We start from the raw sequence: 56167 nt of genomic DNA, 5'->3' as shown, positions 1-56167 counted from the left end.
TGCAGGACGCTGGTACCACCCGTGTCGTTGACCACATAGCGGTTTGCCTGGTTGCACGGCTGGAACAGCAGCTTGCCGTCCGCCGCGGTCAGCTGGCCTTGCATGCGTGTCTGGCCGACGTGGGAGTCGCTCTGCCGTTCACCCTCGAACAACTGGCAAGCGGCGAACAGCGGAAGCAGGGCAACGAGGACTAGGGAACGGGCAACACGCATCTTGGGGTCTCCTGACAAGTGTCGCCACGTTACTCAGGCTGACCGTTCATCACAACCCGTTATTGCCTCCACTATGTACAGGCACTGTCACAACCTGTGTGCTTCGGTCTTCAGATGTGAAAGGTCTGACCGGTCTGCAACCCTTCCACGCTCTTGGCGTAGGCCAATGCAACATCCGCTGCAGGAACCGGCTTGAAGCCACGGAAGTACGGCGCGTATTTGCCCATGGCTTCCACCAGCACGTTCGGACTGATCGAATTCACCCGCAGACCGCGCGGCAGTTCGATGGCGGCGGCGCGGACGAAGCTGTCCAACGCTCCGTTGACCAAGGCTGCCGACGCGCCGCTGTAAATCGGATCGTGACTGAGCACGCCAGTGGTGAAGGTGAACGATGCGCCGTCATTGGCGAACTCGCGGCCGATCAACAGCAGGTTGACCTGGCCCATGAGTTTATCTTTCAGGCCCAGGGTAAAGCTCTCCTCGGTCATCTCATTGAGCGGTGCGAAGGTCACGTTGCCGGCGGCACACACCAGTGCATCGAATTTGCCGGTCTGCTCGAACAGTTTGCGAATCGAGGTGCTGTCGCTGATGTCCACCTGAAAATCGCCGCTGTTACGGCCAATCCGGATGATTTCGTGGCGTTGCGACAGTTCCTTGTCGACTGCCGAACCGATGGTGCCGTTTGCGCCGATCAAAAGAATTTTCATGGGGGCTGATCCTCGTATGGGTTGAACGAGGTATCAGTTTAGGGTGGTTTTTTCCGTAGATAAGCGCACTAATAGGCAACCTTTGGTTTTCAAATGGAAACAATCCATGAGCGAGATGGATGACCTGGCCGCGTTCGCCGTATTGATCGAAGCGGGAAGTTTCACCCTGGCGGCGCAGCAGCTCGGTTGTAGCAAAGGCCAGCTGTCCAAGCGCATCAGCCAGCTAGAAGCGCAGTTTTCCGTGGTGCTGTTGCAACGTACCACCCGCCGCTTGAGCCTGACCGCCGCCGGTGCTGCGTTGTTGCCCCAGGCACAGGCGCTGGTGGTGCAAGTCGAGCGGGCGCGTCAGGCCCTGGCGCGTCTGAAGGACGACATGGCCGGTCCGGTGCGGATGACGGTGCCGGTGTCGCTCGGGGAAACCTTCTTCGATGGGTTGTTGCTGGAGTTCTCCGCCAAATACCCTCAGGTGCAGATTGAGCTGGAACTCAACAACAGCTACCGCGAACTGTCCCGCGACGGCTTCGATCTGGCGATTCGTTCTGACGTGGCGATTGACCAGCGACTGGTGGCGCGTCCGTTGCTGGCGTGGCAAGAACTGACCTGTGCCAGTCCGGCTTATCTGGAACAATACGGTGAGCCGCAAACGCCCCAGGCGCTGGCCGAACATCGCTGCCTGCTCAACAGCCATTACAGCGGCCGCGAAGAATGGCTGTATCACCAGCAGCATGAATTGTTGCGGGTGCGGGTGTCGGGGCCGTTCGCCAGCAACCACTACAACCTGTTGAAGAAAGCCGCACTGGTTGGTGCCGGTATTGCGCGCCTGCCGTCCTACTGTTTGCCAACGGAGCTGGCGGACGGGCGTTTGCGATGGCTGCTGCGCGATTATCAGACCCGCAGCATGCCGATGTATCTGGTGCATCCGTATCAGGGCGGTTTGCCCAAGCGCACGCAGGTACTGGCGGATTATTTGATTGGGTGGTTCAAGCGCAGTGGGGAGGTGCTGGATCGGTTGTAATGACCCCCTGTAGGAGCGAGCTTGCTCGCGAAGAACGTATAGACACCACGTTCATCCAGCCAGCCACCGTCATCGTTAACGTCCATCGCGAGCTCGCTCCTACAAGGGGTCTCATGGCGGGCATAAAAAAACGGCCCGAAGGCCGTTTTCTGTTTACCGCAATGGCTCAACCGCCGAGGTACGCTTCGCGCACTTTCGGGTCGGTCAGCAGTGCTTCGCCGGTGCCTTGCATCACCACCCGGCCGTTCTCCAGCACGTAGGCGCGGTCAGCGATTTTCAGCGCCTGGTTGGCGTTCTGCTCGACCAGGAACACTGTCACACCGTCCTTGCGCAGCTGTTCGATGATGTCGAAGATCTGCTGGATGATGATCGGTGCCAGGCCCAGGGAAGGCTCGTCGAGCAGCAACAGCTTGGGCTTGCTCATCAGCGCACGGCCGATGGCGAGCATTTGCTGTTCGCCACCGGACATGGTGCCGCCACGCTGGGCGAAGCGTTCTTTCAGGCGTGGGAAAAGTCCGAGGACCTTGTCCATCTGTTCCTGATAATCGCCCTTGTCGGTGAAGAAACCACCCATGGAGAGGTTTTCTTCCACGGTCAGGCGGGAAAACACCCGACGACCTTCCGGTACCACGGCGATGCTCTTGCGCATGATCTGCGAGGAGTCCTGACCGACCAGTTCCTCACCCATGTAGCGGATGCTGCCGCTGTGGGCCTGCGGCGAACCGCAGAGCGTCATCAGCAGGGTCGACTTGCCGGCACCGTTGGCGCCGATCAGGGTCACGATCTCGCCCTGACGGACTTCGACGTTGACGCTGTGCAGGGCCTGGATCTTGCCGTAGAAGGTGGAAACGTTTTCGAACTGCAGCATTTACGCTTCCCCCAGGTAGGCTTTGATCACTTCAGGATTGTCGCGGATCTGTTCCGGCGTGCCGTTGGCCAGGGGGGTGCCCTGGTTGATCACGACGATGTGGTCGGAAATGCTCATGACCAGTTTCATGTCGTGTTCGATCAGCAGCACGGTGACGTTGTGCTCCTCACGCAGCACACTGATCAGCGCCTTGAGGTCTTCGGTTTCCTTTGGGTTCAGGCCGGCGGCCGGTTCGTCGAGCATGAGGATCCGCGGACGGGTCATCATGCAGCGGGCGATTTCCAGGCGACGTTGCTGACCGTAGGCCAGGGTGCCGGCCGGACGGTTGGCGAACTCCTTGAGGTGAACCTTTTCCAGCCAGTACTCGGCGTACTCCATGGCCTCGCGTTCGCTTCTGCGAAATGACGGAGTCTTGAACAGGCCGGACAGGAAGTTGGTGTTCAAGTGACGGTGCTGGGCGATCAAGAGGTTCTCGACCGCGGTCATGTCCTTGAACAGCCGCACGTTCTGGAAAGTACGCACCACGCCCTTGAGGGCGATCTTGTGGCCGGGCAGGCCCTCGATGGCCTCACCGTCCAGCAGGATGCTGCCGCCGCTCGGCTTGTAGAAGCCGGTCAGGCAGTTGAACACGGTGGTCTTGCCGGCGCCGTTGGGGCCGATCAGTGCCACGACCTGCTTTTCCTTCACGCTCAGGGCTACGCCGTTGACCGCCAGCAAACCGCCAAAGCGCATGCTCAGATTTTCTACTTTAAGGATCTCGCGGCTCATTTACGCAGCTCCATGTGAGGACGTTGCATGGGCAGCAGACCTTGAGGACGCCAGATCATCATCAGCACCATCAAGGCACCGAACATCAACATGCGGTATTCGCTGAAGTCACGCATCAGCTCGGGCAACAGAATCATTACGACGGCCGCGAGGACCACGCCCAATTGCGAGCCCATGCCGCCCAGCACCACGATGGCGAGGATGGTGGCCGATTCGATGAAGGTAAATGACTCCGGCGTCACCAGACCCTGACGTGCAGCGAAGAAGCTACCGGCAAATCCGGCGAAGCAGGCGCCCAGGGTGAAGGCCGACAGCTTGATCACGGTCGGGTTCAGGCCCAAGGCACGGCAGGCGATTTCGTCTTCACGCAAGGCTTCCCAGGCACGGCCGATCGGCATACGCAGCAGACGGTTGATCACGAACAGCGCGAACAGCGCCAGCAACAGCGCCACCAGGTAGAGGAATACCACCTTGCTGACCGGGTTGTAAGTCAGGCCGAAGTACTCGTGGAAGGTCTGCATGCCTTCGGCGGCCGTTCTATCGAAGCTCAGACCGAACAGCGACGGTTTGGGGATGTTGCTGATGCCGTTCGGTCCGCCCGTGAGGTCTGTCAGGTTACGCAGGAACAGACGGATGATCTCACCGAAGCCCAGGGTCACGATCGCCAGATAGTCACCGCGCAGACGCAGCACCGGGAAGCCCAGCAGGAAGCCGAACGTCGCAGACATCAGTCCGGCGATGGGCAGGCAGATCCAGAAGCTCAGGCCGTAGTAGTGCGACAGCAGCGCATAGCTGTAGGCGCCCACCGCGTAGAAACCGACGTAGCCCAGGTCGAGCAACCCCGCCAGGCCGACCACGATGTTCAGGCCCAGACCGAGCAGTACATAGATCAGAATCAGCGTGGCGATATCCACCGCACCGCGCGAGCCGAAGAACGGCCACACCAGAGCGACCACGATCAACCCCATGATGATCCAGCGTTGGGTGCTGGGCAGGGTCATGAAGTGGCTGACCTTCGGCGAAACCAGCGAGCCTTTCGGCGCTGACTTCATCATGGTGCTCCACTGCTTGTCGAACAGCACCCGCAGGAACATCAGCACCGAGCTGGCGGTGATGATGAACAGCGTGGAGGTACTGGCACCCAGTACTTCGAGGTTGATGCCGGCGATGGACAGTTTCAGACCGAGTACCGGATAGGCCACGGCCCAGACCAGCAGGGCGCTGAACAGCGCTTGTTTAAGATTCCTAGTCATACTTTCTCAATCTCCGGACGCCCCAACAGGCCGGTTGGCCGGAATAACAACACCAGAACCAGAAGGCCGAAAGCCACCACGTCCTTGTACTGGTCACCGAATATATCGGCGCCGAATGCTTCGGCCACCCCCAGCACCAGACCACCGAGCATGGCGCCCGGAATGCTGCCGATGCCACCCAGTACCGCCGCGGTAAAGGCCTTGAGGCCCACCAGGAATCCGGCGTTCGGGTTGATCACGCCATACTGCATGCTGAGCAATACAGCCGCCACGGCCGCCAGGGCGGCACCAATGACGAAGGTCAGGGCGATGATGTTGTTGGTGTTGATGCCCAGCAGGTTGGCCATCTTGATGTCTTCGGCACAGGCCCGGCAGGCACGTCCCAAGCGTGAACGCGAGATGAACTGGGTGAGGCAGAGCATCACCACCAGGGTCACCACGAACACCAGGATCTGCATGTAGGAAATCAGCACTTCCTGTGCTCCGCCCGGACCGAAACTGAAGCTGCCCGGAATCAGGTTGGGGATCGATTTGTCCTTGGAGTCCTGCGAGAGCAGTACGGAGTTTTGCAGGAAGATCGACATGCCGATGGCCGAGATCAGCGGGATCAGGCGGTTACTGCCCCGCAGGGGGCGGTAGGCGATCCGTTCGATGCTGTAGCCGTAGGCACTGGTTACAACGATGGTCGCCAGGAATGCGGCGGTCATCAACAGTGGCAGAGAATGGATACCCAGCATGGCCAGTCCGGCAAGGACGATGAAGGCCACGTAGGAGCCGATCATGTAGACCTCGCCATGGGCGAAGTTGATCATTCCAATAATGCCGTAAACCATTGTGTAGCCAATGGCAATCAGGGCATAGGTGCTGCCAATGGTCAGACCATTAACCAGCTGTTGGAAGAAGTGATAGATCTCAGGCATTACAACGCTCCTAAAAACCTGATACGCATTTCACTGGTGGAGTCATGTTCCGGCCCGGGCTGTGTGGTCTGTAGCCACCTTCGCACGAGCGTTTGCCAGCGAACCGCTGGTGACGGTTTTAAGATTTTCAGGTAAGTCAGCTCCCGGATCGCGGGACTCTGACCTATTAACCTCGTAAAACAAAGCCCACGGCTTGCGCAGTGGGCTCTATTACTTATGGAGCCAGTTTACTGAGGCGAAACTTCAGTCTTTGGTTTACCGAAATGCCACTGATAAACCACGAACTTGAAGTCCTTCAGGTCGCCCTTTTCGTCGAACGACAGGTCGCCGGTCGGAGTCTTGAAGGTGCCTTTGTGAATGGCTTCAGCCACCTTGGCGGTGTCTTCGCTCTTCGCTGCCTTGATGCCTTCGGCGATCACTTCGACAGCCGAGTAGGCCGGGAACACGAACGGGCCGGTCGGGTCCTGTTTCTTGGCGGCGAACGCCTCAACCAGCGCCTTGTTGGACGGGTCCTGGTCGAAAGACTTCGGCAGGGTCACCAACAGGCCTTCGGAAGCGTCCTGGGCGATTTGCGAGATGGAGTCGTTGCCCACACCTTCAGGCCCCATGAACTTGGCGTTCAGGCCCTTTTCCTTGGATTGACGCAGGATCAGGCCCAGTTCCGGGTGGTAGCCGCCGTAGTAGACGAAGTCGACGTTGGCTTGCTTGAGCTTCTGGATGATCGAGGAGAAGTCCTTGTCACCAGCGTTGAGGCCTTCGAACACGGCAACCTTGACGCCTTTGCCTTCGAGGGTTTTCTTCACGGAAGTGGCGATGCCTTCACCGTATTGCTGTTTGTCGTGCAGCACAGCAACGATTTTCGGTTTTACGTGGTTGGCGATGTAGTTACCGGCAGCAGGGCCCTGGGCGCTGTCCAGGCCGATGGTGCGGAACACCATTTTGTAACCACGTGCAGTGATGTCCGGGCTGGTGGCAGCCGGGGTGATCATGATCACGCCTTCGTCTTCGTAGATGTCCGAAGCCGGTTGAGTGGAGCTGGAGCAGAGGTGACCGACAACGAATTTCACACCATCGTTGACCACTTTGTTGGCGACGGCCACGGCTTGTTTAGGGTCGCACGCGTCGTCGTATTCCTTGGCTTCGAGCATCTTTCCGTCGACGCCGCCCTTGGCGTTGATCTGCTCGATGGCCATCTTGGCACCGATGAACTGCATGTCGCCGTATTGAGTGACCGGGCCGGTTTTAGGGCCTGCGATGCCGATCTTGATGGTGTCAGCTGCGAACGAATGGCTGGCAACCCCGGCCAGAACCATAGCGGCAAACAGTTTGGAAATCTGCTTAGTAGCCTTAGTCATAGTGCTCCACTCTTACTGTTGTAGTTTTTATAGTCCTGGCGCCGATGGCAGCAGAACCGGGTCAGATATCCACGACATCCCCCCGGAAATGCCCCCCGGCAACTGTACCGGTACAGTGTAGAGCGCCGATTGTCAGCCTGGGAAGGCGGCGCCGGGGGGCAAAACCTGCGGGTGTCGCTTTATTGAAAGAAAAAGACAGAATTGCGGCGGGGGTGTTGAAGGGCTTATAGCCGGATTCAGTGCATTCCCTGGCTTTACTGCGCTTTTCATTTCGGTCACTCAATTGCATCCGGGTTTTTCTGCCAGACCAGCGACGTTATCATTCGCGTCGATTTCTTTTCCGGACAGTCCCATGAATCAAGAACCTAGCACCCTCTATGCCAAGCTGCTTGGTGAAACCGCATCTATTACCTGGAAAGAGCTGGAGCCGTTCTTCGCCAAGGGTGCCCTATTGTGGGTCGATCCCGGCCTGGATTTGATCGCCGCCGCCGAGGCCGTGGCCCAGGATGAAGGGGAGAAAGTGGCCGCCTGGCTGGCTGCTGACAAACTCGCCAAGCTCTCTGAAACGCGGGCGCTGGATCTTTTTGAACGTGATCCACAGTTGTGGGCTGTGGTTGTTTCGCCGTGGATTCTGGTCCAGGAAAGGGCGCAGGCTTAAAAGGTTGCACCTTATTGGTGCGCTCCTTTCAGGGGTAAAAGTGTGTAGCCGGGTAGCGTGATGGCATGTTGCCGTGGAGAAAGGCCACAGCTTCACGGTGACGTAAACGTAACGGGAACAGTTGAGAGGGCAACTGAACGGCTGCTCAATTGTTTCTGGATGTGGATAAAAGAAAAAGATCGCAGCCTGCGGCAGCTCCTACAGGGCCAGGTGTACGCCCGTAGGAGCTGCCGCAGGCTGCGATCTTTTCAGGTTTAAGCCGTCTTGCCCGTATGGTTGTTCAACGAAATGACCTTGGTCTTGCCAATGCGGTGACGGTAGATCTCGCGCAGGTACTTGATCGCTTTCTTCACACAGTCGCGCGACAGGCGGATGTCGTTGATCGAGACGAATTTTTCCTTGTCGTTGATCAGCTCACGGTACTTCTTTTCATACATCGGTTTGATCGCGTACCAGTTGGTATCGAGGATCTTCGCCGGGTTCTCGAATTCGTTGAGCAAGTCGTCGATGCGGCCTTCGTCGAATTCCTCCTGGACGATGAAGTCCAGGATCGAGTTGTCCAGGGTTTCATCGAAACGGTAGGCAGACTTCGCAAAGCAGCGCTTGATGAAGGCCACGATCAGTGTCAGGAAGTCGTCCGACAGGCACGGGCTCTTGGCGATCAGGGTGGTCAGCGACAGGTTGGCCGAGGCACCGATCACCAGCGCGTAGCGCTTGAGCGTGGTGTTGGGGAACAGGCTGTTGAGGTGAGTCTTCAACCGGTTCAAATCCATATAGGACAGCTTGTAGTCCTTCGGCAAGGAAACGATCGACACCACCGACGAGCAATTCTTGAAGAAGTGCAGGTCGTGCAGGGCCGCCGCGTCGTAACCCGAGTTCTTGTACTGCTCCAGCGACGCGCGATAGCGTTTGGACTCGATCGGTAACAGGCTGATGCCTTCGATGGCCTGGGTGACCTTGTTGAAGTGCGGCAGGTCGATCGAACGGAAGAACAGGTCATCGATGTTCAGACGCTGCGGCTCTTTCTCGAACACCTTGAATTTGTCGCTGCTCGGCGGCGGGGTTTCCGGCACTACGGACTCTGCGTAGGCAATCGCCACCGGGCCGGCCAGGCTCATGAACAGGTCGTTGGCGTCCAGGCGGATGGTTTCGCCGATGTCGATGCCGGCGCGACGGAAATAGTTCTGGTCGTAGTCGGTGGTCACCGCCTGCGCCGTCAGAATGTTGAAGATCTGCTGTGAGATGTATTGGTTGGCATGCTTTTCCATGGCATTGACATCAATGTTCTGGATATTGCCGTCATCGTTCTCTTCGGCGTAACGCATGATGTCGTTGGAGATCAGCATCATCGCGTTCCATGGGCGGATGCGGCCCATGACGCTGGCTTCGCTGCTGTCTTCGTTGGCGAAGTTGTAGGAGAAGTCCCACTCTTCCGACAGGTACTTGCACAGCAGGCGGCCGGCATTGATGTGCAGCGCCTCGGACATTTCACTGCGGTGGTCGGAAATGTTCGGCAGTACACAGATGCCACTGGTGAAGATCGGTTCGAAGACGAAGGCGTGGCCGCTCTTGCTGTCGTGCTCGTCCATCGGTTTGGTGTCGAACGTCTTGTTCATGTACGAGTGCTGCTGGGCCAGGCCGAATTCCGAGGCCATGCCCGAGCCGGTACCGCCGCCGGCACTGAAGATCGAGAAATACAGGCGCGACTGGTTGGCCTTGATGCCGCAGCTGTCGATCAGGTACGAGTGAATCATTTTCCAGTCAGGGCTGGAGAAACGCTGGGTGTCCTTGTTCAGGATGATCTTGGCCAGGTACTGACCGAGGATCGGCGCGTTACCGGCGCCACCGGCGTGGACTTCCGACAAGTCCATGATTTTCATCTTGCTGTAGTCGCGCAGGAAGCCGCTTTTTTCGCCCTTGCGCGAGAAACGGATGCGTCCGGCGATGTCCTTGTCCAGGTCGCCGAGCATCACCAGCGGCTCGACCAGAAACACCGGCTTGGTGTTTTTGTTCTGGCCCAGGCGCAGGTTGTTGCGGATCCACTGGGCCGGGCTGTAGCCCTTTTCGGCAAAACGCTTGTCCGGCGACAGGCGATCTTCGTTGTTGAATTCGTTGAGGTAGAACTTGCGGGCGTTGTACACCAGCTCCGCCACGTCCAGCGCAATGTTCGAGCCGCAGCGGCCCAGGCCGATCAGGCACACCGACGGGAATTCCTGATCGTTGTGCTGTTCGCTGTCGCCTTCCAGGTGCGGAGCGCGCGGGAACACCATGTCGCGCAGGCCGTCGAGGTTGTCGAGGATGCGGTCGGTGTTGGTTTCGGTGAAGTACAGGTATTGCTGGGTCGCCAGCGGGCGGGAGTGAGTCAATGGCTTCGGTGATGACGGGCTCTTGGCCGCGGGGCTCAACGTCAGATCGGTTACCGCAGTGGCCGGGTTGTTTTTAGAAGTCATTGTTCGCCATCTACCTGGGCTGATTGGTTGGCCGACTCACTGTCGTCACTCGGAGTGAATCCTTTCCTAAGTCATGATGAATCGGCCAATATTTGGCGATCTTTAATCAAAAGGAGGCTAAATGATGTCAATGCTACCTTCGCTGGGATTTGCCGGGATCGGCCTGATGGGGCTGCCGATGTGCCGGCGCCTGTTGGCCGCGGGTTATCCGCTGGCGGTATGGAATCGCAATCCGGAGAAGTGCAAGCCGCTGGTGGAGGCAGGCGCACGCCAGGTCGCCAGCCCCGCCGAACTGTGCCAGCACGCGGACGTGGTGATGTTGTGCCTGGCGGATACGTCGGTCGTACGCGAGGTCGTGTTTGGTCCGGCAGGCATTGCGGAGGGAGCAGGAAAAGGCCAGTTACTGGTGGACCTTTCCAGCCTGGAGCCCAACGCCACGCGGGAAATGGCCGCAGAACTCGCCGGTAAAACCGGCATGGGCTGGCTCGACACGCCGGTGTCCGGCGGTGTGGTCGGCGCTGAAGCCGGGAGCCTGGCGATCATGGTGGGTGGCGAGTTACAGGATCTGGATCGGGTTCGTCCCGTTCTGCTGAACCTGGGGCAGCGTGTGACGCACATGGGCGGCATCGGGGCAGGGCAGGTGACCAAGGCGTGCAACCAGATGATCGTCGCCTGCAATGCCTTGGTGATTGCCGAAGTGGTCGCGTTGGCGGAACGTTCCGGGGTTGATGTCAGCCAGATCGCCGAAGCGCTGGCCGGCGGCTTTGCCGATTCGAAACCCTTGCAGATCCTGGCCCCACAGATGGCGGAAAACCGTTTCGAGCCGGTCAAGTGGCACGTGCGCACGTTGCTCAAGGATCTGGATACCGCGGTGAAGTTTTCCCGTGAGCAAGGCTCGGCGACACCGATCAGCGGTCTGGCCGCGCAGTTGATGCGCCTGCATGGCAGTCAGGGCTTCCTTGAAAAGGACCCGTCTACATTAGTGCAGATGTACCGTGAGCCAGGCTCAACGTCGTGACGGTACAGGTGTGCTTGCGCTGGTTGATTTCGTTCAGCACCGGATGCAGCTCGGCCAGTGGCACCGGCCGACTGAGCAAATAGCCCTGAGCGAAGTCACAGCCATGGTTTTCCAGGAACTGATATTGCTCGAAGGTTTCGACCCCTTCGGTGACCACTTGCAGGTGCAGGGTATGGGCCATGACGATGATCGCCTGGACAATTTCCATGTCTTGGGTGGCCTTGGGGATGTCCTGGATGAACGAGCGGTCGATTTTCAGTGTGTTGAGCGGCAAGCGCTTGAGGTAGGCCAAGGATGAATAGCCGGTGCCGAAGTCATCGATCGACAGCGACACGCCGAGGGCACGAATCTGTCGCAGCAACATCAGTGTGTTGGCGATATTGCCCATCAAGGCGTTTTCCGTGACTTCCAGTTCCAGCCGGTGGGGCTCCACACCGGCGGCTCGCAATGCGTACTCGATTTCATCGGCCAGTTCTACGCGCGCCAGGCTCAGGGGCGAGCAATTCACGGCGATCTTGAGGTCTACACAACCCTGGCGCGACAGCTCGCCCAGATCCTCGCAGGCCTTGCGCAGCACCCAGTTGTCCAGTTCGGCGATCAGGCCGTTGGCCTCGGCGATGGCGATAAAACGATCCGGCACGAGGAAACCATGGACCGGGTGTTGCCAGCGAATCAAGGCTTCGAGCTTGCTGACCTGACCGGTCTTGAGGTCATAGATCGGCTGGTAATAGAGCATCAAGCCAGTGTCTTCACGCAAGGCATGGCGCAGTTCTTCTTCCAGTTGCAGTTCCAGTGTGGCGCGGGTTTTCAGGTTGGCGCTGAAAAAGCTCAGGCCGTTGCGGCCGCCGCCCTTGGACTGATACAGCGCCAGGTCGGCGTTTTTCAGCAGTTCCTCACAAGTCTTGCCGTCCTCCGGAAACAGGCTGATGCCGATGCTGGTGGTCATGACCATGCGCCTGCCGGCCAGTTCGATGGGCTCCTTCATTTTCAACATGATGCGTTGGGCCATCTGCCGCGCCTCTTCACGATCATGCAGGTCGATGAGCAGGCAGAACTCGTCGCCGCCGAAGCGCGCGACCACATCCTCATGACTGCGAATCGAACTCTTGATGTGCCCGGCAAGCACTTTGAGCAGTTCGTCACCGGCATCGTGGCCAAGGCTGTCGTTGATCCGCTTGAAATGGTCGATGTCCAGGAACATGACCGCCAGCATCCCGCCTTTACTGGATTTCTCGATGAGTTTTTCGGCGAAGACCTGGTTGAATCCGCGGCGGTTGATCAGGTTGGTCAACGCGTCGTAGTGCGCCACCTGTTGCAGCGACATGCGCGCCTGGTCCAGCTGGCTGAGCAGGGAGTTGACCCGTTGCAGGTCGTGGTCCTTGCGTTGCAGTTTCTTGTCCGCCAGCGCCGCGCTGATGCTGCTGCCGATGATCAGCAGGGTCATGACCGCCACGGTCAGTGCCAGTTGCAGTTGGCTGTTTTCGCCGGTTTGCGCTGGCAGGCTGCCTTCGGGCAGCACCAGGTTGAAGGCAGCCATGGCCGTGAGGTGCATACTGAGGATGCCAGCCCCGAGCAACAGGCTGGCGCAGTATTTGATGAGCTGATGCAGCATGCCGGCGCCGTCGCGCAGATACCATGCCAGTAACAAGGCTGCCAGCGCGGCACCGATCGCAATCACGATGGACAGGGCGAACAGGCCCGGATGGTAATAGACCGAGGCATTGGAGTGCATGGCCGTCATGCCCACGTAATGCATGGTCGCGATACCCAGGCCGATCCCGATCGATGACATGAGGCACTGTCGCAAACTCAGCTCGGGAAGGCTGAGGGTATGCATGGCCAGCCACGCGGCAAGCAGTGCGATGGTTAGCGAGAACACCGTGACAGGCAGTTGGTAGTGAAGATCGATAGGCGCCTGGAATGCCAGCATCCCGACGAAGTGCATGGCCCAGATACTGCCGGCCAGGCATCCGCTGCCAACCCAGCGCCAGAGTGTCTGGGAAGCGGATTTTTCAGCGTGAGCAACCCGTTCGGCGATGTCCAGTGTCGCGAAGCTGCCGACACAGGCGACCAGATAAGCCAGCAGCACCAGAAAAGGGTCATGTGTGCAATTAAGTACGACCTGCCCACTCTCTGGTAGCTCGGTAATGAAATGCAAACCAAGCCACTCCATAGCATGCCCCCATCGTTATCCCTCAAGCCGGCGCAAGGAGCGTCGGCGAATGTCCTGGAGTATAGAGGGCATGGGTAGGGCGCAAGCGGTAGTGGCACATTGCTTTCAATGTTTTTGGCATTAGCCTAATAGCGACTAGTGCTAATGCTCAGGCGATTTGCTTCTGAGGCGTCTCGAATGCGGGTTGCAGGGCCGGCAAGCCGAAAGCGGCACGGGCCGCGTCGCAATCGGGATTGGCCACGCCATCGACCCACGAAGCGTCGAATTCCCGGCAGGTGCTGGAGCGTTTTTCGTAAATCGAGCACTGCACCGTACTGCCCACGTCTCCCACCAGGCTGGTGCAGCGTACGGGTTTGCAGCCGGTGCCGAGCATCGCGACCCGACTGGGGCTGATCTGCTCGACAAGCTCATCGGGTACCGTCCCCCCGGACGAGGCGCATTCACCCCAGAAAAATGACACGCGAAAATGAGAACAGCAGGCACCGCAATTCAGACACGGACTGGCTTCGGGCATGGGCGATTATCGTAAGGAGGGTGGAGACACAGGGGGGAATCAAGGCCGTTATTCTAGGCTTCGCCAACGGCTTGGGAAGGGGGGGAGAAAGGTATTTTTCAACGACCGGACGGACTGCGAAATACTCGCCCTGCGAAAGCTCCTACAGGTTGCGTCCCATGGGGGGGTATCAGCCTGGCGAATAATGAAAGACAGGTTTGGCCGGCCTGTCTAGATTGCAAAGTCCGGGGGCAGTGACGCCCCAAAAACAATAAAAGAGACGGACCCATGCAGAACTCGACCCAAGCGGCCAATGCCTGGCGCATCCTGTTCCTGTTGTTCCTGGCCAACCTGTTCAATTTTTTCGACCGCACCATCCCGGCCATCATCATCGAGCCCATTCGCATGGAATGGCACCTCAGTGATTTCCAGTTAGGGATCATCGGGACGGCATTCACCATCGTCTACGCCATTGCCGGCTTGCCGCTGGGGCGCATGGCCGATACCGGTTCGCGCAGCAAGCTGATGGGCTGGGGGCTGGCGGTGTGGAGCGGGTTGACCGCCGTCAACGGTATGGTGGGCAGTTTCTGGAGTTTCCTGATCGTGCGCATGGGCATCGGCATCGGCGAGGCCAGCTACGCGCCAGCCGCCAATTCGCTGATCGGCGACTTGTTCCCGGCGCACCGCCGGGCCCGCGCCATGGGCATCTTCATGCTGGGGCTGCCGTTGGGGCTGTTGCTGGCGTTCTTCACCATCGGCGCGATGGTCAAGGCCTTCGACAGTTGGCGTGCGCCGTTCTTTATTGCGGCGGTGCCCGGGCTGATCCTCGCGATCTTCATGTTTTTCATCAAGGAACCGAAACGCGGCGCCGCCGAGAGCGTTCAGGTGTCGCAGGAAAAGATCGATCAGCCGATCCGTCGGGTATTGGCTGTGCCAACCTTTCTGTGGCTGGTGATGGCCGGCCTGTGTTTCAACTTCGCCACCTATGCCTGCAACTCGTTTCTGGTGCCGATGCTGCAACGGTACTTTCTCATGCCGTTGCAGGATGCCGCGGTCGCCACCGGAGTTATTGTCGGTGTGACCGGGTTGGTCGGCCTGACCCTCGGTGGCTGGATCGCGGACAAGATTCACCAGCGGATTGCCAACGGGCGGCTGTTGTTTGCGGCCTTCAGCCTGATGATTTCGACGGTCTGCACCGCGTGGGCGCTGCATTCCGGGCGCATCGAGATCGGTGTGTTTGTTGCGGTGTTTAGCCTGGGTTGGTTGTTCGCCTACAACTTCTACACCTGCGTGTACACGGCGATACAGGATGTGGTCGAGCCGAGGTTGCGGGCGACGGCGATGGCGCTGTTCTTTGCCGGGCTGTATCTGTTGGGCGGCGGTTTGGGGCCGGTGGTGGTCGGGGCCTTGTCGGATCACTTTGCCCACACGGCGATGCTCGAGGCAGGTGCGGAACAGATGACTGAGGCGTTTAAAGCGGTTGGCCTGCATGACGCGATGTACCTGATTCCGGTGGCGCTGTTGTTCACCGTGGTGTTTCTGTTCCTGGCTTCGCGGTGTTTCGTGCGCGATGCCAAGCGGATGAAGGAAGGGTTGGTTGGCGTGGTCGAGCCAGAGGTTGCAGCGGCGACTGCATGATTGCTATCGCCAGCAGGCTGGCTCCCACATTGGATCTCCAGTGTGAACACAACCCCTGTGGGAGCTAGCCTGCTAGCGATGAGGCCATCGGCATCACCACAAAAGTCAGATAAAAAGAAGGCCCGCATCACTGCGGGCCTTCTTTTTAAGCAGGGTGGAGCAGGGGACTTAACCCGCCACCAACACCCGAATCGCTTCCAGTCGCAACGCAGCCTTGTCGAGCATGGCCAGGCCTTGCTCGCGTTGCTTGCGCAGGGCCACCAGTTCGCTGTCGCGCACGGTCGGGTTGACCGCTTGCAACGCGGTCAAGCGCGCCAGTTCTTCCTCGGTATCGGCGGCCAGGCGACGCTGTGCCTCGGCGACACGTTCTGTGTGGCGCGGCAGGATCTTCGCTTCACCGGCGTTGATCCGTGGCGTCAACTGGTCACGCTGAGCCTGGATGAACTTGTTGGCGCTGGCACGCGGCACGCTTTCGAGCTGATCGTTCAAGGTTTCGAACGACACGCGGGCCGACAGGTCGTTGCCGTTGGTATCGAGCAGGCAGCGCAGGGCGGCCGGCGGCAGGTAGCGGCCCAGTTGCAGTGAGCGCGGGGCAACCACTTCGCTGACATACAACAGTTCCAGCAACACGGTGCCCGGCTTGAGTGCCTTGTTCTTGATCAGCGCCACGGCGGTGTTGCCCATGGAGCCGGACAGCACCAGATCCATGCCGCCCTGAACCATCGGGTGCTCCCAGGTGATGAATTGCATGTCTTCGCGAGACAGCGCCTGGTTACGGTCGTAAGTGATGGTCACGCCTTCGTCGTCGCCCAGCGGGAAGCTGGCGTCGAGCATTTTTTCGCTCGGCTTGAGGATCAGTGCATTTTCCGAATGGTCTTCGCTGTCGATGCCGAAGGCGTCGAACAGGGTTTCCATGTAGATCGGCAGTGCGAACTGATCGTCTTGCTCAAGGATATCCTCCACCAGCGCATCGCCTTCGCCCGCGCCACCGGAGTTCAGCTCCAGCAAACGGTCACGACCGGTGTGCAACTCGGCTTCCAGGCGCTCACGCTCGGTGCGGGCTTCGTCGATCAGCGCTTGCCACTCGCCATCGTCGGCTTCTTCGAGCAGCGGCAGCAGGCGCGGGCCGAACTGGTGCTGCAGGGCGTTGCCGGTCGGGCAGGTATTGAGGAACGCGTTCAGCGCTTCGTGGTACCACTGGAACAGGCGCTCTTGCGGGCTGGTTTCCAGGTATGGCACGTGCAGTTCGATGATGTGCTTCTGACCGATCCGGTCCAGTCGACCGATACGTTGTTCCAGCAGGTCCGGGTGGGACGGCAGGTCGAACAGCACCAAGTGATGGGAGAACTGGAAGTTGCGACCTTCACTGCCGATTTCCGAGCAGATCAGCACTTGCGCACCAAACTCTTCGTCGGCGAAGTAGGCGGCGGCGCGGTCACGCTCGAGGATGTTCATGCCTTCGTGGAACACCGTGGCCGGGATGCCGGAACGCACGCGCAGGGCGTCTTCCAGGTCCATGGCGGTTTCGGCGTGGGCGCAGATCACCAGTACTTTGGTGCGCTTGAGCATCTTCAGCTGATCAATCAACCACTCGACGCGCGGGTCGAACTTCCACCAGCGATCTTCTTCGCTGGCATCCGGTTGGGCCTGGAAGCTGACTTCCGGGTACAACTCGGCGTGATCGCCCAACGGCAGTTCGAGGTATTCGTCCGGGCACGGCAGCGGGTACGGGTGCAGCTTGCGCTCCGGGAAACCCTGCACGGCGGCGCGGGTGTTACGGAACAGCACGCGGCCGGTGCCGTGGCGGTCGAGCAATTCACGCACCAGGCGGGCGCTGGCTTCGGTGTCGCCATCGTTGACGGCGGCCAACAGGGCTTCGCCTTCGTTGCCGAGGAACCCGTGGATGGTCTTGTGGGCCTGCGGCGACAGGCGTCCCTTGTCCAGCAACTCCTGAACGGCTTCAGCCACCGGGCGATAGTTTTCGCTCTCGGCGCGGAAGGCTTGCAGGTCGTGGAAACGGTTCGGGTCGAGCAGGCGCAGACGAGCGAAGTGGCTGTCCTGGCCGAGTTGTTCCGGGGTGGCGGTCAACAGCAGCACGCCGGGAATGGTTTCGGCGAGTTGCTCGACCAGCGAATACTCAGGGCTGACCTGATCTTCGTGCCACACCAGGTGGTGAGCTTCGTCGACCACCAGCAAGTCCCAGCCGGCCGCGAACAGCGCGTCCTGGGCTTTCTCGTCATCCACCAGCCACTCGAGCGCGACCAGCGCGAGTTGGGTGTCTTCGAATGGGTTGCTGGCATCGCTTTCGATGAAGCGCTCTTCGTCGAACAGCGCGACCTGCAAGTTGAAACGGCGGCGCATCTCGACCAGCCACTGGTGCTGCAGGTTTTCCGGAACCAGGATCAGCACACGGCTGGCGCGGCCCGAGAGCAATTGGCGATGGATCACCAGGCCGGCTTCGATGGTTTTGCCCAGGCCTACTTCGTCGGCCAGCAGAACCCGTGGTGCGATACGGTCGGCGACTTCGCGGGCAATGTGCAACTGGTGCGCGATCGGTTGCGCACGCACGCCGCCCAGGCCCCAAAGGGAGGACTGCAGCTGGCGGCTGGTGTGTTCCAGAGTGTGATAACGCAGGGAGAACCAGGCCAGCGGGTCGATCTGGCCGGCGAACAGACGGTCGCTGGCCAAACGGAACTGGATGAAGTTCGACAGTTGGGTTTCCGGCAGGGTGACCACTTCGCTCTGCCCGTTGAGGCCGTGGTAAACCAGCAGGCCATCAACGTCGTCGACTTCGCGGACGGTAAGCTTCCAGCCTTCGAAGTGAGTGATGGAGTCACCCGGTGAAAACCGCACGCGGGTCAGAGGCGCATTCCGTAGCGCGTACTGGCGGGTGTCGCCAGTGGCCGGGTAGAGCACGGTCAACAAGCGGCCGTCCTGTGCCAGAACGGTGCCTAAACCCAGCTCGGCTTCGCTGTCACTGATCCAGCGTTGCCCCGGTTGATACTGCTGCGCCATGCTGCCTGACTCCCACCTGAAAAAGCGGGCTATCTTAACGGAATGAGGGCTTCAGGGCCAAAGGACTCTCAGAAAAACTCACAGTCATACGTTAGCCCACCCGTGCATGACGCGCCGCCCGGTGCACTAATGAGTGCCAATTGGGTCACAGTTTGCGACCGATGGCTCAAGTCGCCATCCCCGCAGCCGACAGCCTGCTGACAGGAGACCGAAAACCATGCTGCCACCGATGCTTCCCCTGAGTGCCGTGCCGATCACTTCGCAAACCGACCCGATCCGCCAGCGTCCGGACATTCCACCGGTGGTGCCGGTGCAGGAAAGCTCCAGTGAAAGCACGATCGATCTGCAAAAGCGCAACCCTGAAGAGGACGGGTTAGTGCTGCGCGAGGAACAGCGCCGCAAGCAGGAGCAGGAACGGCGTCGACGCGAGGCTGATCATGACCCCGAGGCGCACCTGGCGATTCCCGGCGATGAACTCAATGCCGACAACACCGTGCCGGTAGCGCCGCTGATGGAAGATCAGCCGCGGCAGGGGCTGTGGGTCGATATCGAGATTTGAGCGCCGGCTGGTCAGCGCGGCCGTCAGGCCGCATTATTGGCGAAGGGTTGCCGAACGCTACGGTGGCTGAAATTCATTTCAAGCGATGCACTGACTGCCATGAGCCAAGACGACAAACTGATTGACCTCAATGCTGAACGCGCCAAGCGTATTCATGACCTCAATGACAAGCGGCTCAATGAAGTTCGCCAGGCGTTCGAGCAGGCCATGCCACTGGGCAAGGCCAGGAAAAAGCCGAAAAACAAACCGAAAAAGCGCTGAAATCCCCCGCATTCATTGATGCGGGTCAAACGTTCCCTTCCTCTTGCCCCGTCTCGGGCGACATTGATCCCGGTCAATATTCTCTCCTGCCCGTTCGGTTAACTTAGCCCTATCGCAACAGGCCAAGTGCAGGAGACGCGTCATGTTTTTCGACAACGTGGTGATCGCCGGAGTGCTGACTGTCAGCCTCATGTTTGTGTTTTTTGCAGGATTCGGACTTTTTATCTGGAAGGATTCGCACAAGCGGAAATAACCGCAGTTCTTTCTGGATGTAATGAGCACGCAAGGCATTTTGGGCAACTTCGGTTGCCCTTTTTTTTGCCTGCAGATTTGTACGATATTCCCTGTAGGAGCGGCCGCAGGCTGCGATCTTTTGATCTTGCTTCTTAAAAATAAAATCAAAAGATCGCAGCCTGCGGCAGCTCCTACAGGGGGAGTGTGGTGTTTTGGCAGCAATAAAAAAGGCGCGTTCCTTGCGGAGCGCGCCTTTTTCGTTTGGCTGCTTATCAGCTGCCAAGGGCCTTCGAAGCCAGCCAGAACAACCCGGCCGACAGGGCCACGGTGGCTGGCAGGGTCAATACCCAGGCCAGCAGGATGGTTCTGACGGTGCCGCCTTGCAGGCCGCTTTTGTTGGCGACCATGGTGCCTGCCACGCCCGAGGACAGCACGTGGGTGGTGGAAACCGGCAGGCTGAAGATGTTCGCCATGCCGATCAGGCTGGCAGTGGTGATCTGCGCCGACATGCCTTGGGAGTAGGTCATGCCTTGCTTGCCGATCTTCTCGCCAATGGTCAGTACCACGCGTTTCCAGCCGACCATGGTGCCCAGGCCCAAGGCCAGTGCAACCGCCAGAATCACCCAGAACGGCGCGTATTCAGTGGTAGTGGTCAGGTCTTTGCGCAGCTTGTCCAGGTCGGCCTTTTCACGAGCCCCGAGAGTTGGCAACTTGCTGACTTTCTTCGCGGTGTCGTCCAGGCAGAGCAGGTAGCGACGGACTTCGATACGGCTTTCCGCCGACAGCGAATGGTAGTCGGCTACACCCTTGAGGGTGCCGAGCAGGGCGGTAATGGTCGGTTCGGTCTGTTGCGGGTTGCAACGGAATTTCTCCGGCAGATCGCCATCCAGGCTCTTGCCCAGGGCCAGGAACTCGCCCAGGGTTTCGGAATTGCGCTGGTAGAACTGGCTCAGGTGCAGGGTCGCGTCGCGAGTCCGCTCGATCTGGTAGGTCGTGCTGTTCAGGTCGAGGACGAACTGGGCCGGCACGATACCGATCAGGACCAGCATGATCAGGCCGATACCTTTCTGGCCATCGTTGGAACCGTGCACGAAACTCACGGCCATGGCCGAAATCACCAGTACCAGGCGATTCCAGAACGGCGGGTGTTTCTTGTCGTCGATCTTGCGGCGCTGTTCCGGCGTCTTGTGCATCTTCGACAGCGGACGCCACCATTTAAGACCGATAAGGATCAGTGCGGCGATCAGGAAGCCGGCCATTGGCGAGAACACCAGGGAAGCGCCGATATCGATCGCTTTCTGCCAGTTCACACCGTCAGCCAACGGAATGTCGTTGATCAGGGCGTTGGCCAGGCCGACACCGAGGATCGAACCGATCAGCGTGTGGGAACTGGAAGCGGGAATACCGAAGTACCAGGTGCCCAGGTTCCAGGCGATGGCGGCGGCGAGCAACGAGAACACCATGGCCAGTCCGTGACCGGTGTTCACATTGATCAGCAGTTCTACCGGTAGCAGGTGGACGATGGCATACGCCACGCCGACCCCGCCCAGCAGCACGCCGAGGAAGTTGAACACACCGGAGAAAAACACCGCCAGATGAGGCGGCATGGCTTTGGTGTAGATAACGGTCGCCACCGCGTTAGCGGTGTCATGAAAGCCGTTGATGAACTCGAAGGCGAGGACAAAGGCCAGGGCGAGCAAGAGGCTCACAAGCACCCAAGCATCCAGTCCGCTGAATAAATCGATCATGAAGGTTTTCTGACCCGGTCATAAGGGGGCGCGATTATGCCAGAAAAGACTGCTAATCAATGCACTAGCTGCTCATCGGTAACATTCTTCAACGAATTTTTTTGCCGCAGCACCTAAAAACCGAGGGTTTTGCTGTGTTTTTTAAGTCATTGATTTTATTTGGAAAATCGCTGTCGCAAAACCTTGACGGCCCGGTAAGAGGGGCTTGAAAGGTTGTACGAAAAATCTGAGAAATAGGTCAGATACCGGAAATATGCCTGATTCGACGACGGTGATGGCCGCTGCCCGCTCATGGCGGGCGCGAAAGGCAACATCAATACATCCCGCTTTTAACGGGTGCAGAGGCGGGCCATTGTAGGGATCAGGTCAAAGCAGTCACGGCTCTTCGGCTTTGAGTTCCTTTTCCATTTTTTGAAGTTCTTGCTGGAAAACCTGATCCTGAACGGTGGCGCGTTTACGCCAGGGTTTGCGTTCCGGTTCGGGTTGAGCGGCGTAAGTGGTGACTTCTCCGCCGTAAACTTCCTTGTAGCGTTGTTCCTGGCGCTCTAGTTCCGCGCGCAGTTCGTCTTTCGTCACAGTGCTACCTGATTGAGTTGGGATAAATTCTGGTGAACACGCGCTGCATCAAATCGATTGATCACGTTCGTCGAATGGGCAATGCCCGTCAGGCATCGTTTTGGCAACAGGGTGATCAATACTTCCATGTCACAGGCGGCCACGGCACCAGATATAAACAGCTGACGTAGCTTCAGTTTCCTGTATCAGCAAGCGCATTGGCAAGGCGGTTCAATGCGAGTCTGGCGCTTGCAACGGGCAACGGCGATGGAACATCGCATTGCCGGGCAGCGGGTTCGGCAAGTAAAAACCGAAGCGCTACTGAATTGTATTATAGCGGCCGATTTGAAGAACACTATCTCCAACGAGTTAAAAGCGGATCCCGGTGTGTGACCGTTTTGTTGCTAGAAACTTTACGATTAACTGGAACGCCGACGGGTACCACATTGCAGCGATGCCTGCCTGACGCCATTAAGTTCGAAAAAGTTACGGTATTTAGATTGCCCCATTAAGTCCTGTGTCGAGTCGATGTAAACAGCGGTTCGCGAGTCAGCGAAAAACCGGACACCAGCGAATCGGGTGATTGACCCGGTGGATTGCGATTATCGGTCGAGCGTTCGATAATCGCCCGAAGATGGCAGGCCGGGCTTGAGTGCCAGGCGGTAGCCCTTTGTAATAGTCGCTGATCCGAGTGGGTAAAAGGACCTTGTATGAACGATCAAATGCGCAATTCCTTCACTTCAGTGGCTCCCCCCATCGTTGCTTCACCGGCCAAGCGGATCCAGGCACTGACCGGCGACCCGGACTTCATGACGTCCCTGGCCCGTGGCCTGGCCGTGGTGCAAGCGTTCCAGGAGCGCAAACGACACCTGACCATCGCCCAGATCAGTCACCGAACGGAAATTCCCCGTGCCGCGGTGCGCCGTTGCCTGCACACCCTGATCAAACTCGGCTACGCCACCACCGACGGCCGCACCTATTCGTTGCTACCCAAAGTGCTGACCCTCGGCCATGCCTATGTGTCATCGACGCCGCTGGCGGTGTCCGCCCAGCCTTACCTGGACCGCATGAGCGAGCTACTGCACGAGGCCTGCAACATGGCCACGCTGGAAGGTGATGACATTTTGTACATCGCCCGCTCTGCAACCACCCAGCGCCTGATCTCGGTGGACTTGTCGGTGGGCGGGCGCTTGCCGGCCTATTGCACGTCGATGGGGCGGATTCTGCTGGCCGCGCTGGATGACACGTCGCTGGGCGAATACCTCGATCACGCCGAATTGCAAGCCAAGACCAGCCGTACGATTCACACCCCCGAGGCATTGCTCGAATGCCTGCAAGAGGTGCGACAGCAAGGCTGGTGCATCGTTGACCAGGAACTTGAGCAAGGGCTGCGCTCAATTGCCGTTCCTGTGTATGACGCCTCCGGCCAGGTGGTTGCAGCCCTCAACGTCAGCACTCACGCCGGGCGAGTCAGCCGCAATGAGCTGGAACAGCGATTTCTGCCTGGCCTGCTGAGCGCCAGCCGCGACCTCAGCGCCCAGCTGTTTGCCTAAGCTGTTCGATAAACGCACAGAGTTGCGTTTATCGAATTGACGCTGTTTCCTCCGGATCATTACTGTCGCGGCTTCGTCAGCGTCTGCTGACACCGTTCGACTGCGATCCGTGGAATAAAAATAATGAACCAGCCTCAGTCTGCTGTAGGTAACTGCCTCGACGTGCAGTCCTTCATCAATGCCCAACCCATTTCGCGCTACCAGTGGCGCGTGGTGATCCTGTGTTTCCTGATTGTCTTCCTCGATGGCCTCGACACCGCGGCCATGGGTTTCATCGCCCCGGCCCTGTCCCAGGACTGGGGTATCGACCGCGCCAGCCTAGGCCCGGTGATGAGTGCGGCGCTGATCGGCATGGTCTTCGGCGCACTGGGCTCGGGCCCGTTGGCTGACCGCTTCGGACGAAAAGTCGTACTGGTCGGTGCGGTGCTGTTGTTCGGTGCCTTCAGCCTGGCCTCGGCCTACAGCAGCAATGTCGATCAGTTGCTGGTGTTGCGCTTCCTGACTGGCCTGGGTCTGGGCGCCGGCATGCCGAATGCCACGACCCTGCTGTCGGAGTACACCCCGGAGCGCAAAAAATCCCTGCTGGTAACCAGTATGTTCTGCGGTTTCAACCTGGGCATGGCCGGTGGCGGATTTATCTCGGCCAAGCTGATTCCGGCCTTTGGCTGGCACAGCCTGCTGTTGATCGGCGGGATTTTGCCGCTGATCCTCTCCGTCGTTTTGCTGCTCTGGCTGCCGGAGTCGGCGCGTTACCTGGTGGTACGCAATCGCGGTACGGACAAAGTGCGCAAGGCACTGGCGCCGATTGATCCGACGGTGGTGGCCCAGGCGTCCAGTTTCAGCGTGCCGGAACAGAAAACCGTGAAGGCGCGCAATGTGTTCGCGGTGATCTTCTCCGGCACCTACAGCGTCGGCACCTTGCTGCTGTGGCTGACCTACTTCATGGGCCTGGTGATCGTTTACCTGCTGACCAGCTGGCTGCCGACGCTGATGCGTGACAGTGGCGCGAGCATGGAGCAAGCCGCCTTCATCGGCGCGCTGTTCCAGTTCGGCGGCGTGCTGAGTGCGGTGGGCGTGGGCTGGGCGATGGACCGGTTCAATCCGCACAAGGTCATCGGCATTTTTTACCTGCTGGCCGGGGTGTTTGCCTACGCGGTAGGGCAGAGCCTGGGCAACATCGCGCTGCTGGCGACCCTGGTGCTGGTGGCCGGGATGTGTGTCAACGGCGCGCAATCGGCAATGCCGTCGCTGGCCGCACGGTTTTATCCGACTCAGGGGCGGGCCACCGGGGTGTCGTGGATGCTCGGGATCGGCCGCTTCGGCGCCATCCTAGGGGCGTGGATGGGTGCAACGCTGTTGGGGCTGGGCTGGAACTTCGAGCAAGTGCTGACGGCGCTGGTGATTCCGGCGGCGCTGGCAACGACGGCGGTGGTGATCAAGGGCATGGTCAGTCATGCGGATGCGACCTGATCCTGGTTTGAAATAGTGGTGTAACAGTAAAAGATCGCAGCCTGCGGCAGCTCCTACAGGGGAATGTGTAAATCTGTAGGAGCTGCCGCAGGCTGCGATCTTTTGGGGCAGCCTATAAAGATAGCCAGACAACAATATGTTCGATAATCGAACGCTTAGTCGATTATCGGATTGTTTGGCGTTTTGCACGGGCTTAATCTTCAGTCACTCCGGCGCTGCGCATCGGCGCCTTCTTCCACTGTCGGTTAACAATAAACGGGAGCCTGCCCCAATGGCTGAAATCCTTTCGCTGCACGACGCGGTGAAGCAATTCGTAAACGACGGCGATACGGTCGCGCTCGAAGGCTTTACCCACCTGATCCCGACGGCGGCGGGTCACGAAATCATTCGCCAGGGCAAGAAAGACCTGACCCTGGTGCGGATGACCCCTGACTTGATCTACGACCAGTTGATCGGTGCCGGTTGTGCCCGCAAGCTGATTTTCTCCTGGGGCGGCAACCCGGGTGTCGGCTCCCTGCATCGCCTGCGTGACGCGGTGGAGAAACAGTGGCCCCACGCGCTGGAAATCGAAGAACACAGCCATGCCGACCTGGCCAATGCCTACGTCGCCGGCGCTTCCGGCCTGCCGTTCGCGGTGCTGCGTGCCTACGCCGGTTCCGACTTGCCGAAGGTCAACCCGCTGATCAAATCCGTCACTTGCCCGTTCACTGGCGAAGTGTTGGCCGCCGTGCCTTCGGTGCGCCCGGACATTACCGTGATTCACGCGCAGAAAGCCGACCGCAAGGGCAACGTGCTGCTCTGGGGCATCCTCGGCGTGCAGAAAGAAGCGGCGCTGGCGGCCAAGCGCTGCATCGTCACCGTTGAGGAAATCGTCGACGACCTCAATGCACCGATGAACTCCTGTGTATTGCCAACCTGGGCCTTGAGCGCGGTTTGCCACGTACCTGGCGGTGCGCATCCTTCCTACGCCCACGGCTACAACGAGCGCGACAACCGTTTCTACCAGGCCTGGGACCCGATTGCCCGCGACCGTGAAACCTTCACCGCGTGGATCAACGAATACATCCATGGCAGCGCTGACTTCAGCGAGTTCCAGGCCAAACTGGCCGCCGCTTCGGAGGCGAAGTAATGACTTACACCACCAATGAAATGATGACCGTCGCCGCCGCTCGCCGCTTGAAGAACGGTTCGGTGTGCTTCGTCGGCATCGGCCTGCCGTCGAAAGCGGCCAACCTGGCGCGCCTGACGTCCTCGCCTGATGTCGTTCTGATCTACGAATCGGGTCCGATCGGTGCCAAGCCGAGCGTACTGCCGTTGTCGATCGGCGACGGTGAACTGGCGGAAACCGCCGACACCGTGGTCCCGACCGGCGAGATTTTCCGTTACTGGCTGCAGGGCGGGCGTATCGACGTCGGCTTCCTTGGTGCGGCGCAGGTCGACCGTTTCGGCAACATCAACACCACCGTGGTCGGCGATTACCACGCACCGAAAGTGCGCCTGCCAGGTGCCGGTGGCGCGCCGGAAATTGCCGGTTCGGCCAAGAGCGTGTTGATCATCCTCAAGCAGTCTTCGCGCTCCTTTGTCGACAAACTCGATTTCATTACTTCGGTCGGTCACGGTGAGGGTGGCGATTCGCGCAAGCGTCTTGGCCTGCCAGGCGCCGGTCCGGTGGGGATCATCACCGACCTGTGCATCATGGAACCGGAGGAGGGTACCCACGAATTCGTGGTCACCGCACTGCACCCCGGCGTGACCCGCGAGCAAGTGGTCGCAGCCACCGGTTGGGCGATACGTTTTGCCGACAACGTTGAGCAAACCGCTGAGCCAACAGAGGTCGAGCTGACCGCATTGCGTGATCTCGAAGCCCGCACTGCTGCCGCCCACGGCCAAGCACCCGGAGAAGCGTGATGCGTGACGTTTATATCTGCGACGCGATTCGTACCCCCATCGGCCGTTTCGGCGGCGGCCTGTCGACGGTGCGTGCCGACGACCTGGCTGCCGTGCCGATCAAAGCCTTGATGGAGCGCAACCCGTCGGTGGACTGGAACGCCGTGGACGAGGTGTTCCTCGGCTGCGCCAACCAGGCCGGTGAAGACAACCGCAACGTCGCGCGTATGGCGCTGTTGCTGGCCGGGCTGCCGGAAACCATTCCGGGCGTGACCCTCAATCGCCTCTGTGCTTCGGGCATGGATGCCATCGGTACAGCGTTCCGCGCTATCGCCAGCGGCGAGATGGAGCTGGCGATTGCCGGTGGCGTCGAGTCGATGTCCCGTGCGCCGTTCGTGATGGGCAAAGCTGATGCCGCGTTCTCGCGCAACATGAAACTGGAAGACACCACCATTGGCTGGCGCTTCATCAATCCGTTGATGAAAGCCCAGTACGGTGTGGATGCGATGCCGCAGACCGCTGACAACGTGGCCGACGATTACAAGGTGTCCCGCGCCGATCAGGACGCGTTCGCCCTGCGCAGTCAACAACGCACAGCCGCCGCGCAAGCCGCCGGGTTCTTCGCCGAAGAAATCGTTGAAGTGCGCATCGCCCACAAGAAGGGTGAAACCGTGGTCAGCCAGGACGAGCATCCTCGCGCCGACACTACCCTGGAAGCCCTGACCAAACTCAAACCGGTCAACGGCCCCGAAAAAACCGTCACCGCTGGCAACGCGTCCGGTGTGAACGACGGTGCCGCCGCGTTGATCCTGGCCTCGGCCGAAGCCGTGAAGAAACACGGCCTGACCGCCCGCGCCAAAGTGCTGGGCATGGCCAGCGCCGGTGTCGCCCCGCGGGTGATGGGCATTGGCCCGGTGCCGGCGGTGCGTAAACTGATCGAACGCCTCGGTGTGGCGGTCAGCGATTTCGATGTGATCGAACTCAACGAAGCCTTCGCCAGCCAGGGTTTGGCGGTGCTGCGTGAACTGGGGATCGCGGACGATGCGGCCCAGGTCAATCCCAATGGTGGCGCGATTGCCTTGGGTCATCCGTTGGGCATGAGCGGTGCGCGACTGGTGTTGACCGCGTTGCATCAGCTGGAAAAAACCGGTGGCAAGAAGGGTCTGGCGACCATGTGCGTAGGCGTCGGCCAGGGTCTGGCCTTGGCGATCGAACGTGTCTGACACGCCCCGTCGGCTAATAAGAACTGAGGAAAGTGTAATGACTGACAAGCCTGGATACCGTCGCCCGCAGGCGGGCACTCAGCCGGAATACCTGCACCCGACCTATCAATCCACCAATCTGCGCTCGCCGTCCAAGCCATTGGTATTCTTGCCGCACTCGCTGTCGGAAATCACCGGGCCGACCATCGGCGCCGAGCGCGTCAACGAGAAGGACAACGACCTGACCGCCCAGCATGAGGGGCAGCCACAGGGTGAGCGCATCATCATCCACGGTCGTGTACTGGATGAAAACGGTCTGCCGGTGCCGGGGATTCTGGTGGAGATCTGGCAGGCCAACGCCGCCGGTCGCTACGCCCATGCCCGCGACCTGCATGACGCACCGCTGGACCCGAATTTCACCGGCACGGGCCGCACCGTGACCGACGCCGATGGCTGGTATCAGTTCCAGACCATCAAGCCCGGCGCCTATCCATGGGGTAACCACCACAACGCCTGGCGCCCGGCGCACATCCATTTCTCGCTGTTCGGGCCGAGCATCCTGACGCGGCTGGTGACGCAGATGTATTTCCCGGGCGACCCGTTGCTGGCGTACGACCCGATCTACAACTGCGTGCCCGATACCGGCGCCAAAGAGCGCTTGATCGCCACGTTCGATCTGGAAAAAACCATCCCTTCCTATGCCCTCGGTTATCGCTGGGACATCGTATTGCGCGGCCGAGATGCCACGCCGATGGAGAAATAAGATGACGCTGACTGCGACCACGTCCCACACCGTCGGGCCGTACTACCACATCGGCCTGACCTGGCTGAACCGCGAAAACCTGACTGTCGAACAAACCCTGGGCGAGCGCGTGGCGATCACCGGGCAAGTGGTCGATGGCAACGGTGATGTCGTCAACGACGCAATGCTGGAAGTCTGGCAGGCCAACGCCGCCGGCAAGTATGACCACCCGGAAGACGACCAGGACAAACCCCTGGACCCGAACTTCGAAGGTTTTGGCCGGGTGCCGGTGGATGCCGAAGGGCGTTTTCGCTTCACGACCATCAAGCCGGGCACGGTCGAGGGGCTCAAAGGCACGATCCAGGCGCCGCACTTGGTGGTGCTGGTGTTTGCCCGTGGCCTGGTGAAGCACTTGCTGACGCGGATTTACTTTGATGGCGAGGCGGCCAACGTGAATGATCCGTTGCTGGAATGCGTGCCGGCCGAGCGCCGCAGTACGCTGCTGGCCAAGCAGGATGCGTCGGGCGTGTACCAGTGGAACGTGATTCTGCAGGGCACCGATGCCGAAACGGTGTTCTTCGAGTATTGAGAACACCGAAGCCATTGTAGGAGCTGGCTTGCCAGCGAAGAACGCAAGAGCGACACGGTTAACCCATCGATACGCGTAATCGTTGACGACCATCGCTGCGATGCGGCGACCCGACAAGCCAGCTCCTACAAGGGAAGTGTGTTGCTGATCCATCTGTGGAACGGGACTGTTGCAAAGTGTGTCTAGACTCTCACTGTCCCTTTTGAGTGAAAAAACAATGACAACACCCACGGCTCCTATAGCTCTTTATACGGGCGAAGAACGCAACAAGCGGATCTTCGCCATTGTCGGTGCTTCGTCCGGCAACCTGGTCGAATGGTTCGACTTCTATGTCTATGCCTTCTGTGCGATCTATTTCGCGCCGGCCTTTTTCCCGTCCGACAACCCCACAGTGCAGTTGGTCAACACGGCTGGCGTGTTTGCCGCCGGCTTCCTGATGCGCCCGATTGGTGGCTGGATTTTCGGTCGGTTGGCGGACAAGCACGGGCGCAAGAACTCGATGCTGATCTCGATTCTGATGATGTGCTTCGGCTCTTTGCTTATTGCCTGCTTGCCGACCTACAACAGTATCGGGGTCTGGGCGCCGATCCTGTTGCTGTTCGCCCGTTTGCTGCAAGGCTTGTCGGTGGGCGGTGAGTACGGCACCACCGCAACTTACATGAGCGAAGTGGCGCTCAAGGGCCAGCGCGGTTTCTTCGCTTCGTTCCAGTACGTGACCCTGATTGGCGGCCAGTTGCTCGCGGTGTCGCTGGTGGTGATCCTGCAACAGTTCCTCACCGAGGATGACCTGCGTGCCTACGGCTGGCGGATTCCCTTTGTGGTCGGTGCCATGGCGGCGTTGGTTTCGCTGTATTTGCGTCGTTCGCTGAAAGAAACTTCCAGCAAGGAAATGCGCGAAAACAAGGACGCCGGCAGCATCAGCGCGCTGTTTCGCGACCACAAAGCAGCGTTCATCACCGTGCTCGGTTACACCGCCGGTGGTTCGCTGATTTTCTACACCTTCACCACGTACATGCAGAAGTACCTGGTGAACACCGCCGGCATGCCGGCCAAGACCGCCAGCTACATCATGACCGGCGCGCTGTTCCTCTATATGTGCATGCAACCGGTTTTCGGCATGCTCGCCGACAAGATCGGTCGGCGTAACTCGATGCTCTGGTTCGGTGCCCTCGGCACGCTGTTCACCGTGCCGATCCTGTTGAGCCTGAAAAGCGTGACAAGTCCATTTCTGGCCTTCGTGCTGATTACCGTGGCGCTGTCGATCGTCAGTTTCTACACCTCCATCAGTGGCCTGGTGAAAGCCGAGATGTTCCCGCCGGAAGTGCGTGCACTGGGTGTCGGCCTGGCGTATGCGGTGGCGAATGCGATCTTCGGTGGTTCGGCGGAGTATGTGGCCTTGAGCCTCAAGGCCGTGGGCATGGAAAACTCCTTCTATTGGTACGTGACGGTAATGATGGCGATAGCGTTCCTGTTCAGCCTGCGCCTGCCGAAACAGCCGAAGTATCTGCAGCAAGACCTTTGATCTTCACGCGCGGGTCGCAAAGGCCCGCGCCTTCAGGAACTGTTTATGAACCAGCGACCGGGCAATCAATTGTTCGATGCCTATTTCACTGCCCGCGATATGCGTGAGGTGTTCTGCGATCAGGGCCGGGTCCAGGCCATGCTCGATTTCGAAGCAGCACTGGCCCGGGCCGAAGCGCAGGTAGGGTTGATTCCGTCGAGTGCTGTCGCGCCGATTGAAGCGGCTTGCAGCGCCGGGCTTTACGACTTTGCGGCATTGGGCGAAGCGATTGCCACGGCGGGTAACTCGGCGATTCCGTTGGTCAAGGCGCTGGGTAAACAGATCGCGGCCACCGATGCCGAAGCCGAACGTTATGTGCATCTGGGCGCGACCAGCCAGGACGTGATGGACAGCGGCCTGGTGCTGCAACTGCGCCGCGCACTGGCGCTGATCGAAAGCGATCTGGCGCAACTGGGCCAAACCCTTGCGACGCAGGCCCAACGTTATACAGCGACGCCATTGGCCGGGCGCACCTGGTTGCAACACGCAACGCCTGTCACCCTCGGCATGAAAATCGCCGGTTGGCTGGGGGCAGTGACGCGCAGTCGCCAGCGCTTGGCCGAACTCAAGCCGCGCCTGCTGGTGCTGCAATTCGGCGGTGCGTCCGGAACCCTTGCGGCCCTTGGCGACCAGGCCATGCCAATTGCCCAGGCGCTGGCCGAAGAACTGCAACTGGCCTTGCCCGAACAGCCGTGGCACACCCAGCGCGATCGCGTGGTTGAATTCGCTGCAGTACTCGGCCTGATCGCCGGCAGTCTCGGCAAACTCGGGCGCGATATCAGCCTGTTGATGCAAACCGAGGCTGGCGAAGTGTTCGAACCTTCGGCGCCGGGCAAGGGCGGTTCTTCGACCATGCCGCACAAGCGCAATCCGGTGGGCGCGGCGGTGCTGATCGGTGCGGCAACGCGTGTACCCGGTCTGCTCTCGACGCTGTTCAGCGCCATGCCCCAGGAACACGAACGCAGCCTCGGCCTGTGGCATGCCGAGTGGGAAACCCTGCCGGAGATTTGCTGCCTGGTGTCGGGCAGCCTGCAGCAAGCGCTGTTGATCGCCAAAGGACTGGAAGTGGATGCCGAGCGCATGGCGCGCAACCTCGATTTGACCCAGGGCCTGGTGCTCGCCGAAGCGCTGAGCATCGTGCTCGCGCAACGGGTCGGTCGCGATACCGCACACCATCTGCTCGAACAATGCTGCAAACGCGCGGTGGCCGAACAGCGTCACCTGCGTGCGGTCCTCGGCGACGAACCGCAAGTGACCGCCGAGCTGTCGGCGGCTGAACTCGATCATCTGCTGGACCCCGCCCATTATCTCGGCCAGGCCAAAACCTGGGTCGAGCGCGCGGTGGCTGAACATTCTGCATTGACTGCCTGAAGGAGACTTGCTGTGGCTTTTGTACAACTCGCCGAGGGCGAACTGCATTACCAACTCGATGGACCGGTCGATGCGCCGGTACTGGTGCTGTCCAATTCGTTGGGCACCGACCTGCACATGTGGGACGCGCAGATCCCGGCGTTCTCCGGGCATTTTCGCGTGCTGCGTTTTGACACTCGTGGCCATGGCCAGTCATTGGTGACGCCGGGGCCTTACAGCATCGAGCAACTGGGTCACGACGTGCTTGCCTTGCTGGATGCCTTGCACATCGAACGCGCGCATTTCTGCGGTCTGTCCATGGGTGGGTTGATTGGCCAGTGGCTGGGGATCAATGCCGGCGAACGCCTGAACAAGCTGATCGTGTGCAACACAGCAGCGAAAATCGGCGATCCGTCGGTGTGGAACCCGCGCATTGAAATGGTGCTGCGCGATGGTCAGGCGGCTATGGTTGCCCTGCGCGATGCGTCGATTGCCCGCTGGTTCACCCCGGACTTCTCCGAAGCCAACCCGGCGGCAGCCAAACAGATCACCGATATGCTCGCGGCCACTTCGCCCGAAGGTTATGCCGCCAACTGCGCAGCGGTGCGCGATGCCGATTTTCGCGATCAGCTGTCTGCGATCAAGGCGCCGCTGTTGGTGGTTGCCGGAAGCGAAGATGCGGTGACGCCACCGTCCGGTGGGCATTTCATCCAGGAGCATGTGCGCGGGGCCGAGTACGCCGAGTTCTATGCGGCGCACTTATCCAACGTCCAGGCAGGCAATGCGTTCAGCGAGCGTGTGCTGGCGTTTCTGTCGGCTGATTGAGGGGATTTCCGTGGACGAGAAACAACGTTATGACGAGGGCCTGAAGGTCCGTCGCGCGGTCTTGGGCGATGCCCACGTCGACCGCAGCCTGAATGCCTTGACCGAGTTCAACTCGGAGTTTCAGGAGATGATCACCCGTCACGCCTGGGGCGACATCTGGACCCGCCCTGGCCTGCCGCGCCACACCCGCAGCCTGATCACCATCGCCATGCTGATCGGCATGAATCGCAACGAAGAATTGAAACTGCACCTGCGCGCTGCCGCCAACAACGGCGTGAGTCGTGGCGAGATCAAGGAAGTGATCATGCAGAGCGCCATCTACTGCGGGATCCCGGCGGCCAATGCGACGTTCCATTTGGCCGAGTCGGTGTGGGATGAGTTGGGGGTTGAGTCGCGGGGGTAAGCGGTAACGCCGTACAACCTGTGGGAGCGAGCTTGCTCCGGGCGGCGTTCCGACGATGGCGGTGTAACAGTCAATGTAGATGTTGAATGTTACGACCTCATCGTCGGAACGCCGCCCGGAGCAAGCTCGCTCCCACATTTGTTTTGTGTTTACAGCAGACTGATCGGATAGCTGATGATCACGCGGTTCTCATCGAACTCGTTGTTGCTGTAGTCGCGGCGCATGGTCGAGTTGCGCCATTTCAGGTTCAGGTCTTTCAGCGCACCGCTCTGCACGGTGTAGCCCAGTTCACTTTCACGCCCCCATTCCTTGCCATCGGTGATGCTGCCGGTGTGCACATTGTCGCCGCTGATATAGCGGTTCATCAGGGTCAAACCCGGTACGCCGAGGGCGGCGAAGTTGTAGTCGTGGCGTACCTGCCAGGAGCGTTCCTGGGCATTGTCGTAGCTGGAGTTGTAGCTGTCGTTGGCCAGTGTGCCGCCGCTGGTGCCATTGACCCGCATCCAGGCATTGTCGCCGGTGAGTTTTTGCAGGCCGACGTAGAAGGTGTTGCCGCCGTGCTTGGCCGAAAACAAGCCGTACATTGTTTTGTTGTCCAGCTCGCCAGCCCGGGCGCTGCCGTCATCCTTGCCGTAGAAGAAACCCAGGTTGGCGCCCAGGGTCCAGTCGCCGATCGGTTGGTTGTGGGTCAGGTTGATGAATTGCTGGCTGTAGATGTCCTTGAGCTCGGCATTCCACAGACCGATCTGGGTGCGCTTGTCGTTGAATACGTACTCGCCGCCCTCGAAGTTGAAACGGTCAGAGTTGAACGCGGCTTTGCCGGTCATCGACATGTCGCTCATGCTGCTGTCGTCGCGCGGGCTGTTCTGGCGGAACTGGCCGCCGTAGAGCGTCAGGCCATTGATTTCCTTCGACGTGATCTGGCCGCCACGGAAGGTTTGCGGCAACGAGCGACCGTCGTCCGAACGCAGGATTGGCAGCACCGGCATCCATTCCCCAACTTTCACTTCGGTTTGCGACAGCTTTGCCTTGAACGCCACGTTGGTGCGGCCGAAATTGTCCGCCGGGCGACCGTCGTGATCCAGCGGCAGCAGTTGCGTGCCGCCGGTGCCTCTGCCGCCATCAAGCTTCACCGAATACAAACCGAGCACATCCATACCGAACCCGACGGTGCCCTGGGTGAACCCGGATTTGGCGTCGAGGATGAAACTTTGCGTCCACTCTTCAGCCTTGCCCTGGGCCTTGGTCGGGTTGGTGAAGTTGCGGTTGATGTAGAAGTTGCGCAGGTTCAGGTTGATCTTGGCCCCATCGACGAAGCCCGACTCTTCGGCGTTGGCGGGCAGGGCCGCGCTGGCCAGGGCAATGGCTATCAGGCTGGGAACGAAATACTGCGCGGTGGAAAGCGTCATGAGCTCGGGTCTCTCTAATTCTTGGGGATGAAACGGGGGAGTGCCGCAATCAGGTGATTGCAGACAAGTCATTGGAATCTGTGGCAAAACGAACAGGATCAGCCGGACAAGGCAGGGCGCGGGGACATGGTGTCGAACCTGATGTTATTGGTCTTGTGGGCCGAATGGTGCGGGGAATGAACCAGATGGTTCAATCTGTGAAAGCGGGTTTTGGGCGATTATCGAACAGCAAAAAAACAAAAGATCGCAGCCTTCGGCAGCTCCTACAGAAGAATGCGGTCCCCTGTAGGAGCTGCCGAAGGCTGCGATCTTTTGATCTTGGCTTTTTCTTGGCAAACAAAAAGCCCACCAATCGGTGGGCTCCTTGTTTTCACAGCGCTATCAGAAATACTTCATCTTCGGCGCTTCTTCTTTCAACGGCTCGTTCTTTGCCGTCTGTTCGTTCCAGCCACCACCCAGTGCCTTGTACAGATTGACCTGGCTGACCAGCTGCGCCAGACGGTCGGTGATCAGCACCTGTTGTGCACTGAACAGCTGACGCTGGGCATCGAGGAAGGTCAGGTTGCTGTCGACACCGATGCGGTAACGACGCTCGGCCAGGCGGTAGTATTGCTGGTTGGCACTGACGAAATCTTTCTGTGCCTGCAACTGCTGGACGTAGGTTTGGCGGGCGGCCAGGCCGTCGGCAACTTCCTGGAAGGCCGTTTGAATGGACTTCTCGTAGTTCGCCACGCCAATGTCTTTCTGGATTTTCGAGTAATCCAGGCTGGCGCTCAGGGAGCCGGCGTTGAAGATCGGCAGGTTGATCTGCGGCTGGAACAGCCACGTGCCTGAACCACCCTTGAACAGGCCGGACAGGTCCGGGCTCAGAGTGCCGGCATTGGCCGTGAGGCTGATGCTCGGGAAGAACGCAGCCCGCGCCGCGCCGATGTTGGCGTTGGCGGCCTTCAGGTTGTACTCGGCCTGAAGGATGTCCGGACGACGATGCAGCAGGTCCGACGGCAGGCCGGGCGGAACGTCGCTCAGCAGGTCGTCGTCAAGCGGTTTGGCTGCTTGCAGGTTGGCCGGGATACCGGTGCCGAGCAGCAGCACCAGGATGTTCTCGTCCTGGGCGACCTGACGGGTGTACTTGGCCAGTTGCGCACGGGCGTTTTCCACCGAGGTGCGCGACTGCGCCAGGTCCAGGGCCGAGGCGACCCCGACTTCGTTGCTGCGGGCGGTGAGCTTGTAGCTCTCCTCGAAGGCGGCGAGGGTGTCCTGGGTCAGCTTGTACAGTTCCTTGTCGGCCTGCCAGGTCAGGTAGGCATTGGCGACACTGGCCACCAGGCTGATTTGCGTGCTGCGGCGGCCTTCTTCGGTGGCGAAGTACTTCTGCAGCGCCTCTTCGTTCAGGCTGCGAACCCGACCGAACAGGTCGAGTTCATAGGCGCTGACCCCGACCGTGGCCGAGTAGGAACTGACGATGCCCGACTGACCTGTTTGCGAGGAGTTTTCCGGAACCCGCTGGCGACTGCCGGTGCCGTTGGCCGAGACGGCCGGGAACAGATCGGCACGGGAAATGCGGTACTGGGCCGCAAACGCGTCGATGTTCAGGGCCGCGACACGCAGGTCACGGTTGTTTTCCAGAGCCACCTGGATCAGCTGTTGCAGCGCCGGGTCATGGAAAAACTGCTTCCAGCCTTGCTCGGCAGCCGCTTGCGCCGGTGCCTGGGCCGGCGAGTACGCCGGGCCCTGCGGGTATTGGCCCGCCACCGGCGCTTCGGGCTGCTGATAATCAGGTATCAGCGAGCAGCCACCGAGCACGAAGGCGGCGACTGCCAGGGAGAGTAGCGACTTGCTCATTAGCCAGCCTCTTGAGGAGTTTCAGTGGCGTCATCCTGGTCGGCGATTTTGCGCTGGCCTATGGACGACACGGTGACGAAGAACAGTGGGACCCAGAAAATCGCCAGCACAGTGGCCGTGATCATACCGCCGATCACACCGGTGCCGATTGCATGCTGGCTACCGGAACCCGCGCCGGTGGATATCGCCAGTGGTACCACACCCAGAACGAAGGCGAGCGAGGTCATGATGATCGGTCGCAGACGCATGCGACTGGCTTCAATTGCCGCATCGCGCAGGCTACGCCCTTGTTCGTGCAGTTCCTTGGCAAATTCGACAATCAGAATGGCGTTTTTCGCCGCCAGACCAATGGTCGTCAACAGACCCACCTGGAAGTACACGTCGTTGGACAAACCGCGCAGGCTGGTGGCCATCAGTGCACCGATGATCCCCAGCGGCACTACCAACATCACCGCGATCGGAATCGACCAGCTCTCATACAACGCCGCCAGACACAAGAACACCATCAGCAGCGACAGGGCGTACAGCGCGGGTGCTTGCGAACCGGACAGACGTTCTTCGTACGACAAACCGGTCCAGGAAATACCGACACCCGCCGGTAGCTTCTGCGCGATGGCTTCGACTTCGGCCATGGCTTCACCGGTGGAATAGCCAGGCGCCGGGGCTCCGAGGACTTCCATCGCTTCCACGCCGTTGTAGCGGGCCAGTTTCGGCGAACCGTAAATCCACTCGCCCCTGGCGAACGCCGAGAACGGAACCATGGTGCCGCTGCTATTGCGCACGTACCACTTCTGCAGGTCTTCAGGGTTCATTCGAGCGCCTGGCTGGCCTTGCACGTAAACCTTCTTCACGCGACCGCGGTCGATGAAGTCGTTGACGTAGCTACTGCCCAGGGCAATCGACAGAGTGTTGTTGATATCGGCGATGGTAATGCCCAGGGCACTGGCCTTCTCGTCATCGATTTCCAGTTGGTATTGCGGTTCGTCGTTCAGGCCGTTCGGACGCACCTGAGTCAGAATCTTGCTTTGCGCCGCCATGCCGAGGAACTGGTTACGTGCAGCCATCAGTTTGTCGTGGCCGATGCCGGCGCGGTCCTGCAGGAACACGTCGAAACCGGTGGCGTTACCCAACTCCAGTACCGCCGGTGGCGCGAAGGCGAACACCATGGCGTCACGGAAGGTGAAGAAGTGCTGTTGGGCACGGGCCGCTACCTTGAACACGTTGTTGTCGGCGTTACGCTCGTCCCACGGCCGGAGCATGATGAACGCCATACCCGAACTCTGGCCACGGCCGGCGAAGTTGAAGCCGGTTACGGTAAACACCGAGTTCACCGCATCGCCTTCACCGCCATCCTTGCCCGGGCGCAGCAGGAATTCACGCATCTCGTCCACGACCACCTGGGTGCGCTGGGCACTGGAACCGGCCGGGGTCTGCACCTGGGCAAACAGTACGCCCTGGTCTTCTTCCGGCAGGAACGCCGTTGGAATACGGGTGAACAGCCAGATCATGCCGACGACGATGATCAGGTAGGCCAGCAGGTACGGGGCCTTTTGCGCGAGCATATTGCCCACGCCACGCTCGTAGCTTCTGACGCCGCGGTCGAAGTTGCGGTTGAACCAGCCGAAGAAACCGCGTTTCGGGGTGCCGTGCTCGCCTTTCGGAATCGGCTTGAGCATGGTCGCGCAGAGCGCCGGGGTGAAGATCAGTGCAACCAGTACCGACAGGGCCATGGCCGAGACGATGGTGATCGAGAACTGCTTGTAGATCACACCGGTGGAGCCGCTGAAGAACGCCATCGGCAGCAGCACCGCCGACAGCACCAGGGCAATACCCACCAGTGCGCCCTGGATCTGGCCCATGGATTTCTTGGTGGCTTCCTTGGGTGACAGGCCTTCTTCGCTCATCACCCGTTCGACGTTTTCCACCACGACGATGGCGTCGTCCACCAGCAAGCCGATGGCCAGCACCATACCGAACATGGTCAGGGTGTTGATGCTGAAACCGGCTGCCGCGAGGATCCCGAACGTACCGAGCAATACCACCGGCACGGTCATCGTGGTGATGATGGTGGCACGGAAGTTCTGCAGGAACAGGAACATCACCAGGAACACCAGTGCGACCGCTTCGACCAGGGTGTGAACCACGCCTTTGATCGATTCGGTCACCACCGGAGTAGTGTCATACGGGAACACCACTTCCATCCCTTGCGGGAAGAACGGCTTGAGGTTGTCGATGGTCGCGCGCAGGGCTTTGGCCGTATCGAGAGCGTTGGCACCGGTGGCCAGTTTCACCGCCAGGCCGGATGCCGGGGCGCCGTTGAACTGGGCGTTAATGCTGTAGTTCTCACCACCCAGACCGACTTCGGCGACATCTTTCAAGCGAACCTGGGAACCGTCCTTGTTGACCTTGAGCAGGATCTTGTCGAATTGCTCCGCGGTCTGCAGGCGGGTCTTGCCGATGATGGTCGCGTTCAACTGGGTGCCGGGCAGGGCAGGCAGGCCGCCGAGCTGGCCGGACGACACCTGGACGTTCTGCGCAGCGATGGCGGTCTTGGCGTCGATAGGGGTCAGGTTGAATTTGTTCAACTTGGCCGGATCGAGCCAAATCCGCATGGCGTACTGGGAACCGAACACCTGGAAGTCACCGACACCGGCGGTCCGCGAGATCGGGTCCTGCATGTTCGACACGATGTAGTTGGACAGGTCGTCCTTGGTCATGCTGCCGTCACGCGACACCACGCCGATCACCAACAGGAAGTTCTTCACCGCCTTGGTGACGCGGATACCTTGCTGCTGCACTTCTTGCGGCAGCAGTGGGGTAGCCAGGTTCAGCTTGTTCTGGACCTGAACCTGCGCGGTATCGGAGTTGGTGCCTTGCTCGAAGGTCGCGGTAATGGTCATGGTGCCGTCGGAGTTACTTTCCGACGAGACATAACGCAGGTGGTCGATACCATTGAGCTGTTGCTCGATCACCTGCACCACGGTGTCCTGTACGGTCTGTGCCGAAGCACCCGGGTAGGCCACGGAGATGGCGATCGCTGGCGGCGCAATGCTCGGGTATTGGTTGATCGGCAGTTTGAGGATCGATAGAGCCCCGACCAACATGATCACCAGGGCAATTACCCAGGCGAAAATCGGACGGTCGATAAAAAATTTCGACATGGTTTACTCCCCTTTACCGCCAGACGCTGTATTAGCTGCCTGGGCGGGGGCCGGGTTCTTTGCGGCTACGTTGGTCGCTTCACTGGCCTTGACTTCGATGCCGGGTTTGACGAATTGCAGACCTTCGGTGATCAGTCGATCGCCGGCCTTCAGGCCGTCTTCGATCAGCCATTGGTTACCGACGGTGCGGTTGGCCTTGAGGTGACGCAGTTCGACCTTGTTGTCCGGGCCGACAACCAGTGCGGTCGGGGTACCCTTGAGGTCGCGGGTCACGCCTTGCTGCGGGGCCAGGATCGCCGCGCTGTTCACACCGGCCAGCAACTTGGCGTGCACGAACATGCCAGGCAGAAGGGTGTGGTCAGGGTTCGGGAAAATCGCGCGCAGGGTGACGGAACCGGTGGTCTGGTCAACCGAGATTTCGGAGAACTCCAGCTTGCCGTCCAGCTTGTATTCGCTGCCGTCTTCGAGGGTCAACTTGACCGAGGCTGTGTTATCGCCAGCCTTTTGCAGGCGACCGCTTTCCAGCTCACGGCGCAGTTTCAACAGTTCGACCGAGGACTGCGTCACGTCGACGTAGATCGGGTCGATCTGCTGAATCACCGCCATCGCATCGACCTGGGCATTGCTGACCAGCGCGCCTTCAGTCACCGAGGAACGGCCGATTCGGCCGGTCAGCGGGGCATAGACCTTGGTGTAGCGCACGTTGATCTGTGCCGTTTGCAGCGCGGCTTCCGATTGCAGGCGGTTGGCCACGGCGGTGTCGTATTCCTGACGGCTTACGGCTTGCTCGTCGACCAGTTGCTTGTAGCGGTCGGAAATCGATTTGGTCGAACGCAGGTTGGCTTCGGCGCTGGCAAGCGTTGCTTCATAGATCGACGGGTCGATCTGATAGAGCTGCTGGCCGGCCTTGACGTCACTGCCTTCCTTGAACTGGCGCTTGAGAATGATGCCGTTGACCTGCGGGCGGACTTCGGCAATGCGGAACGCACTGGTACGGCCGGGCAGATCGGATGTCAGGGTGAAAGCTTGCGGTTGCAGAGTCACGACGCCGACCTGAGGCGGTGGGGCGGCCGGTGCTGCCTCTTCCTTTTTGCATCCGCTGAGCAGCGATGCCAAGGCGACGGCGGCGACCAGAGCGGTAACAGCTGGCTTGAATTGCATGAAAATCCTCGGGTCAGGCGCGCAAGGAGCGCACTAGAAAGGTGGAAGGTTGAAAAATGTTTGCAGAGTGGATAAGTAGCTTGCTAATGAATATACTTACGTACATGGCTGTTTGTAAATACCCAGGCTGCGTATCAACGTCGTTACTCAAGCCGTTACACAAGCCGTTGAAAGGTTGGAATTGTAGGCCGGGGACGAACCCCCAGAACGTTCGCCCCACTTTTATTCAGCTGATATTCAGACATCGCTGAAGCACCCTGATTGAGGTTGTACTGCCATGGTCCGTCGTACCAAAGAGGAAGCTCAGGAAACCCGCGCGCAAATTCTCGTGGCGGCCGAAAAGGCCTTTTTCGAGCGAGGCGTGGCGCGCACGACCCTGGCGGACATCGCGACCCTGGCCGGCGTCACTCGAGGGGCCATTTACTGGCATTTCAGCAACAAGGCGGATCTGGTGCAGGCCATGCTCGACACCTTGCATGAGCCGCTGGAAGAAATGGCCAAGGCCAGCGAGAGCGAAGACGAACCCGATCCCCTGGGCTGCATGCGCAAACTGTTGATTCATTTGTTTCATCAAATTGCGCTGGACCCGAAAACCCGTCGCATCAATGAGATTCTTTTTCATAAGTGCGAATTCACCGATGAAATGTGCGACCTGCGCCAGCAGCGCGTGTCAGCCAGCCTCGAATGCAATGTGCGGATCGGCCTGGCCCTGAGTAATGCAGTGAATCGCGGCCAGTTGCCGGAAAACCTCGACACCGCCCGCGCCGCGATCAGCTTGCATGCTTATATAGACGGCATCCTGTACCAATGGTTGCTGGCCCCCGACAGTTTTGAATTGCACGCCGAAGCCGAACGTTGGGTCGATACCGGGCTGGATCTGTTGCGCTTCAGCCCCAGCCTGTGCAAATAAAGCAAAATGCGTAATCGGCGTCTTGTGTGTCAACCGTTGAAGCCGAAGATGAACAGTTCTTCACCCGCCCTTCGACAATGGGGTGCTTTATATACTTACACTCGGCAGGTTGACAGGTAGCAAGCTCAGTAATTTGTAGGGAATTTGTGTCGAGTCTGTGAGCACCTGCCGATGATCGCGGCCCCTGTGGGAGCGAGCTTGCTCGCGATAGCGGTGTGTCAGTCGACGTCTTCGTTGATAGTTACACCGCCATCGCGAGCAAGCTCGCTCCCACAGGGGAAAGTGTCAAACCGTCACAAATTAAAAAGCCCCGGCTCTTTCGAATCGGGGCTTTTGTATTTCCACGGTTGCTGATTACAGCGTCGGGTAGTCGATGTAACCGACCGGGCCTTTGGCGTAGAACAGTTCCGGACGCGCGTCGTTCAGCGGCGCGTCAGCCTGCAAACGTGCTGGCAGGTCAGGGTTGGCAATGAAAGGTACGCCGAAGGCGACTGCATCAGCCTTGCCGCTGGCGAGCAACGCGTTGGCGCTTTCCCTGGTGAAACGCTCGTTGGCAATGTATGGGCCGCCAAAGGCCTCCTTCAGTTGCGGACCGAGGCTATCGGCACCTTCTTTCTCACGGGAGCAGATGAAGGCAATGCCACGCTTGCCCAGTTCGCGAGCCACGTAGGTGAAGGTTTCGGCCAGGTTGTCGTCGCCCATGTCATGCAGGTCGGCGCGTGGCGACAGGTGTACGCCCACACGGCCGGCACCCCAGATTTCGATCGCCGCGTCAGTCACTTCCAGCAGCAGGCGGGCACGGTTTTCCAGGGAGCCGCCGTAGTTGTCGGTGCGCTGGTTGGTGCTGCTTTGCAGAAACTGGTCGAGCAGGTAACCGTTGGCGGCATGGATTTCCACACCGTCGAAGCCGGCCGCCTTGGCGTTCTCGGCACCGACGCGGTAAGCGTCGACGATGTCGGCGATTTCAGCGGTTTCCAGGGCGCGCGGCACAGGGAAGTCGGCCAACGGACGAACCAGGTTGACGTGGCCCTTTGGCTGGATGGCGCTCGGGGCGACCGGGGCTTCACCGTTCAGGTACAAACCGTGGGAAATGCGACCCACGTGCCACAGTTGCAGGAAGATCTTGCCGCCCGCGCCATGGATAGCCTTGGTCACGTTGGACCAGCCACGTACCTGATCGTTGGACCAGATGCCCGGGGTGTCCGGGTAGCCGACGCCCATCGGCGTCACCGATGTGGCTTCGCTGAGGATCAGCCCGGCGGAGGCGCGTTGTACGTAGTACTCGGCCATCAGCGCGTTGGGTACGCGGCCTTCATCGGCGCGGCAGCGGGTCAGTGGCGCCATGATGATGCGGTTGGCCAACTCGAGGTCGCCCAGTTTGATCGGATCGAAAATAGTCGTCATTTAGTGCACCCTCGTGAGGTAATGGTTGATCAGTTGGTAGCAGGGGCCAGATCGGGATTGCCGCTCCGACGGAAAGTAATCAGGGTCACCAGCAGGGCGAGTACCGCCAGTGCCGCTGCCGCGAGCGGCACGCTGGTCAGGCCGAAGCCGTGGGCGATCACGCTGCCGCCGACCCAGGCACCCAAGGCGTTGCCGATATTGAAAGCGCCGATGTTCAGGGTCGATACCAGGTTCGGCGCGGCGTTGCCGAAGGTCACCACGTTCACTTGCAGCGCCGGTACGGCGGCGAAGCACGCGGTGGCCCAGAGGAACAGGGTGATTTCGGTCGGGATCAGCGCGACGCTGGTCCAGGTGAGCACGGTGGACACCACGGCCATGGTGATGAACACGCCGATCAGCGTCGCGGCCATGCCTTTGTCGGCCAGCTTGCCGCCGATGATGTTGCCGACCGTCAGGCCCAGGCCGATGAGCATCAGGGTCCAGGTCACGCCACGGGGCGAGACGCCGGTGACTTCGCCCAGCAGCGGCGCGACGTAGGTGAACAGGGTGAACACCGAGGCGGCAAACAGCGCGGTCATGCTCAGGGACAGCCAGATGCCGCCGCCCTTGAGTGCGGCGAGTTCGGCGCGCATGTCGAGTTTTTCTTCATCACGCTTGGCCGGCAGGAAGCGGATCAGACCGATCAGTGCGATCACACCGATCACGGTCACGGCCCAGAAGGTCGAACGCCAGCCGGCTTCCTGGCCGAGGGCGGTGCCCAGCGGTACGCCGAGGACGTTGGCCAGGGTCAGGCCGGTGAACATCAGGGCCACGGCCGAAGCGCGTTTGTTCGCAGGCACCAGGCCGGCGGCTACCACTGAGCCGATACCGAAGAAGGCGCCATGACACAGGGCGGTGACCACACGGGCGAACATCAGCACGTTGTAGTCGCCGGCCACTGCGCAGAGCAGGTTGCCAATAATGAAAATGCCCATCAACGCCACCAGGGCTGCCTTGCGCGGCAATTTGGCGGTGGCCAGCGCCATGAACGGCGCGCCGATGGCCACGCCCAGGGCGTAACCGGTCACCAGCCAGCCGGCACCGGGAATCGACACACCGAGGTCAGCTGCCACGTTGGGCAGCAGGCCCATGATGACGAACTCGGTGGTGCCGATGGCGAAGGCGCTCAAGGCCAGGATGAGTAGCGAGAGGGGCATTGTTTAATTCCTTTTGGCTGGCTGACGTTAAGGGTCAGAGCTCATTGCTGAAGATGCGGAGGAATTCCTGGATGGTTTCCTCGTTGCGTTTGAAGAAATGCCACTGGCCGACTTTGCGGCTGCTGATCAGGCCGGCGCGTTGCAGGGTCGCCAGGTGTGCGGACACCGTGGACTGCGACAGGCCGCAACGTTGATCGATCTGCCCGGCGCAGACGCCGTGCTCGTTACTGTGGGACTGGTCGGGAAATTCGACGGTCGGGTCCTTGAGCCAGCGCAGGATGTCTCGCCGTACCGGGTGCGCCAAGGCTTTTATTATTTCGTCGAGATTCATGGTCATGGTGTGGGCTCGTGATGTTTAAAACGCTATATCGCGATGAGGCGAACTTTAAATCGATATTTCGCGATATACAAATATGATTTGGCTCTGATTAGCTCACATTTCGGTATATCGAGTTATAACGATATGGTGAGTGTAACAAGACAAGAGGGCAGTGCTAAGCTGCGCCCATGAACTATCTCGCACATCTTCACCTCGGTGGTCAGCGTCCCGGTCAATTGCTCGGCAGTCTGTATGGCGATTTCGTCAAGGGACGGCTGCAAGGGCAGTTCGCTCCGGAAATCGAGGGGGCCATCCAGCTGCATCGCAGCATCGACGTGTTCACCGATCGCCATCCGCTGGTGGACGTCGCGTTGTCGCGTTTCTCCCTGACCCGTCGTCGTTACGCGGGGATCGTGCTCGACGTGTTTTTCGACCATTGCCTGGCCCGGGACTGGACGCTGTATGCCGACCGGCCCCTGGCGTTGTTCACCTCGGACGTTTACCGGGTGCTGTCCAGCGAACGGCAATTGCCGGAGCGGCTGGCGAAGATTGCACCGTACATGGTGGCCAATGACTGGTTGGGGTCGTATCAGGAATTCGAAGTGCTGGAGCAGGTGTTGCGAGGGATCTCGCGGCGCCTGACCCGGCCGGAGGAACTGGCGGCGGCGATGCAGGAGTTGCGGCGGTTGTATGAACCGTTGAGCGAGGATTTTCGGTTGTTCTATCCGCACTTGCAGGCATTTGCCCGGAACTATCCAACACCATAAAACCACTGTAGGAGCGAGCCTGCTCGCGATTGCGGTCTGTCATTCAGCATCATCGTTGAATGTTAAGCCGCTATCGCGAGCAGGCTCGCTCCTACAGGGGGCATGTGTTTACGCTGCAATTGCGGGGCGCATTGGTGCTCGTTGCGGTTCGACAATTTCACCAAACAACGCCTTCTGCACCGCCTGCTGCGCCTCGAACGCCAGCGCCGCGCGTTCCCGTCCTTCACAAGCGATTGGCTTGAGCAGATGAATCTCCACGCCACCACGGTCGTTGGCGAACAGACGCATCAAGTGCGAGAGCAGATCATCGTCGCCAATGAACGGCGCCAGCGCGCAAGGCTCGCCGTCACGCACATAACGAATCGCCACCGGCTGCATCGCCACTTCGGAATCGATGGCGGCGGACAGCAGGCGGCCATGGAAGGTACGCAGCGAACGGCCGTCGGTGGTGGTGCCTTCCGGGAACATCAGCAGGGAGTGTGCCTGTTCCAGGTGACGGGTCATCTGCTTGCGGATCAACTGGCTGTCACCCGCGCCACGGCGGATAAACAGGCTGCCGGCCTTGGCCGCCAACCAGCCGGCTACTGGCCAGGTGCGCACTTCGGCCTTGGACAGGAACGACAGTGGCGTGAGCATGCCCAGCAGCGGAATGTCGGTCCAGGACACGTGGTTGCTGACCCAGAGCATCGGTGTCTTCGGCAGCTCGCCATGGACGGTCACGTCAAAGGGCAGGGCGTTGCTCAGGCGGGCCATGAAAAACCGCGACCAGCGCTGACGGCGCGCCATCGAATGGGCCAGGCTCAGGCGCTCGAACACCCCGAACACGCTGGCCATGCCCAAGCCCAGCGTCACCACCACCAGCACTCGCGCGATTCGCGCGTACACCCGCAACCGGCTCATTACACAGCCGCCTTGAAGTGTTTGGCGTAACGCGGGCAGAGTTCGTCGCGCTTGAGCAGGATGAACACATCGGCGACCTGGAAGTCTTCGTCCCAGCATGGCTCGCCGCAGATTTTCGCGCCCAGGCGCATGTAGGCCTTGAGCAGCGGTGGCATTTCGGCGATCACGTTCGACGGGATGTCCAGGCTTGGCAGCGGGTTTTTCGGCTCGGCGCGCAGATGTTCGGTGCACAGGTAGCGTTCGCGCAGACGCTGCATGATCGCGTGGGCCTGCACGCCGCCATCCTGCATCGGAATGCTCGCGCATCCCATCAGGTAGCTGTAGCCGCCCTGGTTCAGGACTTCGGCCAGTTCACCCCAGAGCACGGCGATGGTACCGCCGTTACGGTAGGCCGGGTCGACGCAGGTGCGACCGATTTCCAGGATCGGGCCTTGCAGGTGCACCAGGCCGTGGAGGCTGAATTCTTCTTCGCTGTAGAACTTGCCCAGGCTGCTGGCAGCCGTGTGGTCGAGCAAACGGGTGGTCGCCACCAGACGTCCGGTATTCAAGTCACGCACGCCGATGTGGGCGCAGTGAACGTCGTAGTCATCCATGTCCAGACCCAGTTCAGCGCCCTTGAGCCTGGCGTTGAATTCGCCGCTGAACACGTTGAAGCGCAAGGCCTGGGCCTCCTGCAATGCCTCGGCGCCCACCAGGCGTTCGGCTTGCAGGCGGCGTTCGTTGCCGGTGTCGCTGATGCGGGCGATCTGAGTCATGGCGAATCTCCGTGCGGGCTGCTCACCCGTCTTTGGGCTACAGCGAATCGACTTTCTTTGTCTGGCCGTGTTGTGCAAAGTCAGGCTATGTAGCCCCGGTGTCATCGCCATTAAGCTTTGGTGATGCTTATATGACAGCCCACAAGGAGCCTCTTATGCCCTGGCAAATCCTGTTGAACCGCCGTGATCGCCTGCCCGCCAACCCGGATCTGGCTGAAGGTTTCGCGACCTTGTTGCAGCAGTTGGGAGCGGTCACGCCGTTCGAATTGGCCGTGCTTGGCGGGCGGTTGATGGCGACGCCGGGGCTGGCGTTTCTGGTGGGGTATCAAGCGGCCTTGCGCATGCTCTGGCCGAGTGCGCCGCTGAGCCTCGGCGCGCTGTGCGCCACCGAACAGCGCAGCCTGCGCCCGGCCGACATGCAAACCCGACTGAGCGGTTTGCGTCTGAGCGGACGCAAGGATTTCGTCACCGCTGGCAATGCCGCCGACTGGCTGCTGGTGGCGGCCCGCAGCGAGGAGCCCGGCGTCGATCCACGCTTGAGCCTGGCGGTGATCTATCGTGGTGAGCCGGGTGTGCGGGTGGAAAAGCTGGCGCCGATTCCGTTGATGCCGGACATCAGCCACGGCTGCTTGTCTCTGGATAACGCACTGTGCGAATTGCTCGCCGGGGATGGCTGGGACGCGTACGTCAAACCGTTCCGCACGCTGGAAGACATCTACGTACTGAGCGCCATGACGGCGTGGTTGTATGGCGTCGGCCAGGAATGCGATTGGCCACAAGGCTTGCAACTGCGTTTGCTGGGGTTGTTGGCCGGGTGCGCGGAAACCAGCCGCCAGCCACCGACCCATCCGGCCGGGCATGTGGTGCTTGGCGGGTTGTTTGCGCAGTTCGAAGGGCTCAAGGCTGAAGTGGACGAGGCAATGGCTGGCGGGCCTGCGCAGTGGCCGGCGATGTGGCAGCGGGACAAGGCGGTGATGGATTTGGCGGCGGGGGCGCGGGGCAAGCGGCTGGCCAAGGCACTGGCGGAATCTTCGCTGCCCTGACCGGCCTCTTCGTCGGATCGCCGCCCGGACCAAGCCCGCTCCCACAGGGACCTGTGTCGTATACAAATGTTGTGTTCGACGCAGCACCTGTAGGAGCTGGCTTGCCAGCGAAAGCGCCCTCACAGACAACACAAATTTCTGAACTGTCATCAACCTCGACTAGGCTCAGCAGGTTCAATCTCCGAGCCCCCGCCATGCCCAAAGGCTTGCCCCTGATTTTCCTGCTGTTGCTCAGCTTCACGGTCCAGGCCGAAAACTGGCCCGCCGAGCAATGGCCGACCGCCCCGACGCCGACCGGCCCGGCGCTGCAAGCCCTGGAGGCCTACGCCTTCCCATCCCGCGATGACACCACTCGCCAGGGTGTTCGTACCGATGCCTTGCTGGTGATCCGCGACGGCCAGTTGATCTACGAACGCTACGCCGGTCCGACGACGGCCGAGACGCCGCACCTGACCTGGTCGATCAGCAAGAGCCTGATGGCCACGATCCTCGGCGTGGCCTATGGCGAAGGCTTGTTCAAGCTCGGCGACCCGGTGGCGAAGTTTTATCCGCCCCTGCAAACACACCCCGACATGACCATGGCCGACCTGCTGCACTGGGCCTCGGGCCTGGATTGGCAGGAGGACTACGAATACGCACCGCTGAAGTCTTCGGTGGTGGCCATGCTCTACACCCGCGGTCACCACGACATGGCCGCGTTCACCGCGGCCCATGCTGCTTATGCCGCGCCAGGCCAGGCGTTTCGCTACTCCAGCGGTGACAGCAACCTGCTGTCCGCCGCGCTGAAAACCATCGTCGGTCCCGGCCGTTATCCCGACTTTCCGTGGACTGCATTGTTCGAACCGCTGGGCATTCGCCACGCGATCTGGGAAACAGATGCCACGGGCACTTTCGTCGCGTCGTCCTATGCCTACCTCACTGCACGGGACCTGGCCCGGGTCGGTCTGTTGATGGCCCGCGAAGGTCGTTGGGGAGGCAAGCAGCTACTGCCCAAGGATTGGGTGGCGTTCAACCGCGAGCCGTTCGCTCACTATCACGCACACAAAGACGATGCCGTACCCGGCGGCCAATGGTGGCTCAATCGAGCCGTCGAGGGCGCGGCACAACCCTGGCCCGATGCCCCCGCCGACACCTTCGCCGCATTGGGTCATTGGGGGCAGGCAATGTATGTGATCCCCAGCGAACACCTGGTGATCGTCCGCTATGGTGATGACCGCGACGGCAGCTACCGGCACAACCAATTGCTCCAACTCGCGCTCAAGGTCTTTGCCGGGAAGGTGCAGCCATGACCGGTTTCATTCGCCGTCGACCAGCCAGTTCCCTATTGTTGATCCTGCTGATCGCCTTGCTCGGCTGGATCTGGCACGAGCGGGTGGCGCTGTGGGCGTTCCCCGACATCATCAGCGCCTACACCGCCAAGGAATACTGTTCGTGCCGCTACGTGATGAACAACGACGCCGAGTACTGCCACGGTTATGTGCAACAGTGGCTGCCCGCCAGCGACTTTACCGATGATGTTGCTGGCAAGCGGGTAACGGTCAGCGGCATGGGCCGCAGCAACAGCGCAGTGTGGATCGGCGAGCGCCAGGGCTGTCGCTTGCAGCCCTGAGTGCGATGAAGTGCCTGGGTGAGAGGAGGGCTTTTGTGGCGATGGGGTAACGGATGGCTTGCAATGCGCTGAAGGCCGGTTAAGGTTCAGCACAGGTTTATCTGCCCCACGAGTCTCTATGTTCAAGCGCTCCACCCTTCAACCCCTCGCTTTCCTGCTGCTGGCCGGTGCTGCGTTGTCGGCCCGTGCCGATTGGTACCTGGATGGCGAGTCTTCGCGCCTGTCGTTCGTCAGCACCAAAAACGCCAATGTCTGCGAAGTGCAGCGCTTTCTGGTGCTGCACGGCAAGGTCGATCCCGAAGGACTGGCGCAGGTGGAAGTCGAGCTGGAGTCGATCAACAGCGGCATTGCGTTGCGCGATGAGCGCATGCGCAAGGAACTGTTCCAGATCGACCGGTTTCCCGACGCCTTGATCACCACGAAAATCGATCTGCGCCCGATCAATGATCTTGCTCCCGGCGCACAGCTGGAGTTGCGCCTGCCGCTGATGGTGGACCTGCACGGCAAACAACACGAATACCCCGCCGAACTGCTGGCGACCCGTCTCGATGACCGGCGCTTCCAGGTGGTGACCCTCGAACCGCTGGTGATCAATGCCGAGGATTTCGATCTGACGCCTGGTCTGGAGACGTTGCGCAAAATGGCCGGCCTCTCGGCGATCAGTCTGTCAGTGCCGGTGGGTGCGGTGCTGATTTTTACGGCGCGCTGACATGGCCGGAGCGATTTTTCCCTGGCGTGAAGGCAACCACTTCGAACTGCTGGTCGATGGTCCGCAGTTTTTCCCGCGCATGCTGGTGGCGATTGCCCGCGCCGAAGAACAGGTTGAGTTGGAGTTGTATCTGGTGGAGGCGGGCGCCTGTGCCGAAGCCATGGTCCAGGCCCTGGTACAGGCCGCCGAGCGTGGGGTGCGGGTGCGCTGCCTGTTCGATGATTACGGCAGCCTCGCCTTCACCCTGACCTTGCGCCGGCGGCTGATGGCCGCCGGGGTGGAGCTGCGTTTCTACAATCGCCTGAGCTGGCGGCGCTGGGTCGGAAATTTCTACCGCGATCACCGCAAGCTGTTACTGGTGGACCAGAGCATGGCAGTGGTCGGCGGCACCGGTGTCACCGACGAGTTTTGGACCCCGGGGGAAGACGTCAGCGAATGGCACGAAGTGATGGTGGAAATCACCGGGCCGCTGGTGCTCGATTGGCAGTTGCTGTTCGACCGCCAGTGGATCGCCAACCGCCATCGTCGCGCCTGGCGTCCCGCCTCGCATTTCGGCTTGCCGCGCCTGCCTCGGGTGCCATCGATGGGCGAGGGCATGGGCCGGGTGGCCTATGCCGACGCCCGCCAGCACCGGGATATTCTGCAATCGCTGGTGCGCGCCCTGAACAGCGGCCAGCGACGGATCTGGCTGGCCACGCCGTACTTTTTGCCGACCTGGAAAGTCCGCCGTTCCTTGCGCCGGGCGGCTGCCCGGGGCGTCGATGTGCGGTTGCTGCTGACCGGGCCCCGTACCGATCACCCGTCCGTGCGCTACGCCGGGCATCGTTACTACCCGCGACTGCTCAAGGCCGGGGTGAAGATCTTCGAGTACCAGCCGTGTTTCCTGCACCTGAAAATGGTCTTGATCGATGACTGGGTGAGCATCGGCTCGTGCAACTTCGATCACTGGAATCTGCGCTTCAACCTGGAAGCCAATCTGGAAGCGCTGGACCCCGGGTTGACCCGGTCGGTGGCCGCGAGTTTCGAACACGACTTCGCCCTGAGCCAGCAAGTCAGCCTGGAGGAGTGGAAGCGTCGGCCATTGTGGCGGCGGGTCAAGCAGCGGGTGTGGGGATGGGTGGATCGGGTGGTGGTGAATCTGCTGGATCGACGGGGGTAGAGCAAGATCAAAAGATCGCAGCCTGCGGCAGCTCCTACATTGAGATGAGGTACATCTGTAGGAGCTGCCGCAGGCTGCGATCTTTTGCTTTTAAAGGTTACAGCAACTCAAAACTCTGCTGCGTCACGTCCTGGGAATCCAGGCCGATCTGCACGTTGAACTTGCCCGGCTCCGCCGCGTACTTGAGCTGGGTGTTGTAGAACTTCAGCTCGTCCTCGGTGATGGTGAAGTGCACGACCTTCTGTTCGCCGGCCTTGATCATCACTTTCTGGAAGTTCTTCAGTTCCTTGATCGGGCGGATCATCGAGCCGGCCACGTCCTGGATGTACAACTGCACCACGGTTTCGCCGTCACGCTTGCCGGTGTTCTTCACTGTGACGCTGGCGTCGAGCTTGCCGGTCTTGTTCAGTGTGGTCGACGACAGGGCCATGTCGCTCAGGCTGAACTCGGTGTAGCTCAGGCCATAACCGAACGGGTACAGGGGGCCTGTGGTGTCATCGAAATATTGCGAGGTGTAGTTGCCCGGTTTGCCCGGGGTGAACGGCCGGCCAATGGTCAGGTGGTTGTAGTAGGTCGGAATCTGGCCGACCGAGCGCGCGATACTGATCGGCAGTTTGCCCGACGGGTTGTAGTCGCCGAACAGCACATCGGCGATGGCGTTGCCGCCCTCGGTGCCGGTGAACCAGGTTTCCAGGATCGCGTCAGCCTGCTCCCTCTCCTCGAGGATCGTCAGTGGGCGGCCGTTCATCAACACCAGCACCAGCGGTTTGCCGGTGGCTTTCAATGCGCGAATCAGCTCGCGCTGGTTTTCCGGGATGTTCAGGTCGGTGCGGCTCGACGATTCGTGGGACATGCCACGGGATTCGCCGACGGCGGCAACCACTACGTCAGCGTCCTTGGCCGCTTTCACTGCTTCGTCGATCAGCACGTTCGCCGGGCGAGGGTCATCCACCACTTCCGGGGCGTCGAAGTTGAGGAAGTTGAGGTAGCCGAGGATGTTCTTGTCACTGGTGATGTTGGCGCCACGAGCGTAGATCAGCGTCGATTGAGCGCCAAGGGCGTTGGTCATGCCGTCGAACAGGGTCACCGATTGCGCCGGTTTACCGGCAGCGGCCCAGCTGCCCATCATGTCGATGGGCGCCTTGGCCAGCGGACCGACCAGGGCGATTTTTGCAGTCTTCTTAAGTGGCAGGGTTTCGTTGCGGTTTTTCAGCAGCACCTGGCTGCGACGCGCCACATCGCGGGCCTCGGCGCGGTGCAGACGGCTGTCGGCGTAGGTGTCGACCGGGTCATCCTCGGCCTTGCCGATGCGCAGGTACGGGTCCTTGAACAGGCCCATGTCGTACTTGGCGCCCAGTACCGCACGCACGGCATTGTCGATGTCGCTCTGCTGGATCTCGCCGGACTTCAGCAGCCCTGGCAGCTCTTTGCCGTACAGGGTGTCGTTCATGCTCATGTGGATGCCGGCCTTGATCGCCAGCTTCGCCGCTTCGCGACCGTCGGCGGCAACGCCGTGCTTGATCAGCTCGAAAATCGCCCCGTGGTCGCTGACTGCCAGGCCCTTGAAGCCCCACTCCTTGCGCAGCAGGTCGTTCATCAGCCAGGTGTTGGCGGTGGCCGGCACGCCGTTGATCGAGTTCAGCGCGACCATCACTCCGCCGGCACCGGCGTCAATCGCCGCACGGTACGGTGGCAGATAGTCCTGGTACATTTTGACCGGGCTCATGTCGACGATGTTGTAGTCGCGGCCACCCTCGACCGCGCCGTACAGGGCGAAGTGCTTGACGCTGGCCATGATGCTGTCGGCCGCGTTGGCGCCAGTGCCCTGGAACGCCTTGACCATCACGCCGGCTATGCGCGACACCAGGTAGGTGTCTTCGCCGAAGCCTTCGGAAGTACGGCCCCAACGCGGGTCGCGGGAGATGTCGACCATCGGCGCGAAGGTGATGTCGAGGCTGTCAGCCGCGGCTTCCTTGGCGGCGATGCGCCCGGACAGGCCAATGGCGTCCATGTCCCAGCTCGAGGCCAGGGCCAGCGGGATCGGGAAAATGGTGCGGTGGCCGTGGATCACGTCGTAGGCGAAGAACATCGGTATCTTCAGGCGGCTGCGCATGGCCGCGTCCTGCATCGGCCGGTTTTCCGGGCGGGTGATCGAGTTGAACGTACCACCGATGTTGCCCGCCGCGATTTCCTTGCGGATCAGCTCCCGGGGCATTTCCGGGCCGATGCTGATCAGGCGCAACTGGCCGATTTTTTCATCGAGGGTCATTTGCTTCATCAGATTGCTGACGAAGGCTTCCTTGTTCTCCAGGGGTGCGGGTGTCGTGGCGGCCAATACGTTATGACTGGCCAGGCTGACGAACAGGCCCAGCAAACACAGCTTCTTCATGAATAGTTTTCTCAAGGGCCCAAACGGCGATGCACACGCCGGCCAGCCAAAATTTAGGGAGCGTCTATTGTTGTTCGGGTGCCCGCTCAAAAGACCAGAGCCAAAAAACCACAGCCAGATGGCGGATGCGTTTTTGCGCAGGGCCTCTTTTTAGCCCATCGGCCCGTTGCAATCCAGAGGCGCGGGCGATTATGCCCCAAGAGCCGGCTCAGTAGGTTTCACGGTCGGTCTTTTCATGAAATGTACAAGGGAGCTTCAGCCTGATGAATGCAAGTCCAATCTACCGTTCGCGCCTGCAGGTCGCCACGCTGCTGATGCTGGCCACGTTGCTGACCGCTTGCGGCATCAACAACATCCCGACCCTCGACGAACAGGCCAAGGCCGCCTGGGGCCAGGTGCAGAACCAGTATCAGCGCCGTGCTGACCTGATTCCCAATCTGGTGGAAACCGTCAAGGGCTACGCCAAACATGAGGAAGAGACCCTGACGGCGGTCATTGAAGCTCGGGCCAAGGCCACGTCGATCCAGGTGGATGCCTCGACCCTCGACAACCCGGAAAAACTCAAGCAGTACCAACAGGCCCAGGATCAGCTCAGTGGCGCCTTGAGTCGTTTGATGGTGGTCTCCGAGCGCTATCCGGACCTGAAGGCCAACCAGAACTTCCTCGCCTTGCAATCGCAGCTTGAAGGCACCGAGAACCGGATCAGCGTGGCCCGGCGTGATTTCATCCTCGCGGTGCAGAAATACAACACCGAGATCCGCACGTTCCCCGGTCGCCTGTGGCACAGCGTGATGTACAGCGACCTGCCGGTGCGCGAGACCTTCGAAGCCACACCGGGGTCGGAAAAGGCCCCCGAGGTCAAATTCTGAATCAACCCTGTAGGAGCTGCCGCAGGCTGCGATCTTTTGACTTTGATTTTTTCGCGAGCGCTAAAGGTCAAGATCAACAGATCGCAGCCTGCGGCAGCTCCTACAGGGCCAGGCTTGGGACGGAAGAGGTTGCTAATGCGTGTGTTTAAAACAGTCCTGTTGCTGTTGTTCTGGCTGGTGACGATCACGGCCCGGGCCGAGCTGAGCTTCCCGGCGCTGACCGGGCGGGTGGTCGACAATGCGCAGATGATCGAGTCATCGGTGCGCCAGCAACTCAGCCAACAACTTCAGGCCCATGAGCAAGCCACCGGCGAGCAGCTTGTGGTCGTGACTTTGCCGGATTTGCAAGGCACAGACATCGCCGACTTCGGTTACCAACTCGGCCGCCACTGGGGCATCGGGCAGAAGGACAAGAACAACGGCGCCTTGCTGATCGTCGCCCGGGACGAGCGTAAACTTCGCATCGAAGTCGGCTACGGCCTGGAGGATCGCCTGACCGATGCCCAGAGTTCGGTGATCATCAACCAGGTCATTACCCCGGCGTTCAAGACCGGCAACTTCAGCAAGGGCATCAGTGACGGCGTGGCGGCGATGCTGGTGGTGCTGGGCGGCAACCCCCTGGACGAACCCTCCACGGCGTATGAATCCAGAGGCGATCCGGGGGGCGATTTCGTCTCGCGGCATCCCGGGTTGTTCGTGTTTTTGCTGATGTTGTTCATCCTGACTGTTTTTGTGTGCCAGATGCTCGGTATCCTTCCCGCCGGCCGGGGCGGCTCCGGCGGATCCGGGGGCGGCTTTGGCGGTGGTGGATTTGGCGGCGGCGGTGGAGGTGGAGGCTTCAGCGGCGGCGGGGGCAGTTTCGGCGGGGGCGGTTCGTCCGGCGGCTGGTGATAATAAAAACGAGCAGGCACTTCACGACATGGCATTACTGACTGAACACGAACAACGCAAAGTGGCCGAGGCAATTGCCCGGGTCGAGCGCGATACTGATGCGGAACTGGTGACCGTGCTCGCGGCCCGCGCCGACGACTATGCGTACATCCCGTTGCTGTGGGCCAGCCTGCTGGCGCTGCTGGTGCCGGG

The 56167-nt window shown here is 60.3% G+C and carries 51 protein-coding genes (2 of these 51 cut by a window edge); 28 read left to right on the top strand and 23 right to left on the bottom strand.

What is annotated here, in order from left to right; translation table 11 throughout:
• A protein-coding gene (locus tag AC1DKH_RS07870; protein WP_477797890.1) for a COG3650 family protein crosses the window boundary here: on the bottom strand, positions 1–212 show its 5' portion. It extends 457 nt beyond the left edge of the window; only the first 212 of its 669 coding nucleotides appear in the window; it begins with the start codon at positions 210–212; its stop codon lies beyond the left edge, outside the window.
• Positions 213–322: 110 nt separating this feature from the next.
• Positions 323–919, bottom strand: coding sequence for a short chain dehydrogenase (locus AC1DKH_RS07865; RefSeq protein WP_477752960.1), 597 nt, complete (start codon positions 917–919; stop codon positions 323–325).
• A gap of 106 nt (positions 920–1025) precedes the next feature.
• Here AC1DKH_RS07865 and AC1DKH_RS07860 point away from each other — a divergent pair, with 106 nt between their 5' ends.
• Entirely contained in the window at positions 1026–1934 is a 909-nt protein-coding gene (locus tag AC1DKH_RS07860) for a LysR family transcriptional regulator (RefSeq protein ID WP_046041267.1), read from the top strand.
• Between the two features lie 166 nt (positions 1935–2100).
• Here AC1DKH_RS07860 and AC1DKH_RS07855 read toward each other — a convergent pair whose 3' ends face one another.
• The 5 genes from AC1DKH_RS07855 to AC1DKH_RS07835 form a co-directional block, all read right to left on the bottom strand.
• Entirely contained in the window at positions 2101–2802 is a 702-nt protein-coding gene (locus AC1DKH_RS07855; protein WP_046043979.1) for an ABC transporter ATP-binding protein, read from the bottom strand.
• A complete protein-coding gene (gene livG, locus AC1DKH_RS07850) occupies positions 2803–3570 on the bottom strand; it encodes a high-affinity branched-chain amino acid ABC transporter ATP-binding protein LivG (protein WP_116262161.1) in 768 nt (255 codons plus the stop codon).
• Positions 3567–4823: a high-affinity branched-chain amino acid ABC transporter permease LivM gene (locus AC1DKH_RS07845; protein ID WP_310056572.1), complete on the bottom strand. Its 1257-nt coding sequence runs from the start codon at positions 4821–4823 to the stop codon at positions 3567–3569. The genes livG and AC1DKH_RS07845 overlap by 4 nt, the downstream gene beginning before the upstream one ends.
• The gene (livH, locus tag AC1DKH_RS07840) at positions 4820–5743 is read right to left on the bottom strand and encodes a high-affinity branched-chain amino acid ABC transporter permease LivH (RefSeq protein ID WP_046043982.1); all 924 of its coding nucleotides are present in this window, start codon (positions 5741–5743) and stop codon (positions 4820–4822) included. Before livH ends, AC1DKH_RS07845 begins: the two co-directional genes overlap by 4 nt.
• A gap of 227 nt (positions 5744–5970) precedes the next feature.
• Complete coding sequence (locus AC1DKH_RS07835) at positions 5971–7098, bottom strand: branched-chain amino acid ABC transporter substrate-binding protein (protein ID WP_477755256.1); 1128 nt, start codon at positions 7096–7098, stop codon at positions 5971–5973.
• Positions 7099–7450: 352 nt separating this feature from the next.
• Between AC1DKH_RS07835 and AC1DKH_RS07830 the strand changes: the two genes are divergently transcribed.
• A complete protein-coding gene (locus tag AC1DKH_RS07830; protein WP_046043985.1) occupies positions 7451–7756 on the top strand; it encodes a DUF2288 domain-containing protein in 306 nt (101 codons plus the stop codon).
• Between the two features lie 254 nt (positions 7757–8010).
• Here the strand turns inward: AC1DKH_RS07830 and AC1DKH_RS07825 are convergent, their stop codons facing one another.
• Positions 8011–10206: a hypothetical protein gene (locus AC1DKH_RS07825; protein WP_477797889.1), complete on the bottom strand. Its 2196-nt coding sequence runs from the start codon at positions 10204–10206 to the stop codon at positions 8011–8013.
• A 121-nt stretch (positions 10207–10327) separates the two neighbouring features.
• Here AC1DKH_RS07825 and AC1DKH_RS07820 point away from each other — a divergent pair, with 121 nt between their 5' ends.
• Complete coding sequence (locus AC1DKH_RS07820; protein ID WP_477797888.1) at positions 10328–11224, top strand: NAD(P)-dependent oxidoreductase; 897 nt, start codon at positions 10328–10330, stop codon at positions 11222–11224.
• On the opposite strand, the gene AC1DKH_RS07815 is transcribed toward AC1DKH_RS07820, so the two are convergent.
• Both AC1DKH_RS07815 and AC1DKH_RS07810 read right to left on the bottom strand, forming a co-directional pair.
• Positions 11181–13397 carry a putative bifunctional diguanylate cyclase/phosphodiesterase gene (locus AC1DKH_RS07815; protein WP_477763846.1) on the bottom strand — a complete coding sequence of 739 codons (2217 nt, stop codon included), beginning with the start codon at positions 13395–13397 and terminating at the stop codon, positions 11181–11183. The genes AC1DKH_RS07820 and AC1DKH_RS07815 overlap by 44 nt on opposite strands.
• Positions 13398–13545: 148 nt before the next feature.
• Complete coding sequence (locus tag AC1DKH_RS07810) at positions 13546–13911, bottom strand: YkgJ family cysteine cluster protein (RefSeq protein ID WP_477797887.1); 366 nt, start codon at positions 13909–13911, stop codon at positions 13546–13548.
• Between the two features lie 267 nt (positions 13912–14178).
• Here AC1DKH_RS07810 and AC1DKH_RS07805 point away from each other — a divergent pair, with 267 nt between their 5' ends.
• Entirely contained in the window at positions 14179–15528 is a 1350-nt protein-coding gene (locus tag AC1DKH_RS07805; protein WP_477797886.1) for a spinster family MFS transporter, read from the top strand.
• A gap of 168 nt (positions 15529–15696) precedes the next feature.
• On the opposite strand, the gene rapA is transcribed toward AC1DKH_RS07805, so the two are convergent.
• Positions 15697–18543 carry an RNA polymerase-associated protein RapA gene (gene rapA, locus AC1DKH_RS07800; protein WP_477797885.1) on the bottom strand — a complete coding sequence of 949 codons (2847 nt, stop codon included), beginning with the start codon at positions 18541–18543 and terminating at the stop codon, positions 15697–15699.
• A gap of 217 nt (positions 18544–18760) precedes the next feature.
• On the opposite strand from rapA, the gene AC1DKH_RS07795 reads away from it, so the two are divergent.
• From AC1DKH_RS07795 to ccoM, 3 genes are all read left to right on the top strand, one after another.
• Positions 18761–19102, top strand: coding sequence for an aspartate-semialdehyde dehydrogenase (locus AC1DKH_RS07795; protein ID WP_477755314.1), 342 nt, complete (start codon positions 18761–18763; stop codon positions 19100–19102).
• Positions 19103–19201: 99 nt separating this feature from the next.
• The gene (locus AC1DKH_RS07790; protein ID WP_218430314.1) at positions 19202–19363 is read left to right on the top strand and encodes a hypothetical protein; all 162 of its coding nucleotides are present in this window, start codon (positions 19202–19204) and stop codon (positions 19361–19363) included.
• Between the two features lie 142 nt (positions 19364–19505).
• On the top strand, positions 19506–19616 hold the full coding sequence (gene ccoM / locus AC1DKH_RS07785) for a cytochrome c oxidase subunit CcoM (RefSeq protein ID WP_007976669.1): 111 nt from the start codon (positions 19506–19508) through the stop codon (positions 19614–19616).
• 253 nt (positions 19617–19869) lie between these two features.
• Here the strand turns inward: ccoM and AC1DKH_RS07780 are convergent, their stop codons facing one another.
• On the bottom strand, positions 19870–21345 hold the full coding sequence (locus AC1DKH_RS07780) for an inorganic phosphate transporter (RefSeq protein WP_477755315.1): 1476 nt from the start codon (positions 21343–21345) through the stop codon (positions 19870–19872).
• Between the two features lie 375 nt (positions 21346–21720).
• Positions 21721–21921: a hypothetical protein gene (locus AC1DKH_RS07775; RefSeq protein WP_007986337.1), complete on the bottom strand. Its 201-nt coding sequence runs from the start codon at positions 21919–21921 to the stop codon at positions 21721–21723.
• A gap of 689 nt (positions 21922–22610) precedes the next feature.
• Here AC1DKH_RS07775 and pcaR point away from each other — a divergent pair.
• The 11 genes from pcaR to pcaC all read left to right on the top strand — a co-directional run bounded on the left by pcaR (position 22611) and on the right by pcaC (position 33482).
• Positions 22611–23453: a pca regulon transcriptional regulator PcaR gene (gene pcaR / locus AC1DKH_RS07770; protein WP_477797884.1), complete on the top strand. Its 843-nt coding sequence runs from the start codon at positions 22611–22613 to the stop codon at positions 23451–23453.
• Positions 23454–23576: 123 nt separating this feature from the next.
• On the top strand, positions 23577–24923 hold the full coding sequence (pcaK, locus tag AC1DKH_RS07765) for a 4-hydroxybenzoate transporter PcaK (RefSeq protein WP_477755316.1): 1347 nt from the start codon (positions 23577–23579) through the stop codon (positions 24921–24923).
• Positions 24924–25194: 271 nt separating this feature from the next.
• A complete protein-coding gene (locus AC1DKH_RS07760; protein ID WP_008054173.1) occupies positions 25195–26052 on the top strand; it encodes a CoA transferase subunit A in 858 nt (285 codons plus the stop codon).
• Entirely contained in the window at positions 26052–26831 is a 780-nt protein-coding gene (locus tag AC1DKH_RS07755) for a CoA-transferase subunit beta (protein ID WP_095945398.1), read from the top strand. The genes AC1DKH_RS07760 and AC1DKH_RS07755 overlap by 1 nt, the downstream gene beginning before the upstream one ends.
• Positions 26828–28033 (top strand): 3-oxoadipyl-CoA thiolase, encoded by a 1206-nt coding sequence (pcaF, locus tag AC1DKH_RS07750; protein ID WP_477797883.1) that lies wholly within the window; start codon positions 26828–26830, stop codon positions 28031–28033. The genes AC1DKH_RS07755 and pcaF overlap by 4 nt, the downstream gene beginning before the upstream one ends.
• Before the next feature lie 37 nt (positions 28034–28070).
• Positions 28071–28775 carry a protocatechuate 3,4-dioxygenase subunit beta gene (pcaH, locus tag AC1DKH_RS07745; RefSeq protein WP_477797882.1) on the top strand — a complete coding sequence of 235 codons (705 nt, stop codon included), beginning with the start codon at positions 28071–28073 and terminating at the stop codon, positions 28773–28775.
• A gap of 1 nt (position 28776) precedes the next feature.
• Positions 28777–29343, top strand: a complete 567-nt coding sequence (pcaG, locus tag AC1DKH_RS07740; RefSeq protein ID WP_477797881.1) for a protocatechuate 3,4-dioxygenase subunit alpha — start codon at positions 28777–28779, stop codon at positions 29341–29343.
• Positions 29344–29560: 217 nt separating this feature from the next.
• Complete coding sequence (locus tag AC1DKH_RS07735) at positions 29561–30865, top strand: MFS family transporter (RefSeq protein ID WP_477797880.1); 1305 nt, start codon at positions 29561–29563, stop codon at positions 30863–30865.
• Between the two features lie 45 nt (positions 30866–30910).
• On the top strand, positions 30911–32275 hold the full coding sequence (locus AC1DKH_RS07730; RefSeq protein WP_477797879.1) for a 3-carboxy-cis,cis-muconate cycloisomerase: 1365 nt from the start codon (positions 30911–30913) through the stop codon (positions 32273–32275).
• 12 nt (positions 32276–32287) lie between these two features.
• Positions 32288–33079: a 3-oxoadipate enol-lactonase gene (gene pcaD, locus AC1DKH_RS07725; RefSeq protein ID WP_477797878.1), complete on the top strand. Its 792-nt coding sequence runs from the start codon at positions 32288–32290 to the stop codon at positions 33077–33079.
• A 10-nt stretch (positions 33080–33089) separates the two neighbouring features.
• The gene (gene pcaC, locus AC1DKH_RS07720; RefSeq protein ID WP_477755562.1) at positions 33090–33482 is read left to right on the top strand and encodes a 4-carboxymuconolactone decarboxylase; all 393 of its coding nucleotides are present in this window, start codon (positions 33090–33092) and stop codon (positions 33480–33482) included.
• Between the two features lie 149 nt (positions 33483–33631).
• Here the strand turns inward: pcaC and AC1DKH_RS07715 are convergent, their stop codons facing one another.
• The 4 genes from AC1DKH_RS07715 to AC1DKH_RS07700 form a co-directional block, all read right to left on the bottom strand.
• A complete protein-coding gene (locus AC1DKH_RS07715; protein ID WP_477797877.1) occupies positions 33632–34891 on the bottom strand; it encodes an OprD family porin in 1260 nt (419 codons plus the stop codon).
• Positions 34892–35272: 381 nt separating this feature from the next.
• Complete coding sequence (emhC, locus tag AC1DKH_RS07710; protein ID WP_477755438.1) at positions 35273–36733, bottom strand: efflux RND transporter outer membrane subunit EmhC; 1461 nt, start codon at positions 36731–36733, stop codon at positions 35273–35275.
• A complete protein-coding gene (emhB, locus tag AC1DKH_RS07705; RefSeq protein ID WP_477765071.1) occupies positions 36733–39894 on the bottom strand; it encodes an efflux RND transporter permease subunit EmhB in 3162 nt (1053 codons plus the stop codon). Before emhB ends, emhC begins: the two co-directional genes overlap by 1 nt.
• Positions 39895–39897: 3 nt before the next feature.
• Positions 39898–41055 carry an efflux RND transporter periplasmic adaptor subunit gene (locus AC1DKH_RS07700; RefSeq protein WP_477759802.1) on the bottom strand — a complete coding sequence of 386 codons (1158 nt, stop codon included), beginning with the start codon at positions 41053–41055 and terminating at the stop codon, positions 39898–39900.
• 277 nt (positions 41056–41332) lie between these two features.
• On the opposite strand from AC1DKH_RS07700, the gene emhR reads away from it, so the two are divergent.
• Positions 41333–41965: an efflux system transcriptional repressor EmhR gene (gene emhR / locus AC1DKH_RS07695; RefSeq protein ID WP_477797876.1), complete on the top strand. Its 633-nt coding sequence runs from the start codon at positions 41333–41335 to the stop codon at positions 41963–41965.
• Positions 41966–42319: 354 nt separating this feature from the next.
• On the opposite strand, the gene AC1DKH_RS07690 is transcribed toward emhR, so the two are convergent.
• The 3 genes from AC1DKH_RS07690 to AC1DKH_RS07680 are packed head-to-tail and all read right to left on the bottom strand — an operon-like array spanning position 42320 to position 44902.
• Positions 42320–43369: an alkene reductase gene (locus AC1DKH_RS07690; protein WP_477797875.1), complete on the bottom strand. Its 1050-nt coding sequence runs from the start codon at positions 43367–43369 to the stop codon at positions 42320–42322.
• Between the two features lie 29 nt (positions 43370–43398).
• Positions 43399–44565: an MFS transporter gene (locus tag AC1DKH_RS07685; RefSeq protein ID WP_477797874.1), complete on the bottom strand. Its 1167-nt coding sequence runs from the start codon at positions 44563–44565 to the stop codon at positions 43399–43401.
• Between the two features lie 34 nt (positions 44566–44599).
• The gene (locus AC1DKH_RS07680) at positions 44600–44902 is read right to left on the bottom strand and encodes an ArsR/SmtB family transcription factor (RefSeq protein ID WP_477797873.1); all 303 of its coding nucleotides are present in this window, start codon (positions 44900–44902) and stop codon (positions 44600–44602) included.
• A 170-nt stretch (positions 44903–45072) separates the two neighbouring features.
• Between AC1DKH_RS07680 and AC1DKH_RS07675 the strand changes: the two genes are divergently transcribed.
• On the top strand, positions 45073–45651 hold the full coding sequence (locus tag AC1DKH_RS07675; protein WP_477797872.1) for an acyl carrier protein phosphodiesterase: 579 nt from the start codon (positions 45073–45075) through the stop codon (positions 45649–45651).
• Between the two features lie 108 nt (positions 45652–45759).
• On the opposite strand, the gene AC1DKH_RS07670 is transcribed toward AC1DKH_RS07675, so the two are convergent.
• Both AC1DKH_RS07670 and olsB read right to left on the bottom strand, forming a co-directional pair.
• Positions 45760–46551, bottom strand: coding sequence for a lysophospholipid acyltransferase family protein (locus AC1DKH_RS07670; RefSeq protein ID WP_477797871.1), 792 nt, complete (start codon positions 46549–46551; stop codon positions 45760–45762).
• A complete protein-coding gene (olsB, locus tag AC1DKH_RS07665) occupies positions 46551–47306 on the bottom strand; it encodes an L-ornithine N(alpha)-acyltransferase (protein WP_057400777.1) in 756 nt (251 codons plus the stop codon). Before olsB ends, AC1DKH_RS07670 begins: the two co-directional genes overlap by 1 nt.
• A gap of 155 nt (positions 47307–47461) precedes the next feature.
• Here olsB and AC1DKH_RS07660 point away from each other — a divergent pair, with 155 nt between their 5' ends.
• From AC1DKH_RS07660 to AC1DKH_RS07640, 5 genes are all read left to right on the top strand, one after another.
• Positions 47462–48349: an acyl-CoA dehydrogenase middle domain-containing protein gene (locus AC1DKH_RS07660; RefSeq protein ID WP_477797870.1), complete on the top strand. Its 888-nt coding sequence runs from the start codon at positions 47462–47464 to the stop codon at positions 48347–48349.
• Positions 48350–48543: 194 nt separating this feature from the next.
• Complete coding sequence (locus AC1DKH_RS07655) at positions 48544–49638, top strand: serine hydrolase domain-containing protein (protein WP_477797869.1); 1095 nt, start codon at positions 48544–48546, stop codon at positions 49636–49638.
• Positions 49635–49958 (top strand): amidase, encoded by a 324-nt coding sequence (locus AC1DKH_RS07650; RefSeq protein WP_477755426.1) that lies wholly within the window; start codon positions 49635–49637, stop codon positions 49956–49958. Before AC1DKH_RS07655 ends, AC1DKH_RS07650 begins: the two co-directional genes overlap by 4 nt.
• Before the next feature lie 118 nt (positions 49959–50076).
• Positions 50077–50667: a YceI family protein gene (locus tag AC1DKH_RS07645; protein WP_477755425.1), complete on the top strand. Its 591-nt coding sequence runs from the start codon at positions 50077–50079 to the stop codon at positions 50665–50667.
• 1 nt (position 50668) lies between these two features.
• Positions 50669–51826 (top strand): phospholipase D-like domain-containing protein, encoded by a 1158-nt coding sequence (locus AC1DKH_RS07640; RefSeq protein ID WP_477797868.1) that lies wholly within the window; start codon positions 50669–50671, stop codon positions 51824–51826.
• A 97-nt stretch (positions 51827–51923) separates the two neighbouring features.
• Here the strand turns inward: AC1DKH_RS07640 and bglX are convergent, their stop codons facing one another.
• A complete protein-coding gene (bglX, locus tag AC1DKH_RS07635) occupies positions 51924–54215 on the bottom strand; it encodes a beta-glucosidase BglX (RefSeq protein ID WP_477759797.1) in 2292 nt (763 codons plus the stop codon).
• 263 nt (positions 54216–54478) lie between these two features.
• On the opposite strand from bglX, the gene AC1DKH_RS07630 reads away from it, so the two are divergent.
• The 3 genes from AC1DKH_RS07630 to AC1DKH_RS07620 form a co-directional block, all read left to right on the top strand.
• Positions 54479–55084: a LemA family protein gene (locus AC1DKH_RS07630; RefSeq protein WP_477797867.1), complete on the top strand. Its 606-nt coding sequence runs from the start codon at positions 54479–54481 to the stop codon at positions 55082–55084.
• Between the two features lie 135 nt (positions 55085–55219).
• Positions 55220–55975 (top strand): TPM domain-containing protein, encoded by a 756-nt coding sequence (locus AC1DKH_RS07625; protein WP_477797866.1) that lies wholly within the window; start codon positions 55220–55222, stop codon positions 55973–55975.
• A gap of 28 nt (positions 55976–56003) precedes the next feature.
• Positions 56004–56167: the start of a TPM domain-containing protein gene (locus tag AC1DKH_RS07620; RefSeq protein WP_477756456.1), read on the top strand. 454 nt of this gene lie beyond the right edge of the window; the window shows 164 of its 618 coding nt (coding positions 1–164); the start codon lies at positions 56004–56006; the stop codon falls past the right edge of the window.

This window comes from Pseudomonas sp. 05L36 (genome assembly GCF_056398125.1).
Note: the sequence above shows the minus strand (reverse complement) of the source record. Positions and strands in the feature narration are given on the sequence as shown.

What these genes read in the sequence shown, in the direction of transcription:
- AC1DKH_RS07865 (WP_477752960.1), bottom strand. Translation starts at nt 919, where the DNA reads ATGAAAATTCTTTTGATCGGCGCAAACGGCACCATCGGTTCGGCAGTC.
- AC1DKH_RS07630 (WP_477797867.1), top strand. Translation starts at nt 54,479, where the DNA reads ATGAATGCAAGTCCAATCTACCGTTCGCGCCTGCAGGTCGCCACGCTG.
- AC1DKH_RS07655 (WP_477797869.1), top strand. Translation starts at nt 48,544, where the DNA reads ATGCCCAAAGGCTTGCCCCTGATTTTCCTGCTGTTGCTCAGCTTCACG.
- emhR (WP_477797876.1), top strand. Translation starts at nt 41,333, where the DNA reads ATGGTCCGTCGTACCAAAGAGGAAGCTCAGGAAACCCGCGCGCAAATT.
- olsB (WP_057400777.1), bottom strand. Translation starts at nt 47,306, where the DNA reads ATGACTCAGATCGCCCGCATCAGCGACACCGGCAACGAACGCCGCCTG.
- AC1DKH_RS07805 (WP_477797886.1), top strand. Translation starts at nt 14,179, where the DNA reads ATGCAGAACTCGACCCAAGCGGCCAATGCCTGGCGCATCCTGTTCCTG.
- AC1DKH_RS07730 (WP_477797879.1), top strand. Translation starts at nt 30,911, where the DNA reads ATGAACCAGCGACCGGGCAATCAATTGTTCGATGCCTATTTCACTGCC.
- AC1DKH_RS07795 (WP_477755314.1), top strand. Translation starts at nt 18,761, where the DNA reads ATGCTGCCACCGATGCTTCCCCTGAGTGCCGTGCCGATCACTTCGCAA.
- AC1DKH_RS07790 (WP_218430314.1), top strand. Translation starts at nt 19,202, where the DNA reads ATGAGCCAAGACGACAAACTGATTGACCTCAATGCTGAACGCGCCAAG.
- AC1DKH_RS07810 (WP_477797887.1), bottom strand. Translation starts at nt 13,911, where the DNA reads ATGCCCGAAGCCAGTCCGTGTCTGAATTGCGGTGCCTGCTGTTCTCAT.
- AC1DKH_RS07650 (WP_477755426.1), top strand. Translation starts at nt 49,635, where the DNA reads ATGACCGGTTTCATTCGCCGTCGACCAGCCAGTTCCCTATTGTTGATC.
- AC1DKH_RS07815 (WP_477763846.1), bottom strand. Translation starts at nt 13,397, where the DNA reads ATGGAGTGGCTTGGTTTGCATTTCATTACCGAGCTACCAGAGAGTGGG.
- emhB (WP_477765071.1), bottom strand. Translation starts at nt 39,894, where the DNA reads ATGTCGAAATTTTTTATCGACCGTCCGATTTTCGCCTGGGTAATTGCC.
- livG (WP_116262161.1), bottom strand. Translation starts at nt 3,570, where the DNA reads ATGAGCCGCGAGATCCTTAAAGTAGAAAATCTGAGCATGCGCTTTGGC.
- AC1DKH_RS07830 (WP_046043985.1), top strand. Translation starts at nt 7,451, where the DNA reads ATGAATCAAGAACCTAGCACCCTCTATGCCAAGCTGCTTGGTGAAACC.
- AC1DKH_RS07715 (WP_477797877.1), bottom strand. Translation starts at nt 34,891, where the DNA reads ATGACGCTTTCCACCGCGCAGTATTTCGTTCCCAGCCTGATAGCCATT.
- AC1DKH_RS07835 (WP_477755256.1), bottom strand. Translation starts at nt 7,098, where the DNA reads ATGACTAAGGCTACTAAGCAGATTTCCAAACTGTTTGCCGCTATGGTT.
- AC1DKH_RS07690 (WP_477797875.1), bottom strand. Translation starts at nt 43,369, where the DNA reads ATGACGACTATTTTCGATCCGATCAAACTGGGCGACCTCGAGTTGGCC.
- AC1DKH_RS07760 (WP_008054173.1), top strand. Translation starts at nt 25,195, where the DNA reads ATGGCTGAAATCCTTTCGCTGCACGACGCGGTGAAGCAATTCGTAAAC.
- AC1DKH_RS07755 (WP_095945398.1), top strand. Translation starts at nt 26,052, where the DNA reads ATGACTTACACCACCAATGAAATGATGACCGTCGCCGCCGCTCGCCGC.
- pcaK (WP_477755316.1), top strand. Translation starts at nt 23,577, where the DNA reads ATGAACCAGCCTCAGTCTGCTGTAGGTAACTGCCTCGACGTGCAGTCC.
- AC1DKH_RS07670 (WP_477797871.1), bottom strand. Translation starts at nt 46,551, where the DNA reads ATGAGCCGGTTGCGGGTGTACGCGCGAATCGCGCGAGTGCTGGTGGTG.
- AC1DKH_RS07685 (WP_477797874.1), bottom strand. Translation starts at nt 44,565, where the DNA reads ATGCCCCTCTCGCTACTCATCCTGGCCTTGAGCGCCTTCGCCATCGGC.
- AC1DKH_RS07660 (WP_477797870.1), top strand. Translation starts at nt 47,462, where the DNA reads ATGCCCTGGCAAATCCTGTTGAACCGCCGTGATCGCCTGCCCGCCAAC.
- AC1DKH_RS07780 (WP_477755315.1), bottom strand. Translation starts at nt 21,345, where the DNA reads ATGATCGATTTATTCAGCGGACTGGATGCTTGGGTGCTTGTGAGCCTC.
- pcaH (WP_477797882.1), top strand. Translation starts at nt 28,071, where the DNA reads ATGACTGACAAGCCTGGATACCGTCGCCCGCAGGCGGGCACTCAGCCG.
- pcaR (WP_477797884.1), top strand. Translation starts at nt 22,611, where the DNA reads ATGAACGATCAAATGCGCAATTCCTTCACTTCAGTGGCTCCCCCCATC.
- AC1DKH_RS07825 (WP_477797889.1), bottom strand. Translation starts at nt 10,206, where the DNA reads ATGACTTCTAAAAACAACCCGGCCACTGCGGTAACCGATCTGACGTTG.
- AC1DKH_RS07680 (WP_477797873.1), bottom strand. Translation starts at nt 44,902, where the DNA reads ATGACCATGAATCTCGACGAAATAATAAAAGCCTTGGCGCACCCGGTA.
- pcaG (WP_477797881.1), top strand. Translation starts at nt 28,777, where the DNA reads ATGACGCTGACTGCGACCACGTCCCACACCGTCGGGCCGTACTACCAC.
- AC1DKH_RS07645 (WP_477755425.1), top strand. Translation starts at nt 50,077, where the DNA reads ATGTTCAAGCGCTCCACCCTTCAACCCCTCGCTTTCCTGCTGCTGGCC.
- ccoM (WP_007976669.1), top strand. Translation starts at nt 19,506, where the DNA reads ATGTTTTTCGACAACGTGGTGATCGCCGGAGTGCTGACTGTCAGCCTC.
- bglX (WP_477759797.1), bottom strand. Translation starts at nt 54,215, where the DNA reads ATGAAGAAGCTGTGTTTGCTGGGCCTGTTCGTCAGCCTGGCCAGTCAT.
- AC1DKH_RS07735 (WP_477797880.1), top strand. Translation starts at nt 29,561, where the DNA reads ATGACAACACCCACGGCTCCTATAGCTCTTTATACGGGCGAAGAACGC.
- AC1DKH_RS07640 (WP_477797868.1), top strand. Translation starts at nt 50,669, where the DNA reads ATGGCCGGAGCGATTTTTCCCTGGCGTGAAGGCAACCACTTCGAACTG.
- AC1DKH_RS07820 (WP_477797888.1), top strand. Translation starts at nt 10,328, where the DNA reads ATGATGTCAATGCTACCTTCGCTGGGATTTGCCGGGATCGGCCTGATG.
- AC1DKH_RS07625 (WP_477797866.1), top strand. Translation starts at nt 55,220, where the DNA reads ATGCGTGTGTTTAAAACAGTCCTGTTGCTGTTGTTCTGGCTGGTGACG.
- AC1DKH_RS07675 (WP_477797872.1), top strand. Translation starts at nt 45,073, where the DNA reads ATGAACTATCTCGCACATCTTCACCTCGGTGGTCAGCGTCCCGGTCAA.
- AC1DKH_RS07845 (WP_310056572.1), bottom strand. Translation starts at nt 4,823, where the DNA reads ATGACTAGGAATCTTAAACAAGCGCTGTTCAGCGCCCTGCTGGTCTGG.
- AC1DKH_RS07855 (WP_046043979.1), bottom strand. Translation starts at nt 2,802, where the DNA reads ATGCTGCAGTTCGAAAACGTTTCCACCTTCTACGGCAAGATCCAGGCC.
- AC1DKH_RS07860 (WP_046041267.1), top strand. Translation starts at nt 1,026, where the DNA reads ATGAGCGAGATGGATGACCTGGCCGCGTTCGCCGTATTGATCGAAGCG.
- livH (WP_046043982.1), bottom strand. Translation starts at nt 5,743, where the DNA reads ATGCCTGAGATCTATCACTTCTTCCAACAGCTGGTTAATGGTCTGACC.
- rapA (WP_477797885.1), bottom strand. Translation starts at nt 18,543, where the DNA reads ATGGCGCAGCAGTATCAACCGGGGCAACGCTGGATCAGTGACAGCGAA.
- AC1DKH_RS07700 (WP_477759802.1), bottom strand. Translation starts at nt 41,055, where the DNA reads ATGCAATTCAAGCCAGCTGTTACCGCTCTGGTCGCCGCCGTCGCCTTG.
- emhC (WP_477755438.1), bottom strand. Translation starts at nt 36,733, where the DNA reads ATGAGCAAGTCGCTACTCTCCCTGGCAGTCGCCGCCTTCGTGCTCGGT.